This window comes from Brevundimonas sp. NPDC092305, from assembly GCF_044755415.1.
In the GTDB taxonomy this organism is placed as follows: Bacteria; Pseudomonadota; Alphaproteobacteria; order Caulobacterales; family Caulobacteraceae; genus Brevundimonas.
The window spans coordinates 556999-609739 of the sequence record NZ_JBIVQY010000002.1; the positions used below are offsets into that span (position 1 = coordinate 556999).

At 67.9% G+C, this 52741-nt stretch carries 64 protein-coding genes (2 of these 64 running past the window's edge); 28 read left to right on the forward strand and 36 right to left on the reverse strand.

Annotated elements, in window-relative coordinates; all coding sequences use genetic code 11:
• The 5 genes in view from ACIQC9_RS13200 to rpmH are tightly spaced (at most 34 nt apart) and all read right to left on the reverse strand, a layout consistent with a single transcriptional unit that may run on beyond the window.
• Nucleotides 1-80 carry the start of an alpha/beta fold hydrolase gene (locus ACIQC9_RS13200; protein WP_400616659.1) on the reverse strand. The gene continues 880 nt to the left of window position 1, outside the view, so only the first 80 of its 960 coding nucleotides appear in the window; its start codon is at nucleotides 78-80; the stop codon falls past the left edge of the window.
• Nucleotides 81-111: 31 nt separating this feature from the next.
• A complete protein-coding gene (gene yihA, locus ACIQC9_RS13205; protein WP_400616662.1) occupies nucleotides 112-765 on the reverse strand; it encodes a ribosome biogenesis GTP-binding protein YihA/YsxC in 654 nt (217 codons plus the stop codon).
• On the reverse strand, nucleotides 766-2580 hold the full coding sequence (gene yidC, locus ACIQC9_RS13210; protein ID WP_400616665.1) for a membrane protein insertase YidC: 1815 nt from the start codon (nucleotides 2578-2580) through the stop codon (nucleotides 766-768).
• Complete coding sequence (gene rnpA, locus ACIQC9_RS13215) at nucleotides 2561-2974, reverse strand: ribonuclease P protein component (RefSeq protein ID WP_400616668.1); 414 nt, start codon at nucleotides 2972-2974, stop codon at nucleotides 2561-2563. Before rnpA ends, yidC begins: the two co-directional genes overlap by 20 nt.
• A gap of 34 nt (nucleotides 2975-3008) precedes the next feature.
• On the reverse strand, nucleotides 3009-3143 hold the full coding sequence (gene rpmH, locus ACIQC9_RS13220; protein ID WP_003164000.1) for a 50S ribosomal protein L34: 135 nt from the start codon (nucleotides 3141-3143) through the stop codon (nucleotides 3009-3011).
• Nucleotides 3144-3261: 118 nt separating this feature from the next.
• Between rpmH and ACIQC9_RS13225 the strand changes: the two genes are divergently transcribed.
• The 7 genes from ACIQC9_RS13225 (at nucleotide 3262) to ACIQC9_RS13255 (ending at nucleotide 9219) form a co-directional block, all read left to right on the forward strand.
• Entirely contained in the window at nucleotides 3262-3984 is a 723-nt protein-coding gene (locus ACIQC9_RS13225) for a TVP38/TMEM64 family protein (RefSeq protein WP_400616673.1), read from the forward strand.
• Nucleotides 3981-5441: a sensor histidine kinase gene (locus tag ACIQC9_RS13230; RefSeq protein WP_400616676.1), complete on the forward strand. Its 1461-nt coding sequence runs from the start codon at nucleotides 3981-3983 to the stop codon at nucleotides 5439-5441. The genes ACIQC9_RS13225 and ACIQC9_RS13230 overlap by 4 nt, the downstream gene beginning before the upstream one ends.
• Before the next feature lie 80 nt (nucleotides 5442-5521).
• Nucleotides 5522-6001 carry a hypothetical protein gene (locus tag ACIQC9_RS13235; RefSeq protein ID WP_400616679.1) on the forward strand — a complete coding sequence of 160 codons (480 nt, stop codon included), beginning with the start codon at nucleotides 5522-5524 and terminating at the stop codon, nucleotides 5999-6001.
• Nucleotides 6002-6157: 156 nt separating this feature from the next.
• On the forward strand, nucleotides 6158-6907 hold the full coding sequence (locus tag ACIQC9_RS13240) for a cytochrome b/b6 domain-containing protein (protein ID WP_400616682.1): 750 nt from the start codon (nucleotides 6158-6160) through the stop codon (nucleotides 6905-6907).
• Complete coding sequence (locus tag ACIQC9_RS13245) at nucleotides 6904-7659, forward strand: molybdopterin-dependent oxidoreductase (protein WP_400616685.1); 756 nt, start codon at nucleotides 6904-6906, stop codon at nucleotides 7657-7659. Before ACIQC9_RS13240 ends, ACIQC9_RS13245 begins: the two co-directional genes overlap by 4 nt.
• Nucleotides 7641-8438, forward strand: a complete 798-nt coding sequence (locus tag ACIQC9_RS13250) for a hypothetical protein (protein WP_400616688.1) — start codon at nucleotides 7641-7643, stop codon at nucleotides 8436-8438. Before ACIQC9_RS13245 ends, ACIQC9_RS13250 begins: the two co-directional genes overlap by 19 nt.
• Before the next feature lie 61 nt (nucleotides 8439-8499).
• Nucleotides 8500-9219: a hypothetical protein gene (locus tag ACIQC9_RS13255; protein ID WP_400616691.1), complete on the forward strand. Its 720-nt coding sequence runs from the start codon at nucleotides 8500-8502 to the stop codon at nucleotides 9217-9219.
• Here ACIQC9_RS13255 and ACIQC9_RS13260 read toward each other — a convergent pair.
• Nucleotides 9192-10244: an oxidoreductase gene (locus ACIQC9_RS13260; RefSeq protein ID WP_400616694.1), complete on the reverse strand. Its 1053-nt coding sequence runs from the start codon at nucleotides 10242-10244 to the stop codon at nucleotides 9192-9194. The two genes, ACIQC9_RS13255 and ACIQC9_RS13260, sit on opposite strands and share 28 nt — an antisense overlap.
• A gap of 3 nt (nucleotides 10245-10247) precedes the next feature.
• The gene (locus ACIQC9_RS13265; RefSeq protein WP_400616696.1) at nucleotides 10248-11279 is read right to left on the reverse strand and encodes a ribonucleotide-diphosphate reductase subunit beta; all 1032 of its coding nucleotides are present in this window, start codon (nucleotides 11277-11279) and stop codon (nucleotides 10248-10250) included.
• Between the two features lie 261 nt (nucleotides 11280-11540).
• Between ACIQC9_RS13265 and ACIQC9_RS13270 the strand changes: the two genes are divergently transcribed.
• Both ACIQC9_RS13270 and ACIQC9_RS13275 read left to right on the forward strand, forming a co-directional pair.
• Complete coding sequence (locus tag ACIQC9_RS13270) at nucleotides 11541-12209, forward strand: glutathione S-transferase family protein (protein ID WP_400616698.1); 669 nt, start codon at nucleotides 11541-11543, stop codon at nucleotides 12207-12209.
• A 53-nt stretch (nucleotides 12210-12262) separates the two neighbouring features.
• On the forward strand, nucleotides 12263-13708 hold the full coding sequence (locus tag ACIQC9_RS13275) for an AMP nucleosidase (protein ID WP_400616701.1): 1446 nt from the start codon (nucleotides 12263-12265) through the stop codon (nucleotides 13706-13708).
• A 131-nt stretch (nucleotides 13709-13839) separates the two neighbouring features.
• Here the strand turns inward: ACIQC9_RS13275 and ACIQC9_RS13280 are convergent, their stop codons facing one another.
• From ACIQC9_RS13280 to ACIQC9_RS13300, 5 genes are all read right to left on the reverse strand, one after another.
• The gene (locus tag ACIQC9_RS13280) at nucleotides 13840-14343 is read right to left on the reverse strand and encodes a phasin family protein (RefSeq protein ID WP_400616704.1); all 504 of its coding nucleotides are present in this window, start codon (nucleotides 14341-14343) and stop codon (nucleotides 13840-13842) included.
• A 20-nt stretch (nucleotides 14344-14363) separates the two neighbouring features.
• Nucleotides 14364-15119: a creatininase family protein gene (locus tag ACIQC9_RS13285; RefSeq protein ID WP_400616707.1), complete on the reverse strand. Its 756-nt coding sequence runs from the start codon at nucleotides 15117-15119 to the stop codon at nucleotides 14364-14366.
• A gap of 72 nt (nucleotides 15120-15191) precedes the next feature.
• The gene (locus ACIQC9_RS13290; protein ID WP_400616710.1) at nucleotides 15192-15863 is read right to left on the reverse strand and encodes a thioredoxin family protein; all 672 of its coding nucleotides are present in this window, start codon (nucleotides 15861-15863) and stop codon (nucleotides 15192-15194) included.
• A gap of 17 nt (nucleotides 15864-15880) precedes the next feature.
• Nucleotides 15881-18022 carry a protein-disulfide reductase DsbD family protein gene (locus ACIQC9_RS13295; RefSeq protein WP_400616713.1) on the reverse strand — a complete coding sequence of 714 codons (2142 nt, stop codon included), beginning with the start codon at nucleotides 18020-18022 and terminating at the stop codon, nucleotides 15881-15883.
• 117 nt (nucleotides 18023-18139) lie between these two features.
• Nucleotides 18140-18481 (reverse strand): YMGG-like glycine zipper-containing protein, encoded by a 342-nt coding sequence (locus tag ACIQC9_RS13300; RefSeq protein ID WP_400616716.1) that lies wholly within the window; start codon nucleotides 18479-18481, stop codon nucleotides 18140-18142.
• 96 nt (nucleotides 18482-18577) lie between these two features.
• Between ACIQC9_RS13300 and ACIQC9_RS13305 the strand changes: the two genes are divergently transcribed.
• Nucleotides 18578-19621 (forward strand): diacylglycerol/lipid kinase family protein, encoded by a 1044-nt coding sequence (locus tag ACIQC9_RS13305; RefSeq protein WP_400616719.1) that lies wholly within the window; start codon nucleotides 18578-18580, stop codon nucleotides 19619-19621.
• Entirely contained in the window at nucleotides 19621-20472 is an 852-nt protein-coding gene (locus tag ACIQC9_RS13310) for a metallophosphoesterase family protein (RefSeq protein ID WP_400616722.1), read from the forward strand. The genes ACIQC9_RS13305 and ACIQC9_RS13310 overlap by 1 nt, the downstream gene beginning before the upstream one ends.
• A 35-nt stretch (nucleotides 20473-20507) precedes the next feature.
• Here ACIQC9_RS13310 and ACIQC9_RS13315 read toward each other — a convergent pair whose 3' ends face one another.
• From ACIQC9_RS13315 to ACIQC9_RS13325, 3 genes are all read right to left on the reverse strand, one after another.
• Complete coding sequence (locus ACIQC9_RS13315; RefSeq protein WP_400616725.1) at nucleotides 20508-20675, reverse strand: DUF1328 family protein; 168 nt, start codon at nucleotides 20673-20675, stop codon at nucleotides 20508-20510.
• A gap of 82 nt (nucleotides 20676-20757) precedes the next feature.
• Complete coding sequence (locus ACIQC9_RS13320; protein WP_400616728.1) at nucleotides 20758-21159, reverse strand: hypothetical protein; 402 nt, start codon at nucleotides 21157-21159, stop codon at nucleotides 20758-20760.
• A complete protein-coding gene (locus ACIQC9_RS13325; RefSeq protein ID WP_400616731.1) occupies nucleotides 21159-21539 on the reverse strand; it encodes a DUF883 domain-containing protein in 381 nt (126 codons plus the stop codon). Before ACIQC9_RS13325 ends, ACIQC9_RS13320 begins: the two co-directional genes overlap by 1 nt.
• Nucleotides 21540-21674: 135 nt before the next feature.
• Between ACIQC9_RS13325 and ACIQC9_RS13330 the strand changes: the two genes are divergently transcribed.
• Nucleotides 21675-22328, forward strand: coding sequence for a fumarylacetoacetate hydrolase family protein (locus ACIQC9_RS13330; RefSeq protein ID WP_400616734.1), 654 nt, complete (start codon nucleotides 21675-21677; stop codon nucleotides 22326-22328).
• The gene (maiA, locus tag ACIQC9_RS13335; RefSeq protein ID WP_400616737.1) at nucleotides 22325-22957 is read left to right on the forward strand and encodes a maleylacetoacetate isomerase; all 633 of its coding nucleotides are present in this window, start codon (nucleotides 22325-22327) and stop codon (nucleotides 22955-22957) included. Before ACIQC9_RS13330 ends, maiA begins: the two co-directional genes overlap by 4 nt.
• Here maiA and ACIQC9_RS13340 read toward each other — a convergent pair.
• Nucleotides 22954-23835: an alpha/beta fold hydrolase gene (locus ACIQC9_RS13340; protein WP_400616740.1), complete on the reverse strand. Its 882-nt coding sequence runs from the start codon at nucleotides 23833-23835 to the stop codon at nucleotides 22954-22956. The genes maiA and ACIQC9_RS13340 overlap by 4 nt on opposite strands.
• 60 nt (nucleotides 23836-23895) lie before the next feature.
• Complete coding sequence (locus ACIQC9_RS13345; RefSeq protein ID WP_400616743.1) at nucleotides 23896-25248, reverse strand: peptidoglycan DD-metalloendopeptidase family protein; 1353 nt, start codon at nucleotides 25246-25248, stop codon at nucleotides 23896-23898.
• A 366-nt stretch (nucleotides 25249-25614) separates the two neighbouring features.
• On the opposite strand from ACIQC9_RS13345, the gene ACIQC9_RS13350 reads away from it, so the two are divergent.
• From ACIQC9_RS13350 to ACIQC9_RS13375, 6 genes are all read left to right on the forward strand, one after another.
• Nucleotides 25615-28794 carry a YdbH domain-containing protein gene (locus ACIQC9_RS13350; RefSeq protein WP_400616746.1) on the forward strand — a complete coding sequence of 1060 codons (3180 nt, stop codon included), beginning with the start codon at nucleotides 25615-25617 and terminating at the stop codon, nucleotides 28792-28794.
• A 91-nt stretch (nucleotides 28795-28885) separates the two neighbouring features.
• Nucleotides 28886-29065, forward strand: coding sequence for a YnbE family lipoprotein (locus tag ACIQC9_RS13355; RefSeq protein ID WP_400617358.1), 180 nt, complete (start codon nucleotides 28886-28888; stop codon nucleotides 29063-29065).
• Between the two features lie 17 nt (nucleotides 29066-29082).
• Nucleotides 29083-29445, forward strand: coding sequence for a DUF1318 domain-containing protein (locus tag ACIQC9_RS13360; RefSeq protein ID WP_400616749.1), 363 nt, complete (start codon nucleotides 29083-29085; stop codon nucleotides 29443-29445).
• Nucleotides 29446-29471: 26 nt separating this feature from the next.
• On the forward strand, nucleotides 29472-29750 hold the full coding sequence (locus ACIQC9_RS13365; RefSeq protein WP_400616752.1) for a hypothetical protein: 279 nt from the start codon (nucleotides 29472-29474) through the stop codon (nucleotides 29748-29750).
• Between the two features lie 31 nt (nucleotides 29751-29781).
• On the forward strand, nucleotides 29782-30588 hold the full coding sequence (locus ACIQC9_RS13370; protein WP_400616755.1) for a tryptophan 2,3-dioxygenase: 807 nt from the start codon (nucleotides 29782-29784) through the stop codon (nucleotides 30586-30588).
• A 73-nt stretch (nucleotides 30589-30661) separates the two neighbouring features.
• Complete coding sequence (locus ACIQC9_RS13375; protein ID WP_400616758.1) at nucleotides 30662-31147, forward strand: PA2169 family four-helix-bundle protein; 486 nt, start codon at nucleotides 30662-30664, stop codon at nucleotides 31145-31147.
• A gap of 22 nt (nucleotides 31148-31169) precedes the next feature.
• Here ACIQC9_RS13375 and ACIQC9_RS13380 read toward each other — a convergent pair whose 3' ends face one another.
• The 7 genes from ACIQC9_RS13380 to ACIQC9_RS13410 form a co-directional block, all read right to left on the reverse strand.
• On the reverse strand, nucleotides 31170-32012 hold the full coding sequence (locus tag ACIQC9_RS13380) for a hypothetical protein (RefSeq protein ID WP_400616761.1): 843 nt from the start codon (nucleotides 32010-32012) through the stop codon (nucleotides 31170-31172).
• A gap of 543 nt (nucleotides 32013-32555) precedes the next feature.
• Nucleotides 32556-33011, reverse strand: a complete 456-nt coding sequence (gene rplS / locus ACIQC9_RS13385) for a 50S ribosomal protein L19 (RefSeq protein WP_400616764.1) — start codon at nucleotides 33009-33011, stop codon at nucleotides 32556-32558.
• A gap of 1 nt (nucleotide 33012) precedes the next feature.
• Nucleotides 33013-33738, reverse strand: coding sequence for a tRNA (guanosine(37)-N1)-methyltransferase TrmD (trmD, locus tag ACIQC9_RS13390; RefSeq protein ID WP_400616767.1), 726 nt, complete (start codon nucleotides 33736-33738; stop codon nucleotides 33013-33015).
• Nucleotides 33739-33892: 154 nt separating this feature from the next.
• Nucleotides 33893-34339, reverse strand: a complete 447-nt coding sequence (locus ACIQC9_RS13395) for a GNAT family N-acetyltransferase (protein WP_400616770.1) — start codon at nucleotides 34337-34339, stop codon at nucleotides 33893-33895.
• Nucleotides 34303-36162 carry a DUF885 domain-containing protein gene (locus tag ACIQC9_RS13400; RefSeq protein WP_400616773.1) on the reverse strand — a complete coding sequence of 620 codons (1860 nt, stop codon included), beginning with the start codon at nucleotides 36160-36162 and terminating at the stop codon, nucleotides 34303-34305. Before ACIQC9_RS13400 ends, ACIQC9_RS13395 begins: the two co-directional genes overlap by 37 nt.
• Before the next feature lie 70 nt (nucleotides 36163-36232).
• Nucleotides 36233-36844 (reverse strand): DUF6655 family protein, encoded by a 612-nt coding sequence (locus ACIQC9_RS13405; RefSeq protein ID WP_400616776.1) that lies wholly within the window; start codon nucleotides 36842-36844, stop codon nucleotides 36233-36235.
• 2 nt (nucleotides 36845-36846) lie between these two features.
• Nucleotides 36847-37287, reverse strand: a complete 441-nt coding sequence (locus ACIQC9_RS13410; RefSeq protein WP_400616779.1) for a VOC family protein — start codon at nucleotides 37285-37287, stop codon at nucleotides 36847-36849.
• A 117-nt stretch (nucleotides 37288-37404) separates the two neighbouring features.
• Here ACIQC9_RS13410 and ACIQC9_RS13415 point away from each other — a divergent pair, with 117 nt between their 5' ends.
• The 3 genes from ACIQC9_RS13415 to ACIQC9_RS13425 are packed head-to-tail and all read left to right on the forward strand — an operon-like array spanning nucleotide 37405 to nucleotide 39122.
• A complete protein-coding gene (locus tag ACIQC9_RS13415; RefSeq protein ID WP_400616782.1) occupies nucleotides 37405-37980 on the forward strand; it encodes a YqaA family protein in 576 nt (191 codons plus the stop codon).
• A gap of 43 nt (nucleotides 37981-38023) precedes the next feature.
• Entirely contained in the window at nucleotides 38024-38557 is a 534-nt protein-coding gene (locus tag ACIQC9_RS13420) for a disulfide bond formation protein B (RefSeq protein WP_400616784.1), read from the forward strand.
• Nucleotides 38544-39122 (forward strand): demethoxyubiquinone hydroxylase family protein, encoded by a 579-nt coding sequence (locus tag ACIQC9_RS13425; RefSeq protein ID WP_400616787.1) that lies wholly within the window; start codon nucleotides 38544-38546, stop codon nucleotides 39120-39122. Before ACIQC9_RS13420 ends, ACIQC9_RS13425 begins: the two co-directional genes overlap by 14 nt.
• Here the strand turns inward: ACIQC9_RS13425 and ACIQC9_RS13430 are convergent.
• From ACIQC9_RS13430 to ACIQC9_RS13450, 5 genes are read right to left on the reverse strand one after another with little or no spacing between them, the layout of a single operon-like run.
• Nucleotides 39106-40074, reverse strand: a complete 969-nt coding sequence (locus tag ACIQC9_RS13430) for an esterase-like activity of phytase family protein (RefSeq protein ID WP_400616790.1) — start codon at nucleotides 40072-40074, stop codon at nucleotides 39106-39108. The two genes, ACIQC9_RS13425 and ACIQC9_RS13430, sit on opposite strands and share 17 nt — an antisense overlap.
• Before the next feature lie 2 nt (nucleotides 40075-40076).
• The gene (gene cobT / locus ACIQC9_RS13435; protein WP_400616793.1) at nucleotides 40077-41951 is read right to left on the reverse strand and encodes a cobaltochelatase subunit CobT; all 1875 of its coding nucleotides are present in this window, start codon (nucleotides 41949-41951) and stop codon (nucleotides 40077-40079) included.
• 38 nt (nucleotides 41952-41989) lie between these two features.
• Nucleotides 41990-42553: an SH3 domain-containing protein gene (locus tag ACIQC9_RS13440; protein WP_400616796.1), complete on the reverse strand. Its 564-nt coding sequence runs from the start codon at nucleotides 42551-42553 to the stop codon at nucleotides 41990-41992.
• A 57-nt stretch (nucleotides 42554-42610) separates the two neighbouring features.
• On the reverse strand, nucleotides 42611-43360 hold the full coding sequence (locus tag ACIQC9_RS13445) for a HesA/MoeB/ThiF family protein (RefSeq protein ID WP_400616799.1): 750 nt from the start codon (nucleotides 43358-43360) through the stop codon (nucleotides 42611-42613).
• Between the two features lie 31 nt (nucleotides 43361-43391).
• Entirely contained in the window at nucleotides 43392-43781 is a 390-nt protein-coding gene (locus ACIQC9_RS13450) for a BLUF domain-containing protein (protein ID WP_400616802.1), read from the reverse strand.
• A 143-nt stretch (nucleotides 43782-43924) separates the two neighbouring features.
• Here ACIQC9_RS13450 and hslV point away from each other — a divergent pair, with 143 nt between their 5' ends.
• The 3 genes from hslV (at nucleotide 43925) to ACIQC9_RS13465 (ending at nucleotide 46471) form a co-directional block, all read left to right on the forward strand.
• Nucleotides 43925-44497 carry an ATP-dependent protease subunit HslV gene (gene hslV / locus ACIQC9_RS13455; protein ID WP_400616805.1) on the forward strand — a complete coding sequence of 191 codons (573 nt, stop codon included), beginning with the start codon at nucleotides 43925-43927 and terminating at the stop codon, nucleotides 44495-44497.
• 97 nt (nucleotides 44498-44594) lie between these two features.
• Nucleotides 44595-45893, forward strand: a complete 1299-nt coding sequence (hslU, locus tag ACIQC9_RS13460; RefSeq protein ID WP_400616807.1) for an ATP-dependent protease ATPase subunit HslU — start codon at nucleotides 44595-44597, stop codon at nucleotides 45891-45893.
• Nucleotides 45894-45946: 53 nt separating this feature from the next.
• Nucleotides 45947-46471, forward strand: a complete 525-nt coding sequence (locus ACIQC9_RS13465; protein WP_400616810.1) for a lipocalin family protein — start codon at nucleotides 45947-45949, stop codon at nucleotides 46469-46471.
• Between the two features lie 333 nt (nucleotides 46472-46804).
• Here ACIQC9_RS13465 and ACIQC9_RS13470 read toward each other — a convergent pair whose 3' ends face one another.
• Nucleotides 46805-47005, reverse strand: coding sequence for a hypothetical protein (locus tag ACIQC9_RS13470; protein WP_400616813.1), 201 nt, complete (start codon nucleotides 47003-47005; stop codon nucleotides 46805-46807).
• 192 nt (nucleotides 47006-47197) lie between these two features.
• Between ACIQC9_RS13470 and mmcB the strand changes: the two genes are divergently transcribed.
• Nucleotides 47198-47656: a DNA repair putative endonuclease MmcB gene (mmcB, locus tag ACIQC9_RS13475; RefSeq protein ID WP_400616816.1), complete on the forward strand. Its 459-nt coding sequence runs from the start codon at nucleotides 47198-47200 to the stop codon at nucleotides 47654-47656.
• Here mmcB and ACIQC9_RS13480 read toward each other — a convergent pair.
• From ACIQC9_RS13480 to ACIQC9_RS13495, 4 genes are all read right to left on the reverse strand, one after another.
• Nucleotides 47641-48111 (reverse strand): COG3650 family protein, encoded by a 471-nt coding sequence (locus ACIQC9_RS13480; protein ID WP_400616819.1) that lies wholly within the window; start codon nucleotides 48109-48111, stop codon nucleotides 47641-47643. The two genes, mmcB and ACIQC9_RS13480, sit on opposite strands and share 16 nt — an antisense overlap.
• An 86-nt stretch (nucleotides 48112-48197) precedes the next feature.
• Nucleotides 48198-49157, reverse strand: coding sequence for a magnesium transporter CorA family protein (locus ACIQC9_RS13485; protein WP_400616821.1), 960 nt, complete (start codon nucleotides 49155-49157; stop codon nucleotides 48198-48200).
• Between the two features lie 27 nt (nucleotides 49158-49184).
• Nucleotides 49185-49712, reverse strand: coding sequence for a CHAP domain-containing protein (locus tag ACIQC9_RS13490; RefSeq protein ID WP_400616824.1), 528 nt, complete (start codon nucleotides 49710-49712; stop codon nucleotides 49185-49187).
• An 83-nt stretch (nucleotides 49713-49795) separates the two neighbouring features.
• Complete coding sequence (locus ACIQC9_RS13495) at nucleotides 49796-50944, reverse strand: acyltransferase family protein (protein WP_400616826.1); 1149 nt, start codon at nucleotides 50942-50944, stop codon at nucleotides 49796-49798.
• A 93-nt stretch (nucleotides 50945-51037) separates the two neighbouring features.
• Between ACIQC9_RS13495 and ACIQC9_RS13500 the strand changes: the two genes are divergently transcribed.
• Entirely contained in the window at nucleotides 51038-51343 is a 306-nt protein-coding gene (locus tag ACIQC9_RS13500) for a hypothetical protein (protein WP_400616829.1), read from the forward strand.
• On the opposite strand, the gene ACIQC9_RS13505 is transcribed toward ACIQC9_RS13500, so the two are convergent.
• Nucleotides 51340-51702 (reverse strand): hypothetical protein, encoded by a 363-nt coding sequence (locus tag ACIQC9_RS13505; protein ID WP_400616832.1) that lies wholly within the window; start codon nucleotides 51700-51702, stop codon nucleotides 51340-51342. The genes ACIQC9_RS13500 and ACIQC9_RS13505 overlap by 4 nt on opposite strands.
• Before the next feature lie 62 nt (nucleotides 51703-51764).
• Nucleotides 51765-52481, reverse strand: a complete 717-nt coding sequence (gene rph / locus ACIQC9_RS13510; protein ID WP_400616834.1) for a ribonuclease PH — start codon at nucleotides 52479-52481, stop codon at nucleotides 51765-51767.
• 45 nt (nucleotides 52482-52526) lie between these two features.
• Between rph and ACIQC9_RS13515 the strand changes: the two genes are divergently transcribed.
• Nucleotides 52527-52741, forward strand: partial view of a GNAT family N-acetyltransferase gene (locus ACIQC9_RS13515; RefSeq protein WP_400616836.1) — the 5' portion only. The gene runs 349 nt beyond the window's last position; 215 of the gene's 564 nt are visible here — the first part of the coding sequence; its start codon is at nucleotides 52527-52529; the stop codon falls past the right edge of the window.

Below are 52741 nucleotides of genomic sequence, written 5' to 3' on the forward strand. Positions count from 1 at the left end.
ATCAACAGCACCAGCGGGCCGCTGCCGGCCTCGAGGATGGTCTGGGTGATGCCGTCGGTCTTTATAAGCCGGGTCTGCATCCGGCCACACCATCACCCCGACGCGGCAGGATCAAGCCTGGAGCGTCACACCCGTCGTGCGCATGATCTCGGCCCGCAGCTCCGGCAGCCCCTCGCCCTTTTCGGCCGAGGTCAGGATCACGGCCGGGAAGGCGGCGGGGCGTTTGGAGATGCCCTTCAGGGTGGCGGCGGCGACCTTCTCGCCCTCGCCCTTTTTCAGCTTGTCGGCCTTGGTCAGCACGATCTGGTAGCTGACGGCGGCGAGGTCGAGCGCGTCCAGCGCCTCGTCGTCGACCTTCTTCAGCCCATGCCGGGCGTCGATCAGCAAATAGACCCGCTTCAGCGTCACCCGCCCGCGGAGATAGTCGCGGCCCAGGTCCTGGAACTTCTTGACTGTGGTCTTGGACGCCTTGGCCCAGCCGTAGCCGGGCAGGTCGACCAGTCGCATCCTGCCGTCCAGATCGAAGAAGTTGACCTCGCGCGTGCGGCCCGGCTCGTTAGAGGCGCGGGCCAGCTTGTGCATGCCGACCAGCCCGTTGATCAGGCTGGACTTGCCGACGTTCGACCGGCCCGCGAAAGCGATCTCGGGCAGGTCAGGATCAGGCAGCTGCTCGATCTTGGCGCAGCCCATGACGAAGGTCGCAGGCCGCGCGAACAGGATGCGCGCCTGCTCCAGATCCTCGTCGGTGAAATCGCCCTCGGTCAATCAGGCCTTCGCCTTCTTGAAGCGCTCGAGGAAGGTGTCGATCGGGTTCTCGGCCTTCAGGCGATGCATGATGATGTACTGCTGCAGGATGGTCAGCACGTTCGACCAGCCCCAGTAGATCAGCAGGCCAGCCGGGAAGCCGGCCATGATGAAGGTGAACATGATCGGCATCAGCTGGAAGATGCGGCGCTGCATCGGATCCGGCGCTTGCGGGCTCATGGCCATCTGCAGCCACATGGTCAGGCCGTAGATGATCGCCAGCACGCTGATGCCAAGCGTGAAGCCGCCCGACCCGCCGGCCAGAAGGCCGCCGATCAGCGGCGCGGTGGACGGATCCCACGGGATCAGGCCGAACAGGTTCCAGACGTTGGTGTGATCCGGCGCCGACAGGTCGCGGATCCATCCGAAGAAGGGCTGGTGCCGCATCTCGATGGTGACGAACAGCATCTTGTACACGGCGTAGAAGACCGGGATCTGCAGCAGCAGCGGCAGACAGCCCGCCAGAGGATTGATCTTCTCCTTCTGGTACAGGGCCATGATCTCGACCTGCTGCTTCTGCGGGTCATCGGGGTGCTTCTTCTTGATCTCCTCCATCTTCGGCTGGAGGTTCCGCATCTTCGACATGCTCTCGTAGGACTTGTTGGCCAGCGGGAACATGATCAGGCGGACGGTCAGTGTCAGCAGCAGGATGGCCACGCCGAAGTTGCCCACGAGGCCGTAGAAGAACTCGACCAGCAGGAAGATCGGGCGCGTCAGGAAGAACAGGAAGCCCCAGTCGATCGCATAGATGAAGCGCGGCAGCTTCAGGTCCTTCTCGTACCTGGCGAGAATTTCGTTGCGCTTGGCGCCGGCGAACAGGCGGGTCGTCTCGACCGTCTGTGCGCCCGGTGCGATCGTGTGCGCCTGACCCAGCATGGTGGCCGAGTGGGTGTCGAAGGTGGCCTGATCGGAGACACGGAAGGCGGCCTCGATCTTCTCGTCCTGCGACGGGATCAGGGCGGCGAGCCAGTATTTGTCCGTGATGCCCAGCCAGCCGCCGGTCGATTCATGCTCCTGAACCGGCTTCTTGGCCCACGCCTTGTACTTCAGCTGCTGCGTCGAGAAGCCGTCGCCCTTGGAGAAGGTGCCGATGCCGCCCTCGTGCAGGATCTGGTTGCGGCCCAGATCGTCCGGCACGCCCTGCCGCTCGATCCGGCCGAACGGCTGGATGCTGACGGGCTGGGTCCCGAAGTTGGCGACCGTGTCGGTGACCGTGAACATGTACTCGGCGTCGATCGCGATCACGCGGGTGAAGCGCAGGCCCTGTCCGTTGTCCCACGTCAGCGTCACCGGCGTCGTCGGCGTCAGGGTCGAGCCCCGCGTCAGGCGCCACGGCGTGTTCGGTCCGGGAACGCCGCCGGGAATGTTCGGGCCCGCCCAGCCGAACTGGGCGAAATAGGCGTGGCGCATGCCGGCCGGGCGGAACAGCTCCACCGCCGGCGACTCCTTGGCGATCGTCTCGCGGTAGCGGGTCAGGAACAGGTCGTCGATCCGCGCGCCCTGCAGCGACAGCGAGCCCGTCAGGGTCGGCGTCTGGATCGGCACCCGCGCGCCCGTGCCCAGCGCCTGGGTCCGGTCGGTGACGAAGATGGCCGCGCTGGGCGACGGCGCGGTGACCGGGCCGGTCTCCACCGTCTTCGAGGCGGCGACGGCGGCCTGCTCGGCGCGTTTCTGGCGCGCCTGCGGCTCCAGCACGAAGGCGCTGTAGGCGAACAGCATGACGGACGCGATCACGATGAAGATGATCGTGTTGCGGCTATTGTTCTGGGGAGGCATCGGTCGTCCTGGCCGGGGTGCGCGGGTCTCGCGCCGGGGGCGCGGATCGCGGGGTCGCGAGCCTTGTAAGCGCCGATTTCACATCGTCAAGCAAACGGTCCCATGGACGGTCCGCCGTGCCCATGCGGGCGATGAAGACATAGTCTCCGCCAGCCACGCAGTAATGCGGCGCAAGCGCGCGGGCGGCCTCTCTAAGACGGCGTTTGGCGCGGTTGCGAACCACGGCCCCGCCGACCTTCTTCGTGGCGGTGAAGCCCAGCCGGATCGCGGGATTTCCGTCGGCCCGGTCCAGTCGCTGCACGACCACGGCGCCGCGGGCCTCTGAAACGCCCTTCGCGGCCGCCAGAAACTGGGGCCGCGAAGTCATGCGTTCGATTTTCACGAGGTCGCTCATTGTTCCTCCCCCTGCGGGGAAGGGGAATGAAGACTTAGGCCGTCAGGCGCTTGCGGCCCTTGGCGCGACGCCGCGCGACGATCTTCTGTCCGTTCTTGGTGGCCATCCGCGAACGGAAGCCGTGACGGCGCTTGCGCACGAGTCGCGACGGCTGATAGGTCCGCTTCACGGTCGGCTCCAGACTCTAAAGGGTTGCACGACGAAAACACGTCCGTCGCGGGAAGGGCGGGCGTATAAGGGGCGAGACCGTCAGTGTCAACGCCGCAAAGGGTCGTGCTGGAGTCAGAATGGACCGCCTGAAACGCTTCCTGCCGCTGATCGTGCTGGGCGGGATCATCGCCCTGATCTTCGGCATGGGCTGGAATCGCTATCTCTCGCTGGACACCCTGCGCGATCATGGCGCCGAGTTCCGCGCCTTCACCGCCGACAACTATCTGCTCAGCCTGCTGCTGCTGATGGCCCTGTTCACCGTCCTTACCGCCAGTGTGGTGCCCGGCGTCTTCTTCGTCACCATCACCGCGGGCTATCTGTTCGGTCCGTGGGTGGGGGGCGTCTCGACCTCCATCGCCGCCACGGCCGGCGCCCTGATCGTCTATGCGGTCGCCCGCACCGCACTGGGCAAGGCGTTGAGAGAGAAGGCCGAGCGCGACCGGGGCCTGATGCAGAAGGTCTGCGGCGCGATCGACAAGGATACGTTCTGGTATGTGCTGGCTTCACGGCTGGCCGTGGTGGTGCCCTTCCACATGATCAACGTCGCCGCGGGGCTCATGGCGGTGCGGCTGGCGCCCTATACGATCGCCACCGTGATCGGCCTGCTGCCCGCGCACATCATCTATTGCTGGATCGGGGCGCGACTGAATACCCTGCTGGCGACGGATCCGGATCCGGATTTCCAGGCGCTCTTCAACCAGTTCTGGGCGCCGATGCTGGGGGTTTTCGTGCTGGCGGTGGTCCTGCCCTTCGCGCTCAAGTCGCTTCAGGCCGCCTGGCTCAAGCGGAAGGCCGCATGAGCGGAAGCTCGCCCGCCCTTACCGCCATCCGCAAGGCGCTGCGCGTTCCCGACGACTGGCGCGAGTGGATGAAGCCGCACGCCCCGGACGCGCTGGCCGCGCGCCTGCTGATGCTGACGGCGGTCTTCACTGTCGCCGTCGAGATCATGATCGTCGCGCCCAGCGCCGCCGGCTTCCACGAGCGCTGGCTGCTGGACCGGCTGCAATCCGCCGAGTTGGCCTCGGTCGGCGTCGAGGCGCTGCCCTATTCGGCGGTCGAGGACACGACGGCGGAACAACTGTTGGCCATCGGCGGCGTGCAGGCCGTGGTGGTGGGCGACCAAGGTGTCCGACGCCTGCTGTTGCAGGCGCCCAACCTGCCCCGTACGCCCGACCTGATCGATCTGCGGCAGAGCCGCCCGCTGGCGCGCCTGGTCGATCCGTGGCGGACCCTGTTCGGCCATCCGGATCGCTCGATCCGGGTCCAGTCGCGCCCCCGCTATCGCTCCGGCGACTTCATTGAGGTGCTGGCTCCCGCCCAGCCGCTGAAGGTCGAGTTACGCGCCTTCATGCTGAACAGTCTCCTGACCTCGCTGGTCATCTCGCTGGCGGCGGGCGGTCTGCTCTACCTCGGTCTGGCTTTCCTTGTGCTCCAGCCCCTGCGCCGGGTCACCCGCTCCATCGAACGCTTCGCCGCCGATCCCGAGAGTGAAGCCGAACCGATCCGCGATCGCAGCGACGAGATCGGCCGCGTCGAGCACGAGCTCGCCCGCATGCAGGAAGAGGTGCGCCAGTCGCTGCGATCGCGCGCCCGTCTGGTCGCGCTGGGCGAGGCCGTGGCCAAGATCAATCACGACCTGCGCAACATGCTGACCTCGGCCCAGATGGCGTCTGAGCGATTGGCCAGCTCGCCGGACCCGCTCGTCGCCAAGGCCCTGCCGCGTCTGGAAAAGGCGCTGGGCCGCGCCGCCGCCCTGTCGCGCAATGTGCTGGCTTACGGAAAGAGCGAGGAGCCGGCGCCCCAGAAGACGCGCTTTGCTCTTACGCCCGCGGTCGTCTCCGCCGCCGAGGACGCGGGCCTGTCGCCGTCCGAGGTGCGGCTGGTGAAGTCGATCCCGACCCGCTTCAACGTCTTCGCCGATCCGGACCAGTTTCACCGCATCCTCGTCAACCTGATGCGCAACGCCCGTCAGGCAATCGAGAGCGATCCGTCCATCACCCGCAAGCGCGGTGAAATCCGGGTCACGGCCTCGGATGACAGCGGCGTTCGCGTCATTCGTCTGTCCGATAACGGTCCGGGCATTCCCCCCCGACTGGCCGACCGCCTGTTCGAACCGTTCGTCAGCGGTCGGGAGTCGGACGGCACCGGTCTGGGCCTGACCATCTCGCGCGAACTGGCCGCCAGCCACGGCGGCGACCTGACCCTGATCGAGACGGGCCCCTCCGGCACGGTCTTCGAACTGCGCCTGCCGAACTGAGCGGCCCGAACCGCGTTTGTCTTGCCAGACCCTCGTGCACGGCGCAGCTTCGCGCCGAGGCCCGACACGGAGACGACGTCATGACCCGCAAATTTGCGCTTACCGCCTGCCTCGCCGCCCTGACCTTCGCCGCGCCCGTGCTGGCGCAGACAAAGCCCGGGGTTCAGGCTCCCTCGCCATCTGCCAAGGCGGCGCCGACCGCGCCTGCCGCCGGCTCCGAGGAATGGTTGCGCCAACGCGGTGAAGCCTACCATTCCGCGCCCGAGTCCGCGCAGAACCCGGCCGAGGTCGCTGAAACGGGCCGGCTGAACGCAGAGATCACCGCCCGCAACGAAGCCGCCGCGGCGCTTGAGGCCGAACAAGAGGCCGAGCATGCCCGGGCCGAGGCGCGCTACCGGCAGGATGTCGAGGAGGCTGACGCCGCCCGTCGGCAGTGGGAGGCCGACAAGGCCGCCTCCGACGCCGCGCAGGCCGAGTGGCAGCGCTCGCGTGAAGTCTGGGAGAACATGGTCCGCGCCTGTGAGCGCTCGGGCCGCCGCGACTGCCGCCCTGCCGGATGATGCCTTATACACCGCACATCCCCGCGAAAGCGGGGATCCAGTGTTTTGGATGATGGACATTGGGTCGGGATGCGCGACTGATGTCCTGAAGCGTCGGCGTTTCGCTGGACAGGACTGGGTCCTCGCTTTCGCGGGGAAGAGCGGGAGCAAGGCAAGGTGACGGCAAGTCGTCCTGACAAGCACCGCGACCGGCCGCTGCCCGATGGACGCACGCTCGTGTGGCGACACCCGTGGTGGGTTCGCGCGACCCATTGGCTGAACGTCTCCGTCGTCGTGATCCTGCTGATGAGCGGCGCCAATATCCTCGCGGCGCATCCGCACCTCTACTGGGGTCTGAAGTCCACCTTCGCCGATCCGTGGGTTTCGTTCGCGACCATCCCTGACTGGGTGATGTTGCCCCGGGGCCGGAACCTCGCGGAAGCCCGGCACTGGCACCTGTTCTTCGCCTGGATCTTCGTCCTGAACGGTCTGGCGTATCTGGCCTTTCTGCTGATCACCCGACGCCTGACGCGCCGCCTCTGGCCGACCGGGGCGGACGTCCGCGACATTGGACATTCGGTGGTCGAGCATGTGCAGCTGCGCTTCCCGAAGGACGACAGGGCCCGCGTCTACAATGTGCTGCAGAAGCTGACCTATCTGCTGATGGTGCTGGTGGTCCTGCCGATGATGCTGGTCACCGGCCTGTCGATGTCGCCGGGTTTCAATCCGATCGGCGGCGTGTTGCTGGACCTGATGGGTGGCCGGCAGTCGGCGCGGACGCTGCATTTCCTCTCCGCTTCGGCCATCGTCGTCTTCATTGTGATCCACGTCGGGCTGGTGGTCTGGACCGGCCTGTTCAACAACATGCGGGCGATGATCACCGGCTGGTTCGCCATAGAACCCGGCCGGGACAAGGAGCCGGAATGAACCGACGCGGACTTCTGACGGGCGTGGTCGCTGCGGGCGGGCTGGCCGTCGCCGGGTGTGACCAGCGCATCGTCAAGATGGGCGTCCAGTGCACGCTCAAGGCCGGGGAACAGGCCACCCGTCGCACCCAGCGCGCCCTGGCCCGCGACGCCCTCGCGCCCGAGTATCAGCAGAAAGACATTTCCCGCGATTTCCGCGCCAACGGATCTATCGATCCGGCCGATGCGGAATATCAGCGGCTGAAGGCGGATGGCTTCCGCGACTATCGCCTGCTGGTCGAGGGGCTGGTCGAGCGCCCCCTCAGCCTGTCGCTGGAAGACCTGCGCCGCCGCCCCTCGCGGACCCAGATCACCAAGCACGACTGCGTCGAGGGCTGGACCTCGATCGGCAAGTGGAAGGGCGCGCGCCTGTCGGCCATCCTCAACGAGGCGGGGCTGAAGCCGAACGCGAAATACATCGTCTTCCACTGCTTCGACGCGCTGGATCAGCGCGAGGACGGCGACCGCTATTACGAAAGCATCGACCTGCACGACGCCTTCCACGAACAGACCATCCTCGCCTACGACATGAACGACGCCATTCTCCCCATCAAACACGGCGCCCCGATCCGGCTCCGGCTCGAGCGGCAGCTGGGCTACAAGATGGCCAAGTATATCAAGCGCATAGAAGCGGTCGAAGACTTCGGCCACATCGGCGGCGGCAAGGGCGGCTACTGGGAAGACAGGGGGTACGAATGGTACGCGGGCAGCTGATCGCTGCGGCGATCCTTCTGGCGAGCGGCGGATCGACGGCGGCGCAGGACGCCCCGCAGCAGGTCATCACCAACCCGAGCTGGTCCGAAATTCCCGCGCCCGACGACATGGGCGAGGCCTATCCCGTCTTCGCCTCGGCCATCGCCACGAGCGGTTGGGCGCAGATGCAGTGCCGCGTCACGCTGGAGGGGCGGCTGGCGCTCTGCGAGGTCGAAAAGACCGTGCCCGCGGGCCTCGGGTTCGACCGCGCGGCTCTGTCGCTGGTCCCGCGCTTCCGGCTGAACCCGCGCACCGTCGACGGCGACATCGAGAAGTCCAGCGTCCGCTTTTCCGTCCGCTTCCGGCTTGGGGATGACGATCCCCTGCCGACATGGACCGGACGGCAGCCGACGGCCGACGAGCTGTCGCGCGTTCGCCAGACCATCGGCTGGATGGCCGAGCACATGGGGCCGCCGCCCAACGAACTGCTCGGTCGACTGGATGTCGACGCCGACCGTCGCGAGGCAGTCGAGGCCATGATCCGGCAGGTCGATCAGGAGATGCTGGACCAGCGGCTGGACGGCTACGCGCTCGTCATGGCGCGCACGGCCTCGCCGGAACAACTCGACGACCTGATGAACCGCCGCCCGCCCCGCGGCGGCCCGCCGTCCGAAGATGTGCTCAAGGCCGCCAGCGGCGACCTCCGGCCCGTCGAGCGCCAGTACGGGGACCGTCTCCGCGCCCTCTACTGCGCCCGCTACGCCTGCCTGTCCGCCGAGGCGCCCGATCCGGAAAGCTGAGTTTCAACTTACGTCGTCGCGCGTTTGTTGACTTGACCCTGAAGCCCGCCATCATCGCCGAATGAGAACACTGTTCTGGCCGCTTCCGCTTCTGGCCCTGACGCTGGGTTTCGCCCCCGTGCAGGATTGGGTGAAGAGGCCGGACCCCCAGAGGCTTGCTGACGCCTATCCCGGCTTCGCGGCCCACGCGGGTCTTGAGGGGTATGCCCGGATCGCCTGCGGCGTAGCCGCAACCGGAGCGTTGGAAAACTGCCGTGTCATCGAAGAGTCGCCCGTGGGTCTGGGCTTTGGCGCGGCCGCGCTTTCGGTCAGCGATGGCTACCTGGCCGACCGGCAAGACGATGAGGTCGCCTTCACTAACCATTTCAGCTTACCGCCGCTTGAAACCATCAGGCCATGGGACGGCTCCGAGCCCGGCCCCGAGGTGATGGAAGCGGCGACGCAGTACACCCGTCGGCTGAACCTCTCCCTGACGAGGAGTTTCTCACTGGACGGGCTGCCCGACGACCGGCGCGAGGCCGTTAGCGAGATTATTGCCGAAGTGGAGGCCGAGACGGGCGCCGATCTCAGGGCCGCCTATGCCCTCAGTCTGGCGCGCACCCAGAGTCTGGAAACACTCCGGATGGTCTTGGTGGGACAACGCCGCCCCGGCCGCTCGCCCTTTACCGATGGTGAGATCGCGCGCGCCGAGGACCAGTTAAAGACGGTGGGCAATCGACAGAATGCTCTCGTCCAGCAGCGGTATTGTGCGCTCTACGATTGCGGGCCGGGCGCCAGCTGAACCTCGGCCCGGATGCGCGCACTCTCCACCCCGGCCTCCAGCACCTCCATCACCCGCAGCGCCTGCTCAGGCGTCACCGGATTCTCGCCCTCGCCCCGCAGCGCGGCGGCGACGGCCGCGTAGTAGGCCGGATAGTTCCCGGCCGGCCCGGGCGCAGGCGTCCGCTCGAACGTCTCGCCGTCTACGAACACGCCCGGCGACGGATCGACGCCCCAGCCCGGCGCGCCCACGGCCATCCCTGCCTTCGACTGCGGCTCCTGCACGTCCAGCCCGGACTTTAGCCAGCTGCCCTTCGTGCCATGGACAGCGAAGCGCACGTCGGGCGCGGCCACCACCATGGCGGCGTTCAGCACCACCCGCCTGTCCGGATAGCGCAGCACCGCATGCGCCCAGTCCGGACTGCGCCCGCCCTCGCGCTGGATGGTCAGGTCGCAGGTGATGGCGTCCGGCATGCCGAACAGGGTCAGGATCTGGTCCACCAGATGCGGCCCCAGATCCAGCCACACGCCGCCGCTGCCCTCGGCCTCGCGCCAGCGGTCCAGCACCACCGGCCGGGGACGGTCGTAGCGCGTCTCGACCGTCACGATCTCGCCCAGCCGCCCCGAGGCGATCTCGGCCTGCAGCGCCAGAAAGTCCGCGTCCCACCGCCGGTTCTGGAACACCGACAGGAACCCGCCCCTGGCCTTCGCCACAGCGACCACCGCGCGGGCGTCGTCCAGCGTCAGGGCGAACGGCTTGTCGACCACCACCGCCTTGCCCGCCTCCAGCGCCGCCTTCGCCTGTTCAGCATGCAGGGCGTCCGGCGTGGCCAGCACGACCAGATGCACCTCCGGATCGGCCAGTACGGTCGCGAAGTCGGGGGCGACGCGCACGTCCGGCCAGACCGCCTTCACCTCGCCGGCGCGGCTGGACACGATCGTATGCAGCATCAGACCCGGGCAGGCGGCGACCAGCGGCGCATGAAAGGTCCGCCCCGCGTTGCCGAAGCCGACGACAGCGACGTTGATCGGGCCGGTCCGGGGCAAGGCCTAGGCCTCGGCCCCCTCCTGCCGCTTCTTCATCAGGGCGTCGAACGAGCCCCAGACGCCCTCGGCGCCGTGCCACGAACCCTTGGTCGCGGCCTTGGAGTATTCCGTCGCCCGCGCCTCGAAGAAGTTGGCGTGCTCCACGCCCGACAGCAGCGACTGCAGCCAGGGCAGCGGGTTTTCCTTGATCCCGTACAGCTCGGGCAGCTGCAGCTGGCGCAGGCGCCAGTCGGCGATGAAGCGGATGTATTGTTTGATGTCGTCCGGAACCATGCCGTTCACCGGCCCCAGCTCGAAGGACAGGTCGATGAACTTGTCCTCCATGTTCACCACGGTCCGGCAGCACTCGACGATGTCGTCGGCGACAGCCTTGGTCACCACGCCGGTTTCCTTGTTGAACGCGTGGTACAGCTTGATGATGCCCTCGCAGTGCAGGCTCTCGTCCCGCACCGACCACGACACGATCTGGCCCATGCCTTTCATCTTGTTCTGGCGCGGGAAGTTCATCAGCATCGCGAACGACGCGAACAGCTGAAGCCCCTCGGCGAAGCCGCCGAACATGGCCAGCGTCCGGGCGATGTCGGCGTCCGTGTCCACGCCGAACTGGCCCATGTAGTCGTGCTTGTCCCGCATGGCCTCGTATTCCATGAAGGCGCCGAACTCGCTCTCGGGCATGCCGATGGTCTCGAGCAGCAGGGCGTAGGCCGCGATGTGGATGGTCTCCATGTTGGCGAAGCTCGCCAGCATCATCTTGACCTCGGTCGGTTTGAACACCCGACCGTAGCGCTCCATGTAGTTGTCCTGCACCTCGATGTCGGCCTGGGTGAAGAACCGGAAGATCTGCGTCAGCAGGTTGCGCTCGGACGGCGTCAGATTGGCGGCCCAGTCCTTGACGTCCTCGCCCAGCGGCACCTCTTCGGGCATCCAGTGGACCTGCTGCTGCTTCTTCCACATGTCGAACGCCCACGGATAGCGGAACGGCTTGTAGGCGGCCGAGGGGGTCAGCAGACCGGGCAGGGTGACGTGCGCGTTCATCGGGCGAAGCTCTGACAGAGGCGAATCCGGAAGTGGGTTCACCATGCGGGCGGACGGGCGCGGCGCCAAGTCGAAATACGGCTATATTGCGATCACATTTTGGACGACCGCTATATGTGGTAGCTCCACCATACCCATCTGGGGACAGGCGGGGGATAAGGCGGCTGGCCCATAGGCCGCGCTTATGGCGACGCCGGCCCATCTTGTGAGCGCTCCGCCCGCGTCCGCGTTAGGACGACAGGCAAGCACAGGGAAGGAGCGATGATGACCTACACCGTCTATGGCGCCGCCGGGTCGGGCTCTGTCCCCGTCGAGGCCGCTTTGACCCTGATCGGCGCGCCCTACGCCGTGATCGAGGCCGCCACCTTCGAGGGCGACGCCGAGCGCGAGAAGGTCGCCCCGGTCAATCCGATGCGTCAGGTGCCGGTGCTGATCACCCCGGACGGCGAGACCCTCACCGAGAGCGCCGCCATCCTGATCTGGCTGGCCGAACAGCACCCGGAGGCCGCGCTGGCGCCCGAGCCCGGCGATCCCCGCCGCGCGCAATTCCTGCGCTGGATGACCTTCGTCCCCGCCAGCATCTATTCCATGTACTGGGTCCGCGACGTGCCCAGCCGCCTCGTCGGCGACGATCCCAAGGCGCAGGCCGAGATGGACCGGCGCACACAGGACCGCATCTCCGCCTGCTGGGCCATGATGGAAGAGCAGCTCCAGCCCGGCCGTTTCCTGCTGGGCGACGAGATGACGGTGCTTGATCTCTATGTCGCGGTGGTCAGCCGCTGGCGTCCGCTGCGCCCGCGCTTCCATCAGGTCGCGCCCCGCATGGGTCAGGTCGTCCGCCGCGTCGACGCCCTGCCTGAACTGGCCGATTTCTGGCCCAAACGGTTCGCCTTCGAAGGCGATTATGCGGACCCCGCGCCAAAACCGTAGTCGCACAAGCTCGGCCGTCTCGCCTTCGTCACGGTCTTCCGTTAAGGGAGGCCATGATAGACACGATGACAGCACAGGCGGCGCTGGACCGCCTCGAAACCCTCTACACCCAATCCGTCTCCAACCTGCGTCAGGCGGTTGGGACCTTCCTCAGGACCGGCGAACGCGCCGATCCCCAGGCCCGCGCCGACGGCGCCTTCAGCTATCCGGAACTCAGGGTCAGCTGGTTCGGCGAACGCCCCGCCAATCTGGAAACCCGCGCCTACGCCCGTCTCTCGCGGCCCGGCGTCTATGCGACCACGGTCACCCGGCCCGACCTGTATCGGCCCTACCTGCTGGAACAGCTGACCCTGCTGGAACAGGACTATGGCGCGACCTTCGACGTCGGCCCGTCGGAGCAGGAGATTCCCTTCCCCTATGTGATGGACGGCTCGGACGTGGTGCTGGACCGCAGCCAGACCGCCGCCGTCGCCCGCTATTTCCCGACCACCGACCTCGCCCACATCGGCGACGAGATCTCCGACGGCCTGTTCGATCTGGCCGAGGATTTCCCGCTGGCCCAGTTCGACGGCCTGCGTACCGATTTCTCGCTGGCCCGTCTGAAACACTACACCGGCACGCCGGTCGAGGCGGTGCAGAGCTACATCCTCTTCACCAACTACAATCGCTACGTCGACGAGTTCGTGCGCTGGGCCATGGAGCAGCTGCGCGATCCAAACAGCATCTATGACAGTCTCGTCTGCGCCGGCGGCGTGGTGGTCACCCGCGACACGCCGAACCCCGAGGCCGCCGTCATGGATGCGGCGTGGAAGAAGCACCAGATGCCGGCCTACCACCTGACCGCGCCGGGTCATGCGGGCATCACCCTGGTCAACATCGGGGTCGGGCCGTCGAACGCCAAGACGATCTGCGACCACCTCGCCGTCACCCGCCCGCACGTCTGGATGATGATCGGCCACTGCGGCGGTTTGCGCCCGTCCCAGACCATCGGCGACTATGTGCTGGCCCACGCCTACCTGCGCGACGACCACGTGCTGGACGCGGTCCTGCCGCCGGACATCCCCATCCCCTCGATCGCCGAGGTCCAGCGCGCCCTCTATGACGCCGCCAAGGTCGTCTCCGGCGCGCCGGGCGAAGAGGTCAAGCGCCGCCTGCGCACCGGCACCGTCGTCACCACCGACGACCGGAACTGGGAGCTGCGCTATTCCAAATCGGCGCTGCGCTTCAACCAGAGCCGCGCCGTCGCCATCGACATGGAAAGCGCCACCATCGCCGCCCAGGGCTATCGGTTCCGCGTGCCCTACGGGACGCTGTTGTGCGTCTCGGACAAGCCGCTTCACGGCGAGATCAAGCTGCCCGGTCAGGCCAACCGCTTTTACGAGGGCTCCATTTCGGAACACCTCCAGATCGGCATCCACGCCATCGACCTGCTCCGCGCCGAGGGCAACCGCCTGCACAGCCGCAAGCTGAGAGCCTTCGACGAGCCGCCGTTCCGGTGATGATGTGAATCTCCCTCCCCCGGCGGGGGAGGGTGTCGGCGCGAAGCGACGACGGGTGGGGCCGACCCATCGAGCCGCCCCCACCCGGTCGCTGCGCGACCACCCTCCCCGTTCGGGGAGGGAGAACTCTTCTACTTCTTCAGCCGCTTCGCATTGGCCACGGCCGTCCGATGGATGGGCCGCATCGCGTCGGCCTGTCCCTTCAGCAGCTGGGTGTTGAGCGTCAGCATCTGGCCCGTGGCGCGTCCCCACCATCCGACGGCATAGGCGTACTGGGCCTGCATGGCGGCGGCGGGCGTGGGCGCGGCGGCGATCGCCGTGGCTGCGCGGCTGGCCAGATTGGCCTCGGTCATCGCACTGGCGCCCAGACGGCCGCCGATGTCGCCGAAGGTCTTGCTCATGGCCGAGGCCGATTCCGACAGCGCCTCGACCTTTTCCGACGTCATCAGCGACATTTCGGTCAGGTCCAGCTTGCCCGGATCGGCCATCCCGGCGGCCATGATCTGCATCCGCGCGGCGATCACGTCGCTCGCCGCCTGCAGCATCTCGCCTCCCGACAGGGCTGTGTTCGCGGCCGAGGTCGCATTGCGGGTCAGGCGGCGACCGGTCTTCAGCGCCTTGTCGAACTCGTTCATGACCAAGCCTTGGGCCCCATTCAGGCTTCGGGCAAGACCTCGGCGGTGAAGTCGGCCACATCCTTCAGCAGGGCCGGAACCGCGGCGTCGATAATGGTCCTCCCATGCTCGGGGCTGGCCAGCGCCGGATCGGAGCCGATGCGGCCGTCGGGGAAGCGGGCGCGATAGTCCAGCGCGTCGCGGATCGGACCGACCGGCGCGATCTGCGGGCTGTAGTCGGCGGTCTTGATCCGGTCCGGATATGCGGCCTGCGTCACCGCGATCTCGGACGGCGTCGCATGCATGCCATGCCCCTTGGGGAACAGCCGGTTGCACAGCGGCGTCACCCCCGGCAGGTCCCACCAGTTGCGCAGCTTCAGCACGAAGGGGCTGCGCTCCTCGACGAACGACCACTCGGCATAGATCTCGGCGAAGGTCGCCTCGATGGTCGCGACGTTCCCGCCGTGGCCGTTCAGGAAATAGATGCGCTCGAAACCGTGCCGGCTCAGCGAGTTCACCCAGTCGGTGATCGCCGCCATGAAGGTCGAGGGCCGCAAGCTGATGGTGCCCGCAAACGCCAGATGGTGCTGGGCCATGCCGATGTTGAACGTCGGCGCCACGATCAGGCTCTCGTCCTGCGCCTCGGCGGCGTGGGCGATGATCTCCGGGCACATCCAGTCGGTTCCGAGCAGGCCCGTAGGCCCATGCTGCTCATTCGAGCCGATCGGCACGACGATGGTCTTCGTCGTCTTCAGCCGGGCGTCGATCTCGGGCCAGGAGGAGAAGTGGATCAGCATGGCTACGCTCCGCAAACACTGCGTGGCGGTCTAGGCCGATTGGCGGCGCAGGCCAACCGGGCTGCGGCGAAGTCAGCTCTCCACCGTCTCCGGATATTTGACCGAGCAGCCGTAGGGCTGGGCGAAGGCCGTGCGCACCGGGCGGCCGGCGTCCAGATCCTCCAGCGCGGCGCGGACGAAGTTGTTGGCGCCCTGCAGGTCCTCGACCTTGTTGGTCGGCCGGTCGTCGATGCCGCCGACGTAGACCAGTCGCCCCTCCGGATCGATCACCCGCATGTCGGGCGTCGTTTTGGCCCCGTACAGCTTGCCGACCTGACCGGTCGGATCGAGCAGCAGATGGGTCGAGGCCGCCTCGGTGCGGGTCTTCCACTGACGGGCCTGATCGCCCTCGACATAGCCCTGCGTTCCCGGCGCGGACGAGATGACGCTGAGCCAGACCACGCCGTCCGCCGTCGCCTCGCGCTGCAGCGCCTGCATGGCGCCGGAATAGTGCTTCTGGACGTAGGGACAGCCTTCGTTGGTCCATTCAATCACCACCGTCTTGCCGCGGAAATCGGACAGAGACCGCTGCGCCCCGTCGCTGTCGACGAGAGTGAACTGCGGGGCCTGCTGACCCGCTGCGGGCGCTGCGCTCTGGACCGCCGGGTTCGGCGCGGGCGTTTCGGCGTTCTCCGGTGATGCGGCGGGCTGGCCGCACGCGGCGACAGTCAGGGCGGCGAAGGCGACGAGCGTCAGGCGGATCATGGCGGTCTCCGGACAGGTCAGGGGTTGGAACGCGCTCCGTTCAGGGCCTCGACGACGAGGCCCTCGGTCAAAAGCTGGGGCAGGATGCGCGGCTCGGGCGAACCGGGCGTGAACAGCAGATACAGGGGAACGCCCGACCGGCCGCGCCGCTGCAGCTCGGCGGTGATCGCGTCATCACGTCGCGTCCAGTCGCCGACCAGATAGACGGCGTTGGTCCGCGCCATGGCCTCGCGCACGCCGGCCGAGGTCAGGGACGTCCGCTCGTTGATCTTGCAGGTCACGCACCAGTCGGCCGTGAAGTTGACCAGCACCGGCCGCCCTTCCGCCAGCGCGGTATCCACCGCCGCCTGCGACCACGGCTGCGAGGGCAGGGCGCTTTCAGGCGAGGCGGAGGGCGCAGCAGCCACTGGCGCGCGCGCGGCGAGGATCAGGGCTCCGGCCGCCAAGCCAGTCGCCACGATGCCAAAGATCAGATGCAGCCGCCCGCCGCGTCCCTGCAATCGCTCGGTCTGGGCTCCACCAAACAGCCACAGCCCCAACGCCAGCAACAGGCCGCCGACGAACAGCAGCCCCAGCGCCTCTGCGCCGGTCTGGCGACCGAAGACCCACGCCAGCCACAGGGCCGTCCCATACATCGGAAACGCCAGCAGTCCCTTCAGCCGCGCCATCCACGGCCCGGGCTTCGGCAGGCGCGCCAGCAATCCTGGCGACAGGCTGATCAGCACGAACGGCAGAGCCAGGCCGAGGCCCAGCATCAGGAAGACCAGCAGCGCCATCGGCCACGGCATGACCAGCGCCGCCCCCAGTGCGAAGGCCATGAAGGGCGCTGTGCATGGCGCAGCCACCACCACCGCCAGCACCCCGGTCAGAAAGGCGCCCGTCCCGCCGCCTCGTGCAGGCGCTGCGCCGCCGAGGGCCTGCAGCCTTCCACCGATCTCGAACACGCCGGACAGGTTCAGCGCCACCGCCAGCATCAGCAGGGCCAGCCCGGCCGTCACCGGCGGCGACTGCAGCTGAAAGCCCCAGCCCACGGCCTCGCCCGCCGCTCGCAGTCCCAGCAGCAGGCCGGCCAGCACGAGGAAGGTCACGAGCACGCCCGCGAGGAAGGCCACACCATCGCGCCGGGCATGAGCCGGCTCATGCGCCGAGGCGGTCAGGCTCGCGGCCTTCATCGCCAGAATGGGGAAGACGCAGGGCATCAGGTTCAGGATCAACCCGCCCAGCAGGGCGAACAGCGAAGCCTGCAGCAGGGTGGCCGCCGAGGTCGACGGGGCCGCCGCCTGCGACGCCCCCTCGGCCAGCGGGGCCAGATCGCCCGAACCGGTCGCGCCAGCCAGCGGCTCGCCCGGCTGCGCGGTGATTTCATAGGCTCCGTTCGCGGTCTTCAGCACGCCGGACACAGGACCGGCCAGCCCGCCCGCCGCCGTCCGCCCGCCCGCAGTCAGCACAAGCGTCAGACCCTGCGGTCCCCACGACCCCGACTGCGTCGCCGCATGGTCGATAACGCCGCCCTGATCGGGGAAGAAATAGCTCGCCCCCGGATCGCGTCCCGCCAGCGGCCCGCCCGTCGCGGTCAAGGTCAGCACCCCGTCCCTCAGCGTCGCCCGCGCCGTGATCCCTGCCGGTCTCGGCGCCTGTTCCAGCACCCGCTGGATCGCCGCTCCGTACTGCGGGTCCAGCCCCGCTTCACTGGCCCGCACCGGCAGGTCGAGGGCCAGATCCAGTTCGTCCGGCACGCACATCTCGGCGCTGCACACCAGAAACAGCGCCTTGACCCTCAGCGGTAGTATGGTCCGGGGCTTCGCATCGGCCGGAATCTCGATCGGCACGGGCAGATAGACCTCGCCCTCGTACCCATAGTTCACCAGCCCCGACAGCCGCTGCCGCTCCGGCAGGGGCCAGACGATCTGACCCGCCTTCACGCCCGTCGGCAGCGTCCACGTCAGCTCCGTCGGCCCGCCGCTGTCCCCCGGATTGCGCCAGTAGGTATGCCAGCCCGGCTTGATCTGCTGCCTGACCGCGACCACCGCCGTCGACCCCGGCGCATTCGCCCGCGTCATCGCGACCAGTTCGGCCTCGATCCGCTCCGTCCGCACCGGCTCCGCCCTCGCCGCGGCTGCGACCAGAATCACCGCCAAAAAGATCAGCCACGCTCTCACGCCCCGACCCTAGCCGCTCCCCCCGCCCCCGTCATGCGCGACCCATTCCCGCACGACCACACGCACGAAAAAGGGCGGCCCTTCCGGACCGCCCCTGAACTCTCGACGCAGCTAAGCTTAATAGCGGCGCTGGCCGTTTTCCCAGTAGCATTCGCTCTGGCGACCATCGTAGCAGTAATAGTACCGGCCCTGGTTGTCGCGGTAACGCTGCTGGTTGTTGCGGTCCTGCTGCGAGCCGCGGATCGCGCCGGCGGCGCCGCCGACGGCTGCACCGATCAGGGCGCCGGTGGCTGCGTTGCCGCCGCCGGTGTTGTTGCCGATGATGGCGCCGGCGACAGCGCCGATGCCTGCGCCGACAGCGCCCTGACGGACGGTTTCGTTGGTGCCGCCGTACGGGTCACTGGCGCAAGCGGAAGCCAGCAGACCGGCGCCGGCGATGGCGATAATGGCCTTGTTCATGGTTCTGTCCTTCATCCCTGATGCCGCCCTCGGAGTGCTAAATGCGGAAGCAAGCGTGACGGTTCCCCAGATGAAATCTGCCTGAAATAAATGTCCATGACCCGAGCGAAAAAGGCCAAGCTTGGCGACCCGGCCGGAACATCGGACGGGAAGGCACGTTCGGGCGGCATGGACATGGCCCTGGAAACCCCGCCCGCAGGGCCCGAAACAACGCCGACGGCGGAATCTTCCCCGCGCGCCCTCACGCCTCACATCGAGCTGAAGCACGTCATCATGCTGGTGAATCCGCTTTCCGGCAGCGTGGGAAATCGCGCGGCGGCCGAGGCCGAGGCCATTCTGGCGGAATATGATCTGGAAGCTTCGGTGGTGTCGCTGGAAGGCGACGGCTTCGACACCAGCATACAGGATGCGCTGGACGCCTGTCCCGACGCCCTGTTCGTCCTCGCCGGCGACGGCACGGCGGGCAGCATAGCCTCACGCGCCGGGCCGAAGGGGCCGCTGGTCGCTCCGCTGCCCGGCGGGACAATGAACATGCTGCCAAAAGCGCTCTATGGCACGGCGGACTGGAAGGCGGCCCTGCGTCGTGCGCTGGAAGAGGGCGCGCCGCAGGATGTGGCCGGCGGCGTCGTCGAGGACGGAACCGTCAGTCAGGCCTTCTATTGCGCCGCCATTCTGGGCTCCCCCGCGCTATGGGCCCCGGCGCGGGAAGCCGTGCGCACCGGCAAGCTCAGTCTCGCATGGACCTACGGGCGCAGGGCCCTGAAGCGGGCCTTCTCCGGCCGCTTGAGGTTCTCGCTGGACGGCCGCGCCGACCGCAAGGCCGAAGCGCTGGTGCTGATCAGCCCGGTCATCTCCAAGGTGATGGAGGAGAATACGGGTCTTGAGGCCGCCGCCATGAATCCGGCGGACGCCATGCAGGCCTTCCGTCTGGCCGCCCACGCTGTGCTCAACGACTGGCGTCAGGACCCCGCGGTGACCACCCGTGCGACGCGCAAGGCCAACATCCGGGCCCGTTCGCGCATCCCCGCCGTGATCGACGGCGAGCCCCTGCTGCTCAAGCACGAGGCCTCGGTGCGCTTTGTAGCCAAGGCGTTCCGCGCCCTTGCGCCGATCCCGCCGGCGGCGGAGGACAGCGTCTAGTGGGACGCATCCTCCAGTTCTCGGACATCCATTTCGGCGTCGAACACCGGCAAGCCTGCGCCGCCGCGATCGAGTACGCCCACGCGACGCCGTCGGACCTGATCCTGATCACCGGCGACATCACCCAGAAGGGCTATCCGGACGAGTTCGAGGCCGCGGGCCAGTGGATCCGGCGGATGCCCGAGCCCCGGTTCGTCATCGTGGGCAACCACGACGTCCCCTACTGGAGCCTGACTGCCCGGCTGTTCCACCCGTGGAAGGCGTTTGAGCATGCGACGGGCCACCCGGCGCATGACCACCAGTTCCTGAGCCCCAACGTGATGGTGCGTGGCGTGGTGACGGCGCGCGGCTGGCAGGCTCGGGCGAACTGGTCGAAGGGCGTCATCGATCTGGACCAGACCCGCAAGGCGGCCGAGGCCCTGCGACAGGCGCCCCCCGGCGCTCTTCGCATCCTGGCCTGTCACCATCCGCTGATCGAGATGATCGGCACGCCCATGACCGGCGATGTGAAGCGGGGCGACGACGCGGCGGTGATCTTCGCCGAGGCCGGCGTGGACCTGATCACGACAGGCCATGTCCATGTCCCCTTCGCCCTGCCGATCAACCTGGGGGACAAGTGTTCGTACGCCGTCGGCTGCGGGACGCTGTCGCATCGCGAGCGGGGAACGCCGCCCAGCTTCAACCAGATCGAATGGGACGCGAAGGAAATCGTGGTCACCGCCATCGCCTGGACTGGCGACGGCTTCGCGCCCAGCCAGACCTGGCGGCTGCCCCGCCGTCAGGACACGCGTCACGCCGAGACGGCGCCGGATCCGAACCAGGCCGGACAAAAGGAAAGGGCCGCGGTCTAGACCACGGCCCTGAACTCTACTGATCTGCAGCGCGACTATATTCGTCGACCGCCCCGGCCGGTGACGAAGTGCACCACCAGCAGGATCAGGAAGACGATGAACAGCACATAGGCAATGTTCATCGAAAGGCCCGCGACACCCCCGGCGCCAAGAGCGCCGGCGACAAGTGCGAGCACGAGAAAGATAAGAGCCCAACGAAGCATGAGCGTTCCTTCCAGGCGATTGTCGAGGGCGGAGGATTCCGCGCCTGTCCGATCAACGTTCCGGTACGCTCAATGTTCCGCTTCAGCGGCGGCGACGGCCGTGTGTTTTTTCCGTGAAAGCCGCCGCGACCATCGTAGCAAGCGCTGGATTTCTTAGGAAAATCCAGCCTCCAGCCAAGGCGGCGACGGTTCCGAGGATCGGGCGTTCGCGGAACAGCATGAAGGCCCGCTGGCCGATCCCCGCCTCTTCGTCATCCTCTTCGTCGTCGTCCTGTTTGATCAGGAAGACGCCCGCGACGATCGCCGCCACCAGGGCGAACAGAAGCGCGGTAATCGCCGCCGCCACGACGGGAGACGTGATCAGGCAGAGGCCGAAAAAGACCGCGGCGCCGAGCGCGAGGATCGCGACGAGCGCCGCGCCGGCGACGACGCCGGCTGCGATCGCCTTACGGATAAGCCCTCTGGCCAGCCCCCCGCCAATCATCAGCGACGCCGACCGCCGAGAAGCAGCCCCAGAACGACGCCCACGCCCAGCGCGATCGCCGTGGATTGCAGCGGACGTTCCTGGACGCGCTCGGTGACGTAGCGCTGGGCTTCGTCGAAGCGCTCGGACGCGTCGTCGTAATATTCCCGGCCACGCACGCGGGCCTCGTCGTAGTAGGTGCGGGCCCGTTCGCGCAGAACGTCGCCCTGCTGGCGAAGGCGTGCCTCGGTCTCGGCCGCGCGGGCGCGGACCCGGGCTTCGGCGCTGGCGGCCTTGGCTTTCAGGTTCGCCTTCTCTTCGGCGCCCAAGGTCTTCAGGTCTTCCTTGAGAGTGTTGATATCGTTCTTTACGGCAGTCCGTGCCGCCTTGGTGGTCGCCATGATGCGCGCTCCGATCGTCAAGCTTGACGGTTAGATAAAGAACCCTGAGCCGGAACGCCACCACAGCCTTGCGGTTCCCGCAATGCAGCATGGTCGCCGCTGGCGAAACGCCGCACCGGGCCTTAAACCGGGATCATGACCCACTGGCTGTTCCCGCCCGCCGCCACGCCCTCCCTGCCGATCCTCGGCTCGGACCGGCGTTTCCCCGTTCGCCGCATCCTCTGCGTCGGCCAGAACTACGCGGCCCATGCCCGCGAGATGGGGCACGCCCGGGCCGAACCGTTCTTCTTCTCCAAGCCCGCCGACGCTCTCGTCGTCGACGGCGCCGATCCCGTCTATCCGACGGCCACGGCGAACCTCCATCACGAGGTCGAGCTGGTTTGCGCCATCGGCGAGGACGGGAGCATCGCGGGCTGGGCGGTCGGCTGCGACCTGACCCGTCGTGACCTGCAGGCGGCGGCCAAGGACAAGGGCCGCCCATGGGACGCCGCCAAGGGCTTTGACCAGTCCGCGCCGTGCGGGCCCCTGACCACCGGCGACCTTCCCGATCCCACGGCGGCGATCACCCTGACCGTCAACGGAGAGGGCCGTCAGGCGGGCCGGCTGGACGACATGATCTGGTCGCCTGTGGAAATCCTGGCCAAGTCGCGCGAACTCTGGGACGTCCGGGCGGGCGACCTGATCTTCACCGGCACGCCCGAGGGCGTCGGCCCCGTAGAGCCCGGCGACCGGGTCGAGGCGACGATCCAGGGGCTGGAGCCGCTGTCCTTCACGATGAGGCCGCGATGATCCTGCATAGCTACTGGCGGTCAGGCGCGGCCTATCGCGTCCGCATCGCCCTGAATCTGAAGGGGCTGACGTACGACCAGCAGGGCCACGACCTGCGCACGGGGGCCCAGAAGGATGCGGCCTATGTCGCGCTGAATCCGCAAGGGATGGTGCCGGCCCTGCAGGTGGACGGCGCCGTCCTGACCCAGAGCCCGGCTATCCTCGAGTGGCTGGAGGAAACTCATCCCGAGCCACCCCTCATGCCATCATCGCCGGTCGGCCGCGCCCACGTCCGCGCCATGGCGGCCCTGATCGCCTGCGACATCCATCCGCTGAACAATCTGCGCGTCGGCAAGGCGCTGAGAGACATGTTCGGCGCGGATCAGGCGGCGGTGGACGCCTGGGCGGCGCGATGGATCACGCCGGGGTTCACCGCGCTGGAGACGCTCGTCGCGCAGCACGGCGCCGACTGGAGTTTTGGCGATACGCCGACGTTGGCGGATTGCTGCGTGATCCCGCAGATCTATTCGGCGCGGCGGTTCAATGTGCCTCTGGACGCCTTCCCGAGGCTGCTGGCCATCGACGAACGCGCCGCCGCCCATCCCGCCTTCGCCACCGCCCATCCGGACCGCCAGCCGGACGCGGATTAGATCAGGAACCGGTTCAGCGAGGCCATGAAGCGAGCGGGCTGATCGATCATCACCATATGCTCGGCGCCCTCGATCCGTTCGAAAGTCGCCGGACGGCGCAGCGCGGCATAGGCGGAGCGGAACAGGCGGTCGGCCTCGTGTCGGGGCGACGCATCATCCGGGCTCCAGCCATAGACGACGGTGACCGGCGCCGTGATGTCCGGCAAGCGGTGGCGCAGATCGACGGTCATGACTTCATACAGCGACTGGGCCAGAACCTGCCGGTCGCCGCCCTGCCAGCCGATGGCGCTGAACAGCGAGTCCGTCGCCCCGCCCAGCTCAACGCCCATCTCGCGGCTCCGGGCCACCAGCGCCTCGTCGCCGAGGAACTGCAGAACGCCATAGGCCAGCTGGGCGATCGGCTGGACGTCGCCCACGGTCGCGCCGGGGCTGATCAGGGCGGGGAAGAAGGGCGAGGCGTCGACGGTCATCAGCCGCCCAATCTGGTCCCGGCCGTCGGCGGCGGCCCGCAGGCCGATCTGGCCGCCCATGGAATGACCCACCACCGCGGGCCGGTTCAGTCGCGCCTCGGCGATGTAGCGGCGGACCTCGTTGGCGACCGGGCCCATCACGGGACCGTTGACATTGGCCTCGCCCGGCAAGGCGCCGAAGCCCTTGACGGAAATCAGGTGAATGCGCCGCCCGCGCAGACGCTGGACCACGCCGGCCCAGACTTCCGAGGTTGAGGCGATGCCGGGGATGAGGATGACGTCCGGGCCCGCCCCCCTGATCTCGACCGCGATGCGGCTCGATCGAAATCCCGTCTGCGCCCATGCCGGTTCAGCAACGCCCAGTGCGACGCCGCCGCCGAGACCTAAGATGAAATCACGCCTGTTCATATCGCAGCGATATGGACGAACGGCTGGGGCGGTATTGGGGCGAGCCGACGTTGTCGGAGATCAGCCCTGGCTCTGCGCCGGACGCAGGCCCGCGTGCATGACCACCGGGCGACGCTCGCCGCCTGCGGCGATGATGCGGTCGATACGGGCCTTCTCGGCGCGGAACGCGGCCAGATCGGCGCCGGCCAGTTCCGTGCCTTCCTGGGTCTTCACGCCGGCCGGATTGATCCGCTGACCGCCACGCCAGATTTCATAGTGCAGGTGAGGACCGGTCGAGGCGCCGGTCGAGCCGACGAACGCGACGACCTGGCCTTGGCTGACCCGCTGACCGGCGCGCATGCCGGACGCATAACGCGAGAGGTGGCCATAGCCGGTGTCCAGCCCGTTGGCGTGACGGATGCGCAGCCAGTTGCCGTAGCCGCCCCAGCGGCGCGCCTCGACGACGACGCCGTCCGCCGGCGCCACGACGGGCGTGCCCATACCGGCCGCAAAGTCGATGCCCTGGTGCATCTTGCGATAGCCGGCGATCGGGTGACGGCGGAAGCCGAAGGACGACGAAACCCGGAACCCGCGCTCCAGCGGCGTGCGCATGAAGGCCGAGCGGGTGTTCTTGCCGGTGGCGTCGAAATACTGGGCCTCACGCGCGCCGGCGGGCTTGAAGCGATAGAAGGTCACGCCCTTCAGCTGGGCGTACAAGAGGTCGCCGGAGTCGATGGTGCGGCCGTTCTCGGTGACCGAGCGCTCGAAGACGTAGGTGAACTCGTCGTTCGAATGAACGTCACGATCCATGTCGAACTTGTGCGAGAACAGGCGACCGGCGACGCGGGCAATAGCAGCGGGCGCGCCTTCGCGGCGGGCGGTGCGGGACAGCGAGCCCTCGACCTTGCCGGTCAGGACCACGGTCTCGTGGGTCACCTTTTCTTCCAGCGCGCGCAGGCGCAGAGCGCCGTCGAAGCTGCGGGACACGGTCAACTGGCTGGCAGGGCCGGTGCGCAGGGTCAGGCCGATCAGACGGGGGTCGCCCCGGCCGCCGCGCGGCTTGGCGATGGCGGTCTCGAACCGCTGGCCCGGACGGATGGAGGCGACGTCCATGGCGCTGGACAGGGTGGCGGCGACGGCGGAGGCTTCTTCCGGCGCGACGCCGGTGCGGCGCACGGCCTGCTCGAAGGTTTCGCCACGACGAATCTGGACGGGAATGGCTTCGGGTGTTTCCAGCCCGGCCGGCGCGCCGGCGGCAGCGAACGCCTGCGCCTCTAGGGCGGCGATCTGGGCTTGAGTCAGGGGAGGGGCCTCTTCGGCCCGTACAGGTTCGCTCACACGACCAGAGAGCAGCGCCACCGAGAGCGCCGCCGCCGCCGTGAGGCAGTGCGGCGCAAGACGCATCGGCTGGCGACGTGGATCGAACTGAGCCATCTGTCCCCGAAAACTGACGACGCCGTGGAGCGCCAAGCCACTCGAATCACTGGTCCGCGTACAAAGTCGCCCCGACGCGAAGGCGGCCCTATACCCGGTTAACCGGATCATGGGAAGCCAGTTCGTTACAACCCGTTAACCGCAGCCGTTACATCCGGTAAAGCTTGTGTGATGATTGAGATTATCGGGCGATCCAATCAGTGTATCGATTGATGACGGCGAAGGTTTTCGTGTGCCCGGCAAACCTGTATCTGGAAGACGTCTGCGCTGCATTCAAAGTGGCGGATACGCCACTCTACTGTGTTCAATCGGTCACGAAGCAATGTCGACTCTTATGTTCAAAGTCCTGAACGGGGTTCGTCCTTCGTGAGCGACGTCGCCGCACCGGCTTCGCCGGCTCCTTCCCCCTCGCCGCGTAAACGACCGGCGCGCCCGTTCCTGCCGACGCTGGGCGTCATCCTGTGCGTGCTGCTGGTGCTGGCGGCGGCCGTTTGGCTGAACCGGCGGGCGGCGACGCGGCAGGCGCTGATCGGCTGGCTGGAGCAGCAGGGCATCGAGGCCGACATGCAGGTCGAGCGGGTCGAGCTCGACGGGCTTGTGGCCAGCATCCGCATCGGCGACCCGCGCGACCCCGATGTGATCATCGACCGGGTCGAGGTCGATTATGCGCTCGGCGCGCCTTGGTCGAAGGGCGGTCTCGGCGTGACGCCTACCCGGGTCCGGCTGGTCCGACCGGTGGTGCGGGCCAGCTTCCGGAACGCCAAGCTGTCGCTGGGCTCGCTCGACCCCCTGATCGAGAAATTCACCGGCCGGCCGCCGAAGCCGGACAGCCGCAGCCCTGTCGTCATCGTCGAGCGCGGCCGCCTGCGGCTGGACACCGACTACGGCCCGACGACGGTGCTGGCGGACGCTCATCTGGACAACGGCAAGCTGCTGCGCCTGTCGGCGCGCATGCCGGAGACGGCGCTGAAGAGCGGCGGGATCGAGGGCCGGGACGTGGCGGCGCTGCTGGACCTGACCACGACCGGCGACCGCGTCGCGGTGCAGGGCTGGATCGGCGCGGAGAGCGGAAGACTGCCGGGACTGGCGGGTGAGAACGCCCGTCTGACGATTGCCGGCAACCTGCCCTACCCCGACCTGAAGACCCGGCGGGGCGACGGCGTGGTGCGGCTGGATGCCCGTCTGACGGCGGGTCGGCTGAGTGCGGCCGACGCTGGCGCGCGGGATCTCGACACGCATCTGGTTTTTGACGGCCGCACCTCCGGCTGGCTCGAGACCTTCCGCATCGAGGGCGCCAGCGATCTTACGGCGAGCGCCGGCGCGATCACCGGCCCGGCGGGCGGGCGCAATCTCGCCCTGTCGGTCACGCGCGCACAGACGGTGCTGGCGCGGGGCGAGGACGGTCTGGCATGGAGCGCCGACGGCGGCGTGCGGATGACGGCGGCCGCCCTGTCGGGCGCAGGGCTGGAGGGCAACGGCGTCGCCGTGTCCTCGTCGCGGCTGGTGCTGGGCGGGCGCGACGCGGCGGTCGAGGCGCAGGGGCCAGTGGCGCTGACCGCGCGCAACCTGAACTGGGACCAGATGCGGTTGCAGGATGTTCGAGGACAGGCGTCGTTGGACGTCGTCGCGGACGGCGGCGTGCGGGTGCAAAGCCGGGGCGGGCTGCGGGCCGCGAGGGGCGCATGGCCGCTGTTCGGTCCCCGCGCGGCGGACGACATCCCGGAACTGGCGGAGATGAAGGCGGCGCTTTCGAACTTCGCCGTCGATGTTCCGGCCTTCGATCTGACGGCGGGAGATTCCGGGACGCGGCTGACGCTGGCCCGGCCCGCCACCCTGCGACCGGCCAACGGCGGCGTGCTGACCCTCAATCCGGCGAGCACGCCCCTGTTTTCTGCCGGACGGGGCGAGCTGGGCGGCGGCGCCCTGACCCTGACGTCCACGCGTGGTCGTGGCCTGCCCGAGGCGGCGTTCGCCATTCCGCGTTGGGGCCTGACGCCGTCGGGCTTCGAGGCGACGCTGGACGGACGCGCGGCGCTGGACTTCGGCCTGGCGCGAGGGCTGACGATCCAGACGAAGGGCCAGCTGGCGTCGTCGAACGGGCGCCTGACCTATGTCGCCTCCGGCTGCGCTCCGGTCACGGTGGAGCGGCTGGAGCTGGATGAGAACGACGTGGTCGAAGTCGCCGGCCAGCTCTGCCCAGCCGACCGGCCTCTGGCCAGTGTCGCCGACCGCGGCTGGCGCTCGGACGGATCGTTGACGGGCTTCAACGCCAAGGTTCCTTTCCTCGCGCTGGCGTTCACGGAGGCGGAGGGCGGCTTCAACGCCATCGGCGGTCCGCGGGGCATCGGGCTGGACGCGCGTGTCGCCCGGGCAACGGTTGTGGACGCCACCACGCCCCGGCGCTTCAACCCCCTGACCGCCAGCGGCTCCGCGACGCTGGCTAACGAGAACTGGACCGGCGCCTTCGACCTCGCCCGCAACGACGCGCCGCTCGGGAAACTGACGCTGGCGCATGACGGGCGCTCGGGCGCGGGCGGGATCGTCATCGACGCGCCGTCGATCACCTTCGCCGAGCCGGGTCTTCAGCCGGACGACCTGAGCCCTCTGGCCGGCCAGTACGCCCAGTCGCCGGTCAGCGGCTCCGTGGGCTTCACCGGCCGCATCGACTGGGTCGCCGACGGCGAGGGCTCCAGCGGCGGTCGGCTGACCATCCCGGGCCTCGACTTCACCAGCCCGGCGGGCGCGGTTAAGGGCCTGCGCGGGACCGTCGACTTCACCAGCCTCGCCCCTCTCGTCACCGCCCCGGACCAGCGGCTGACGGTCGACCGGCTGGAGACCTTCACCGCCCTGACTGACGTCGAGCTGGTCTTCGGCCTCGACAAGGCCTCGCTGGAGGTCGACGGCGGCACGGTGAAGGTCGGCGGCGGGACCATCAGCGTCGAACCCCTGTCCCTGCCGCTCGATCCCAATCAGCCGTTCAGCGGCGTCATCATCGTGGACCGGGTCCAGCTGGGCGATGCGGTGGCCGGCGCCGGCTTCGGCGACAAGGTGCTGCTGGACGCGGTCGTCTCCGGCCGTCTGCCCTTCACCTATGATCGCACCAACGGCATCCGCATCCAGTCCGGCACGCTGGGCGCGGTCCAGCCCGGGCGCCTGTCGATCAGGCGCGAGGCCCTGTCGGGGCTGGAGGCCGGCGGCGGGGGCGAGGACGCCGGCGTGCCGCCCAATACGGTGCAGGATCTGGCCTATCAGGCGATGGAGAACCTCGCCTTCGAAATCCTGTCCGCCGATGTGAACAGCCTAGACGCCGGCCGGATGAACCTGCTCTTCCATATCAAGGGTCGCCACGATCCGCCGCAGTATCAGGAGCTGCGCGTCCCGGTGGACGAGTTGATCAGCCGGGAGTTTCTCGACAAGCCGGTCACCCTGCCGTCGAATACGCAGATCGATCTGACCCTCGACACCAACCTGAATATCAACCAGCTGATCAGCGACCTGCTGGCCATCAACCGGGGGCGTGACGGCGAGCCGGATCCCGCGCCTTGATCCGCCAAGCGCCGCCGTTCAGAACCCGTTCACCATCGACCGCGTTGAATGCGGACGAACAGAAGTCCCGTGGAGTTTCGCCATGACCCGGATGCGCCAGACCGTCGCCCTTATCGGCCTCGCCGCCGTGATCGGACTGGGCGCCTGTACGCCGACCGTCCGGCTGCAGGTCGACCCGATCCAGATCTATGCGAAACTCGACGCCGACGTCCGCGTTCGCCTCGACAAGGAGCTTCAGGACCTCCTCGCCGAGAACCCCAACCTGTTCTGATGCGAAAGTTGAAACCCATGTCATTCCGCAAAGTCTTCGTCGTTGTCGCCGCCATCGCGGCGCTGGGCGTGGCCGCGGGCGCGGCCGTGGCCCAGACCTCGCAGCAAAAGGCCCTGATCGACAGCGCCAAGGCAGCCGGCTCGGTCGGCGAGCAGGCCGACGGCTATCTCGGCTTCCGCCAGCCCTCGTCGGACGGCGCCCTGACCCAGGCCGTGCAGGCAACCAACGCCGCCCGTCGCGCCGCCTACGCCCGCTCGGCCGCCGACGCCGGCACTTCGGCCGACGTGGCCGGGGCCCGCATGTTCGAGACCCAGCTGCTGCCGCGCATCAGCTCCGGCCAGTGGTACCGCAACGCCGCGGGCCAGTGGGTGCAGCGCTAATCTTCAGACTGCGCTAGGCTGGCCCCATGGCCAGCCGCCTCGCCCGCTTCATCCTCAGCCTTATGCTCGCCCTGCTGATCTCGGCGGCGATGACGTTCGCCATCAACTGGACGTGGCAGGCGATCGGCGGCGGCGGGATGAGCGTGCACGGCTGGATCGCCCTTCTGATCGGGACCTTCGGAACGGTCGGCCTCGCATGGGGCCTGATGGCGTTGGCCTTCAAGTCGAACCGCGAGGGCTGGGATGAGCGGGTCGACAACACCCTCGATCCGGGCCGCGACGGCGGCGACGACGACCGGGGTTGAGCCCCCGCCCGAGCCGGGCGATACCCGCCCCATGACAGAGCCCGCGCACCCGTCCGACATGACCTACGCCGGCTATCTGACGCTGGATCGGCTGCTCAGTTCGCAGGAGCCGCTGTCAGACCAGCATGACGAGATGCTGTTCGTCATCATCCACCAGACCAAGGAGCTGTGGCTCAAACAGATCCTGCACGAGGTGGCGCTGGCCCAGTCGCTGGTGCGCGCTGGCGATCTGGTCCCGGCCTACAAGAGCCTGGCCCGCGTCAGCCGCATCCAGGCCGTCATGACCCAGAGCTGGGACATCCTGGCCACCATGACGCCCGCCGACTATCTGCGGTTCCGGGGCGTGCTGGGCTCGTCCTCGGGCTTCCAGAGCGACCAGTTCCGCCGGTTCGAGGCCATGCTTGGGCTGAAGGACGCCCGCTTCCTGCGCTTCCACGAGGACCGGCCCGAGGCGCACGCCGCCCTGTCCGCCGCCATGGCCGCCCCCAGCCTGTACGACGACGCCCTCGCCCAGGTCTCGGCCGCCGGCCTGCCCATCCCGGCCGAGGTCCTGAACCGCGACGTCAGCCAGCCCTATGTCGCGTCAGAGGCTGTCGAGGACGCATGGCTGGAGGTCTATCGCGACACCACGCGCTGGTGGCCCCTGTACCAGCTGGCCGAAAAGTTGGTCGATCTGGACGACGCCCTGCTGACGTGGCGGCACAAGCATGTCGTCACGGTAGAGCGCATCATCGGCCGCCGTCGCGGCACCGGCGGCACCGAGGGCGTCGCCTATCTGACCGAGACCCTGCAACGCCGCTGCTTCCCCGAGCTCTGGTCGCTGCGCACCCGCTTGTGAGCCGTCGTGAGGGTTGCGGACGCAACCTTCCCGTCCAGCCCGCGCTTTCTCGTCCCGTCAGACGAGCAAGACCATGAGCAATCCGAACCAGCACGACATCCACGTTCTCAACGGCCTGATCCAGACGACGATCGACAGCGCCGACGGCTATCGTGACGCCGCGACGGGCTCCAGCGATCCCGGCCATCGCGACCTGTTCGTCCAGCGCGACGCCGAACGCCGCACCATCGCCGACGAACTGGGAACGACCGTCCGTGCCCTCGGCGGCGAACCGACCACCGACGGGTCCTTCATCGCCAAGGCCCAGCGCGCCTTCAGCGACGTCGGCCACGCCCTGCTGCGCGACGAACTCAGCGTCGTCGGCCCCGTCGAAAGCGCCGAGGATGCGGTCCGCGCCCGCTTCGAAAAGGCGCTGGAAGACTCCCGCATCTCCGCCACCACCCGCGACACCATCCGCCGCGCCTGGCTGAAACTGGAGGGCGACCATCAGGCGGTCAGCGACATCAAGCACCGGCTGCAGGGGCAGAGGGACGCGGGGAGCCGGCTGTTTCCGCAGTAGGGCGGACTTGATGCGCTGACCTCTAACGAACGCCCCACGTCTTCGGATCCAGAAGTTCAGGTGGCGGCAGCAGGTCCTCAATCGAGCCGGCTGATCGGTCGATCTGTACCGCAACGAAATCAGATCGTGTTCCTCTGGAGAATAGCCTGACCTTCAACGGAATGCCGTTTTCAGACCGGCATTCATGGCGGCCAGCGTCCATGACGTCAGGCATCACACCAACCCACCGGCAGAGTATGCCAAGGATGGTTTCAGCAGGCTCATTTACCGCGATCTCGGGCGGCGCCGCTCTTGTGGGGCGCCGGTCGTAAGTCAGGGATTCCGCTTTTCCGCCAGCCGCTATCCGGGCCGACACATAGCCCCCGGGCTTGGAGGCGTGGGCGGTCAGCGACCCGTCCGGACGACGCGTTAATTCGCCAGTCCATGCGCCGCGTCGTCTCACGATCATTTCGCTGGCGTGCCCTGAGAGCAAGACCGAAAAATTTCGTGCAGACGAGCGGTCAAACTGGCCGAAAAACTGATCGAGCCAACCGTTCACGGGAATTTCCGGTGGTTTTACAATGCTCGCAGATATGGGTTTTCGAATGATGCTGGTCGCGGAAGCCAGCGAGAAGCTCCAGATCTCGCCATTTGAGCCGATGGTGCGGCTGCCGATTTCGATTCCGTCCCCTGTGACGCACGATTGATGGCGGAACGACGGCTCGCCACCTGAAAGGCCATGGTAAACACTCCACCACCTGCACTGCTCGCCTGCGAAATCGCCTCGAAGCTCAGTGATCGCGGATTGATAAATAGCGCCAGCGGATGATCGGTCGCGCCCCGGCGCCTGAATCAGGAAGCTTCGCCGACTTCCGTCTGTACTCACAGCATCAGTGATCGTGACGCCTGTCGGTATGTGGATGTGTTGGACGGAGTTTACCTCAGAGTCCGTTTGGTCCGAGCGGATCCAGCTCCCGTGTCGCTGAACGAGGCTGGTGACAGAGCGTAGAGGGCCAGTGATCTGCTTGCGCCAGCTCATCTGATAGTCAGGGACCTCCCGGACCGGCGCGAAAAATCCCGCTGCTCCGGCAAGCTCTGCAGGAGGCAGGTCAGACGTATGCGGCATTAAATGCCAATCGGTGGCTGGCACAGTTTCGCGCGATGCGGTCGGCTCGGTCCTGTGGGAAGTGCTTTGCGGAGAGCACCCCTGTAGTGCGCCCCAAGCCAGTAAACCGACAGCCGCCGACCGCACCCTCTCCGATCTCGTAAGCATAAATACTCCTCCAACAATCGTCAGAGACAAGCTCCCCAAACATCAAGAAACAACTGACGGTTTCAGATGAAGAGCGGCTGATGCCGCGGATGCCCAAACGAAAAAGGCCCCGGCGTTTCCGCCGGGGCCTTCGTCATTTCAGCCGTACCGGTCCGATCAGGACTCAGTCGTCTCCACCGGAGCGGCGACGTTCTCGGCGGCGACGGTTTCGGCCTTGCCGGTTTCCGGGACGAGGACGCCCTTTTCCTTGCGGACGGTCTGACGCTCGGCGATCCGGGCCGACTTACCGCGGCGGTCGCGCAGGTAGTACAGCTTGGCGCGACGGACGACGCCGCGGCGCTTCACTTCGATGGCGTCGATGTTCGGGGACAGGATCGGGAACTTGCGCTCCACGCCTTCGCCGAACGAAATCTTGCGGACCGTGAAGGTCTCGTTCACGCCGCCGCCGTCACGGGCGATGCAGACGCCTTCGAACGCCTGGATGCGTTCGCGCTCGCCTTCCTTGATCTTGACCATGACGCGCAGGGTGTCGCCCGGCTGGAAGTCGGGGATCGCGCGGGTTTCGATCAGGCGGGCTTTTTCTTCGGCAGCGAGCTGCTGGACGATGTTCATTCTATTCTCCTCGGGCTTTGGCGCCCTTTAGTTGTGACTTGGCGGAATGCTGCGCCCAGAGATCCGGCCGCCGCTCCCGCGTGGTTAGCTCCCGTTGCTCCTGACGCCACTGAGCGACCTTTTTATGGTCGCCCGACAGCAGGACCTCGGGGATGTCGAGCCCCTCGAACGTCCGCGGTCGCGTGTACTGCGGATGCTCCAGAAGCCCGTCCTCGAAACTCTCGGTCGACAGGCTTTCGGCCTGACCCAGAACGCCGGGGATCAGTCTTACGCACGCCTCGATCGCGACCATCGCCGCCGCCTCGCCACCGGCGAGAACCGCGTCTCCGACCGAGACCTCCTCGAACCCGCGTGCGTCGAGCACCCGCTGATCCACCCCCTCGAACCGGCCGCAGAGAACGACGACGCCGTCTCCCTTGGCCCAGTTCTGAACGCGCGCCTGGGTCAGGGGTCGACCCCGGGCGCTCATGTACAAAAGCGGCCGTTGCGGACCTGAGAGGCTGTCCACCGCCCGGGCCACCACGTCCGCTTTAAGCACGGCTCCCGGCCCGCCACCCGCGGGGGTGTCGTCCAGGAAGCCGCGCCTATCCTCGCTGAAGGCCCGAATGTCAAGGGTTTCGAGGCTCCAGAGCCCGCGCTCACGCCACGCCGAGCCGATCAGGCTGACGCCCAGCGGCCCCGGAAAGGCCTCGGGAAACATGGTCAGGACAGTGGCGGTGAACGGCATGGCGGGGGCTTTACCTCCAAATCCTCACCCGTGAAACGGGGGAGGGGGACCGCGCGAAGCGGGGTGGAGGGGGCGGGACCCACCCACCGGCGCCTGCCGTCGCCCCCTCCACCAGCCTTCGGCTGGTCCCCCTCCCCCGCGTCGCGGGTGAGGATCAGCCGCCGATCACCTGCGCCATGCCGATCGAACGCGGCGCGGTCGGTTCGAAGCCGTACTGCGCATAGAGCCGGTTCGCCTCGCCGTCGGCGATCAGGCTGACATAGGCGCCCGGCGCGCGGGCCCGGATCTCGTCCATCAGGGCCTGCATGATCGCCTTGCCGAGGCCCTGTCCCTGATGGGCGGGCTCGATCGCCATGTCGACGATCTGCAGGAACAGGCCGCCGTCGCCGATGACCCGGCCCATCCCCACCGCCTCGCCGTCCTTGCGCACGACCACCGCGAACCATGTGTTCGGCAGGCCCCGCGCCGCCGCCGGCTCCGACTTGGGCGTCAGGCCCGCGACGACGCGCAGACGCAGATAGTCGTCCTGCGCCGGCGTTTCGGCCGTCAGCACATACCCCTCGATCACAGCGCCGGCGCCCCGCCGCCCGCCGCGATCCATGCGTCCACCTGCTGTTCCAGCGTATCCAGCGGCAGGGAGCCGGAGCCCAGCACCACGGCGTGGAAGTCGCGGATGTTGAACCGGTCGCCCAGCGCGGCTTGCGCCTTCTGCCGCAGCTCCATGATCTTCAGCTCGCCGATCTTGTAGCTGGTCGCCTGGCCCGGGTTGGTCAGATAGCGCTCGACCTCCTTGACCACGTCGCGCTCGGACAGAAGCGAGTTCTGGCGGAAGTAGTCGATGGCCTGCTGGCGGCTCCAGCGCTTGGCGTGCAGCCCCGTGTCGGTGACCAGCCGGACCGCGCGCCACAGCTCGGTGGAGAGGCGGCCGAAGTCGGAATAGGGGTCCTGATAGAAGCCCATCTCCTTGCCCAGCTGTTCGGCGTACAGGCCCCAGCCCTCGGCATAGGCGCCGTAGCCGCCGAAGCGACGGAAGGACGGAAGACCCTCCATCTCCTGTGCATAGGCGATCTGGAAGTGGTGGCCCGGTGCGCCCTCGTGATAGCTGATGCCCTCGATCTGGGGCTTCAGAACCTGCGTCATGTCCGACAGGTTGACGTAGTAGATGCCCGGCCGCGACCCGTCCGGCGTGGGGGCGTTGTAGAAGGCGATCGAGGCGGTGGACTCGCGGAAAGGCTCGACCGCGCGGACCTCCAGCGGCGCCTTCGGCAGGGCGCTGAACCACTGGGGCGCCGCCGCCATCACCTGGGCGATGAAGGTGCGGGCGTCGGCCAGATACTGGGCCTTGCCCTCCGGAGTGTTCGGATACTGGAAGCGCGGATCGGTCTTCAGCAGGGTGAAAAAGTCGGTCAGCGAGCCGGTGAAGCCGACCTGCGTCATGATCGCCTGCATCTCGCCGTGCAGCCGCTCGACTTCGCCGAGGCCGATCTCGTGGATCTGGTCGGCGGTGAGTTCGGTGGTGGTCGAGAGCTGAAGGCGGGCGTTGTAATAGGCCTCGCCGTTGGGCAGCCGCCACACGCCGCCCTCCGGATCGGGCATGGCCGCCGCCTGTTGCTGCACCTCGGCCAGAGCCGCCAGAATGGTCTCATAGCCGCGCTTCCACTCGCCGGTCAGGGCCGCTCGGGCGGCGGCCAGCAGACGGTCCTTGGTCGCCTGATCCGCATCCAGCTCGCCCACCTTCTCCTGAAAGTCGGCCCAGACCGGATTGGCCTCGCCATCGTCGAAGGGCGCGCCCGAGATGATGTTGCGGGTGTTGGCGATCGAGGGGGCGAAGACGAAACTGGGCGAGATGACGCCCGCCGCCGCGCGCTGGCGCAGTTCGGCGGTGATCTCGGTCATCACCCGTTCGCCGTCACGGATGCGGGCGATATAGGCCTCCGCGTCCGACACGCTGTCGACCGCGTGCTCGTTGATCAGGAAGACCGGCAGGCCAGTGGTCGGGTTGCGGTTGGCGGCGAACTGATAGCCCCAGTCGCGCCACTGGTTCTGAAGCCGCCCCTCTACCACGCCGTATTCGAACAGCCGCCAGCTGACCTGACTCTGCGGGCTCAGCCGGTCGTAGTCGAACTGGCTCTTCATCCGCTCGAGCTGTGCTTCACTCAGCGCCTGCGCCCGGTCCGCGCCCGCGTCGGTGTAGTCGTCCAGCTTGTCGTAGTCGGTCTTCAGGCCCAGCGAGGTCATCGACTGGGGGCTCAGGGCAAGAGACTCAGTCCACGCCGCCTCGAAGAATGCGTTCAGCCGCTCATCCTCCGCCAGCGGCAAGGCCGGGATGTTGACCACAGGCGTCTGCGGAGAGGTCTGGGCCAGCACTGGCGCACCAGACAACAGGGCGACAGCGGCGCATGTGGAGATCAGAAGTCGATGCATGGAGGGCCCTCCCGGATTTCGAGGAGGGGACCATTCACGCCCGGAGGCCGCCGCGCAAGTTACGGAGCGATCAGAATTCCCGCCAGCTGTCGCCCGGATCGCGCTCGCCCGGCTGCAGCGCCTGCTGGCCCAGCGGAATGACCATGAACAGCTTGTGGCTGCGGATGCGGAACTGGCCGGTCATGGGCGTGATGGCGCCCAGCGGCGCGCCCGTGCGCGGCTCGTAGAGAAAGCCCGAGAACTCCGCCACGCCAATCCGGTCGCGCCGGCTGTAGATCGACAGCTCCGGGATGGAGACGACGTTGAAGCTCTCGCTGATCGGCACGCGCATCTCGGGTACGCCGAAGACGCGGCGCATCTGCTCCAGCGACAGCGCACCGGCGCGCAGTTCGAACACGGCGTCGGCCTGATCCTTGGTCGGCGCCAGCGCATAGCCGGCGTCCGACAGGGCCGCGCGGATGGCGCTGACGGCGTAGGGCGAGCTCTCGGCGCGGAAATAGACGTCATCCACGAACACCCGCGAGCCGCGCGGGATCGGCAGGCTCAGGCCGTCGACGGCGCGGTCGGTGGCGCGGGCGACCAGCAGTTGCTCGGTGGCCGTCCGGCCGGGATAGGTCTCGGAGGCGGAGGCGCACGCGGTCAGGCCCAGCAGGGCCAGCACAAGAACGTAAGGGGTCTTCAAAACTACCAGCTTCCCGTGTTCGGCATGGACGTCCAGGGCTCGGCTGGGTCGAGCGCCGGACCGTCCTGCAGAAGTTCGATGGATATGCCGTCCGGCGACCGGACGAACGCCATGTTGCCGTCGCGAGGGGGCCGATTGATGACCACGCCCCCGTCCATCAATTTCTGGCAGGCGGCGTAAATGTCAGCGACCTTGTAGGCGAGATGGCCGAAGTTGCGGCCTCCCGTATAGGTCTCGGGATCCCAGTTATAGGTCAGCTCCACCTCGGGCGAGCGCTCGGCGGTCGCACGGTCCTTGTCCAGCGGGGCGGCGAGGAAGACGAGGGTGAACCGGCCCTTCTCGTTCTCCAGCCGACGCGTCTCCTCCAGACCCAGAAGGTCGCAATAGAAATGCAGGGCGGCGTCGAGGTCCGCGACGCGAACCATGGTGTGCAGATAGCGCATGGGAGCTCCGTGCCAAGGAGGGCGGATAGCGCGCCGGTATAGCGACCCTTCGCCGCGAACGCGATTCACGGGCGGTTTCGCATGGTCACGAGCGGGCGACGCCTGCTAGAGGGCGGCATGCTTCGCAAGCTCTATGACTGGGTCTTCTCGCTGGCCCGCAGCAAACACGCGACCCCGGCGTTGGCCGTGGTGTCCTTTGCGGAAAGCTCGGTCTTCCCGATCCCGCCGGACGTGATGCTCGGGCCCATGATCCTGGCCCGGCCGGAGCGCGCCTATTTCTACGCGGGCGTCTGCACCGTCGCCTCGGTTCTGGGCGCCATGCTGGGCTATGCGATCGGCTATTTCCTGACCGACATTGGGATGATGATCCTGTCGTGGCTGGGCAAGGCCGACACCTTCGAGGCGTCCAAGGCGCTGTTCCAGCAGTACGGCGCCTGGGTTATTCTGGTGAAGGGCCTGACGCCCATCCCGTTCAAGCTGATCACCATCGCCTCGGGCGTTTTCCAGTTCAACTTCCTGCTCTTCGTCCTGCTGTGCGCCATCACGCGCGGCGGCCGCTTCTATGCGGAAGCGTGGGTGCTGAAGAAGTTCGGGCCCGTGGTGCTGGAGCAGGTCGAGAAGCGGCTGGCCTTGTGGACCGTGATCGGCCTGATCGTTCTGGTCGGCGCTTTCGCGGCGATCAAGCTGCTCTGACCGCGCATCGACGCCGGGCGAACGTCCGGCTATGACATTGGCGATGAGAGAGGCGTACCGACTTCTGACGCGGTGGTGGACGGCGTTCGCGCTGGCGATCTCGCTGGCCATGCTGGGCGCGGCCCATGCGTTCGAGAAGTTCGGCGGTCTTGCCCCCTGCAACCTCTGCCTCAAGCAGCGCGAGGTCTACTGGGGCGCGGTCGCCGTCGCCGGGGTCGCCACCCTGTGGCATCTGTTCAGCCGGGGCAGTCGCGGCACGCCACGCATCGCCGCCTTCCTGCTGTTCGTCATCTTCGCCACCGGCGCCGCGACCGCGATCTTCCATGCGGGCGGCGAATGGGACTGGTGGGCCTTGCCCGCCACCTGTCAGGGCGGCGCCGGCGCGGTCGACGCCGCAAGCGTCGCCTCCCTGCTGGACCCGAACGCCCCGCCGATCCGCGTGGTCGGCTGCGACGAAGCGGCATGGATCTTCGCCGGCCTCAGCATGGCAGGCTGGAACGCCCTGATCTCGATCGCGCTGGCCGGCTTCAGCCTGCTGGCCGCCAAACGCCCCAAGGACGCCCGTGCCCCCCGCTGACTCTCCGCACCGCATTCCGCTGGCCCGGCCGGGCCGGGGCGCCAGCCGCCGTCGGCGCGACGAGATCCTGCGTGTCGACCATGCGGGAGAATACGCGGCGGTCCACATCTACCGCGCCCAGCGCGCGGTCTTCGAAGGGCGGAAAGGTCACGAAGGGGTCGCCGCCGACATGGCCGAAATGCAGGCGCAGGAGGCGGTGCATCTGGACCGTTTCAACGCCCTGCTCAACGCCGAGCGCGTACGGCCGACCGTCATGACGCCGATCTGGCGGCTGGCGGCGCTAGGTCTCGGCGCCGGTACGGCCCTGATGGGCGAAAAGGCCGCGCACGCCTGCACCGAAGCCGTCGAGGACGTGATCGAAAAGCATTACGCCGAACAGATCGCCGAACTTCAGGACCGCGACCCCGAACTGGCCGCCGAACTCACCCGCTTCCGCGACGAGGAACTGGCGCACCACGACCACGCCATCGAACACGGCAGTCGCGAAGCGCCTGCCTACCGTCTTCTCAGCGCGGTCATCAAGGCCGGCTGCAAGGCGGCCATCAAGGTCAGCGAGCGGATCTGACGTCGAACGCCAGCAGCAGGGTCCGCTGGGCCGCGTTGTTGTTGTCGTCGGACAGGATGTAGAGCCGGCTTTGGCCGCCGCGCCGCTCGACCGCGATCCCCTCGAAATTATCGGTGGTGGACGGCAGCTTCAGCTCGATCAGCACCGGCCCCAGCACGCCCGACGCATCCATGCGGCGCACGCGGGCCCGGGCGTCGATCGGCGGGGCGTACGAGCGCTGGACAACGAAGAAGCCGCCGTCGGGATCGCGGTCCATACCGGTGATCCGGTATTCGCTGTCGGCCAGCGGCGTTTCGGGCGGCGCCGTCACCACTGCACAGCCCGCCGGACCGCAATCCCACACGCCCCCGGACTCGCCCGTCACCCGCCAGCCGCCGGCGCGTACAGATACCCCCTCCATGCCGTCGTTCAGCGCGAACGCATGGTCAGGACTGGCGACGCCACGCGGACTTGCGGCGGGCCGGTCAGGATCGCCGTAGTTCCAGATGCGGTGATTTCTCTCGAAGCTGACCAGCAGGTCGCCGCCTTCGGTGATCAGCAGCCCCTCCGCATCGCCGTCGACCTTCTCGACGATCGGGTCGCCTGTGCTCAGCGTCAGCCGCCGGAACGCCAGCGCGTCCATCCCGACCAGTCGCCCGTCATGCCCGAACCGCAGTCGGCCGCGCACCAGATCGCCCGCATCGCTCACCGAGATGAAGCCGTCGGTCGTCAGTTTGAAATCCGACAGACTGTGCAGCGGCGAGGTCTCGTCCGCCACCAACTCCACCCCGCCCGCGAACCGGACCCCGTCGGCCAACTGCGCCCCGCCCCGCAGGCCCAGACCGACGGTCCGCGTCGACGCCGCAGCCGCTGTCCAGCCGCTATCGGCGGCATCGAGCGGGGGCGCGACCGGCGAAAGGCTCGCGCAGGCCGACAGCAGCAGCGCCGTCGACAGCGACAGCCAGCGCCGCATCCTCACGCCGCCCGTCTCCGGCGCGGGGCGGGCGCCTCGGCCTTGTCGTCGAACAGTTCGGCCAGCTTCTCGATCATCGCCCCGCCCAGTTGCTCGACGTCGACGATGGTCAGGGCGCGGCGATACCAGCGGGTCACGTCGTGGCCGATGCCGATGGCCAGCAGCTCAATCGGCGACCGCGTCTCGATCTGCTCGATCACCTGACGCAGATGCTTGTCCAGATAGAGGGCCGCATTGGCCGACTGGGTCGAGTCGTCGACCGGCGAGCCGTCCGAAATGACCATCAGGATGCGCCGCTGCTCGGTCCGCGCCAGCAGACGGTTGTGCGCCCACAGCAGCGCCTCGCCGTCGATGTTTTCCTTCAGCAGCCCCTCGCGCATCATCAGGCCGAGGTTCTTCTTGGCCCGCCGCCACGGCGCATCGGCCGACTTGTAGATGATGTGGCGCAGGTCGTTGAGGCGGCCCGGCGCGGGGGGCTTGCCAGCCGTGATCCACGCCTCGCGCGACTGGCCGCCTTTCCACGCCCGGGTGGTGAAGCCGAGGATTTCGACCTTGACCCCGCACCGCTCCAGCGTCCGCGCCAGGATATCCGCACAGACCGCCGCCACCATGATCGGCCGGCCGCGCATTGAGCCGGAGTTGTCCAGCAGCAGGGTCACCACCGTGTCCCGGAAGGGGCTTTCGCTCTCGGCCTTGAAACTGAGCGGACTGGTCGGGTCGGTGATGATCCGGGTCAGACGGGCGGTGTCCAGCACCCCCTCTTCCAGATCGAAATGCCAGCTGCGGTTCTGCTGGGCCAACAGCCGGCGCTGCAGCTTGTTGGCCAGCCGCGCGACCACTGACGACAGCGCCGTCAACTGGCTGTCCAGCAGGGCCCGCAGCCGGTCCAGCTCGTTCGGATCGCACAGCTCGGCGGCGTCGACCACCTCGTCGAAGGCGGTGGTGAAGACGCGATACATGTCGATCGCGCGGCCGTCGTCCTGCGTCTGCTGGCGGTTGGGCAGGGAGCCCTCGCTAAGCTCCGGGCTCTCGTCGTTGGCGTCGCCGTCGGGGTCGGCGGGCGCCCCGTCGGGCCGGCTCTCGCGCTCGTCGCCGGCCGTCTGGTCGTCGGTCGAGCCGTCCATCGACTGGCCCTCGCCGCCGCCGGCGTCGTCCTCTTCCTCGTCCTGATCGTCGGCCGCGTCGGGGTCTTGCGGGTCGGGCTCCTCGTCGCCCTGATCCTCGGAGGCGTCGTCGCCTCGCCCGTCGCCCGGATCGAGATCGAGCGCGCGCAACACGTCCTTCAGCCGTTCGGCGAAGGCGGTCTGGTCGTCCGCGACCTCTGACAGGGCGTCGATCTTCCGCCCCGCCTTCGTCTCGAGTTCGGAGCGGACAAGGTCCAGCAGGGCCCCCGCGCCGTCCGGAGCCCGCCTGCCCGTCAGCCGCTCGCGCACCAGCAGGGCCACGGCCTCGGACACCGGCACCCGCTCGGCGTCGGTGACCCTCAGCGCGCCCGTCTTCTCCAGCCGCGTCAGCAGGGCGGCGTCCAGATTGGCGCGAACCCCGGCCAAAGATTGTGAGCCGACCGCCTCGACCCGCGCCTGTTCGACCGCCTCGAACACTTCGGCCGCCCGGGTGTCAGTGGGACGCAGGCGGGCGTTCAGGGCCTCGTCGTGATTGGCCAGACGCAGGGCCAGCCGGTCGGCCTGCCCCCGGAGCGAGGCGCTCTCAGGCCCGGCCGGATCGCGCGGCGGATGGGGCAGGGTCAGGACGCCGTTCTGCAGCTTCGGCCCGTCCGAACCGAAGGCGACCTCCAGTTCGGCCTGCTCGGCCAGCGCCCGCGCGGCATGGGCCAGCGCGCGCTTGAAGATTTCGGCGGGAGTGTCGGCGGTCGCCATGGCGGACCGTTAGCGCGTCGAGGCCTTCACGAGAAGGGTCAGGCGGTGCGTCCGCGCCCTGCGGGCCGGGCGGCGTTGCACAGGGCGCGCGACTGGGCGCCGAACACCTCGGTCTGACGCACCCAACCGCGCAGGCGGCGGGCGCGAACCTCGCACCAGCCTTCCTCGCAGTCGCCGATCGAGACGATGGCGTGGGGCGACAGGCGGGCGCGGACGGCCGAGGCGTCGGTGCGGCGCGCGCGGACCGGCAGCTCCTGCCCCGAGGTGTTCATCACATGCCGACGGCTGGAGACCACGCTCCGGTGAACCCAGGCCACCGAGCCCTCTGCGTCACAGATCTTGCGCCACTCCCTCGTCTCGGCGACGACCTGAACCGGCAGGCCTGCGGTGCGGTATTCCCACAGGACGCGATAATCCAGACCGGGTCCGAACCGGGCGCGCACCTCGGACGACTTCAGCGACAGCCAGCGCGGCACCGGCTGGCCGCTCGGCGTCGGTCGTCCGTCCGGCATGGTCTGGGCGGCGCCGGCCATCACCGCGCAGCCCAGAACGGCGGTCACGACGACCAGTCGACGGAAGCGGAGGAGGGCGTTGCGCGGCACGGCGGAGGTCCGGGATTCGGGAACGCCCGACTTTGTCCTCACAAGTTTAAGGCCGCATTAACCAGACCGGCCGGCGGCGCAGATCGTACAGGCCGGATCGGCGCCGATGCCCGCCGTCCGGGCCTCGCCCGTCAGGCCGTCGTACAGCACCACTCGCCCGGTCAATGCGCGCCCGGCGCCGGTGATCAGCTTGATCGCCTCAAGCGCCGCCATCGACCCGACCACCCCCGCCAGCGCGCCTACCACCCCGACCCGGGCGCAGGTCTCGGCGTCCGGCGGCGGTTCCGGCACGAAGCAGCGGTAGCAGGGCCGTCCGGCGAAGACGCCGACCTGTCCCGACCATCGCCCCAGGGCGCCCGAGACGAGAGGGCGACTGGCCGCCACACAGGCGGCGTTGACCGCGAACCGCGTGCTGAAGTCGTCGGTGCCGTCCAGAACCACGTCGCAGTCGGCGATCAGGGCGTCGGCATTCGCCGAGGTCAGGCGCACCGCCTCGGCCTCGATCTCCACGCCGGGATTGAGCGCGGTCAGGGCCTCGGCGCCGACCTCCACCTTGCCCCGGCCGATGTCATCGGTGGCGAACAACACCTGACGCTGAAGGTTGGACAGGGACACGACGTCGTCGTCGATCAGCCTCAGCCGTCCGACGCCCGCCGCCGCCAGATACAGGGCCGCCGGCGCACCGACTCCGCCCAGACCGACCACGGCCACCCGCGCGGCTTTCAGGCGCTGCTGCCCCGGCCCGCCGATCTCGGACAGCACCAGATGGCGGGCGTAGCGTTCGATGTCGTCGTCGGTGAAGCTCACGCGTCCGATGTAGGGCGCAGAAGGGCCGAGGTCACGCGGCCTTGCGCAGATCCAGCATGGTTTCGGCTTCGGCCGCGGTGACGCGCGAAAGGCAGGTCAGGCCGGCGCGCTGGATCAGCGTCTCCGGATCGCCGCACAGGCACATGGGGTCGGTCATGCTGCGCGCCGCGATGGGTTGGTCGATCAACACCCGGACATTGCGATGCCGGCCGTCCTCGACGATGCGGCGCATCAGCCGGTCCAGATCGGGCCGCGCGCCCTCCAGCACCTGCAGGATGTGCCCGCGGTGGAACATCACGCAGCCGGTCACATGGTCGCGCCGGTTGTTGCGCTCGGACGCCCCCAGAATCTGGGCGACGGAAAGCACAGATGCGCCGGTCTGGCCGACAGCTTCACTGGCGTAGATAAGTCGGTGAAGCACGAACGTGCCCTCGTTTCCAGAATAGCGTGGTTATATTTCCTTCCTGTAACCGTTTACGCAGGCGAGATAATGGCAAAGCTGGTGCGTTGATTTTGCTCCGCTTCCGGCTTGCCCCGCCGCATTTCGGACGCCATCTGGGGCGGATGACCCACTCCCACGCTTCAGAGACGACCGGCCCGGGCTGGCACGGAACGACCATCCTGGCCGTCCGCAAGAACGGCCGCACCGTCATCGCCGGCGACGGCCAGGTCTCCATGGGACCGACCATCGTCAAGGGCGCCGCCCGCAAGGTGCGCACCCTGTCGGGCGGCAAGGTTCTGGCGGGTTTCGCCGGCGCCACCGCAGACGCCTTCACCCTGATCGAGCGGCTCGAGACCAAGCTGGAGCAGTATCCGGACCAGCTGGCCCGCGCCTGCGTCGACCTCGCCAAGGACTGGCGGACCGACCGCTATCTGCGTCGGCTCGAGGCCATGCTGCTGGTGGCGGACAAGAGCTCGATCTTCACCGTCACCGGCGTCGGCGATGTGCTGGAGCCCGAGCACGGTGTCGCCGCCGTCGGCTCCGGCGGCAACTATGCGCTCGCCGCCGCCCGCGCCCTGATCGATGAAGACACCGCGCTGGACGCCGAGGCCATCGCCCGCAAGGCGATGAAGATCGCCGCCGACATCTGCGTCTACACCAACGGCAATCTGACGGTGGAAACGCTGGGAGATTGATCCGGGCCTAACTGTCGCGCCGCATCATCGCCCCTGCGACGCCGGTGATCTATCGCTCCCTCTCGCCAACTCGCTTCGGCTCACCCATTTCGGAAGCATGACAGACCTTTCCCCCCGCGAGATCGTCTCCGAGCTCGACCGATTTATCGTCGGACAGGAGGACGCCAAGCGCGCCGTGGCCGTGGCCCTGCGCAATCGCTGGCGCCGCAAGCGCGTGCCCGACGACCTGCGCGACGAGGTGACGCCCAAGAATATCCTGATGATCGGGCCGACGGGCGTTGGCAAGACCGAGATCGCCCGCCGTCTGGCCCGACTGGCCGGCTCGCCGTTCCTCAAGGTCGAGGCGACCAAGTTCACCGAGGTCGGCTACGTCGGCCGCGACGTCGACCAGATCATGCGCGACCTCGTCGAGGCGGCTCTGGTCATGGTCCGCGAGAAGCGCCGCTCGGGCGTGAAAGCCCGCGCCGAGGGGCAGGCCGAGGAGCGCATTCTTGACGCCCTCGTCGGTCCCGGCTCCCAGCCGGCCACCCGCGACAGTTTCCGCAAGAAGCTGCGCGCCGGCGAACTGGACGACAAGGAGATCGAGATCGCGCTGGCGGACACCGCGCCCGCCATGCCCGGGCTGGACCTGCCGGGCGGGAACGTCGGTATGATCAATCTGTCCGAGATGCTGGGCAAGCTGGGCGGGAACAGGACGAAGACGGTCAAGCTGACGGTCCGCGATGCGCTGGGCCCGCTGGTCACCGAGGAATCGGACAAGCTTCTGGATCAGGACAGTCTGACCAAGGAAGCCCTGCTGCTGGCCGAGAACGAGGGCATTGTCTTCATCGACGAGATTGACAAGGTCGCCGCCCGTCAGGGCGCGTCCGGCGCCGATGTCTCGCGCGAGGGCGTCCAGCGCGACCTGCTGCCCCTGATTGAGGGCACGACGGTCTCGACCAAGTACGGGCCGGTGAAGTCCGACCATGTGCTGTTCATCGCCTCTGGCGCCTTCCATGTGGCCAAGCCCTCGGATTTGCTGCCCGAACTTCAGGGCCGCCTGCCGATCCGGGTCGAGCTGAAGGCCCTGACCCGCGACGACTTCGTGCGCATCCTCACCGAGCCCGAGGCCAATCTGATCCGCCAGAACCAGGCCCTGCTGGCGACCGAGGAGGTCACGCTGACCTTCACCGCCGACGCGGTCGAGGCGCTGGCCGACGCCGCCGTCGCCGCCAACTCCACCATCGAGAACATCGGCGCCCGCCGCCTGCAGACGGTGCTGGAGCGCGTGCTGGAAGAGACCAGCTTCAAGGCCTCCGACCTCGCCGGGCAAACCGTCGCCTTCGACGGCGATCGGGTTCGCGACCGCATCGGCGAACTGGCGAGGAACGCGGACCTCAGCCGCTACATCCTCTAGTCTGGCAACCGCGGCCGGTCTTCATCCGTATCTCCTCGCAAGAGGAGACGCCGATGATCCGTGCCTGCCTGTTCGCCGCGACCGCCGCCCTGCTGGCCGCCTCGCCCGCCGCCGCCCAGTCCACGGACGTGAACCTCGACCAGTTCGACGGCCGCTGGTTCGAGATCGTGCGCAATCCCAACAACGTCCAGAAGGACTGCAGCCGGGCCCAGATCGACTTCACGCCGCAGGGGCAGGCCAACCGCTACGGCCTTGTCGTCACCTGCACCCGCCGCACGGATGGCGAGGTCGAACGTCTGCGCGCCAATGCCCGCATCACCGATCCCGGCACCAATGCGAAGTTCCGCTTCACCTTGACCGGCATCATGAGCTTCGGCGGACTGGCGGGCCAGAACTACTGGGTCTGGGACCACGCCCCTGACTACAGCTGGGCCATCATGGGTCTGCCGAACAAGTCCAACTGGTGGATCTGGCACCGCAGCCAGTCGCCGTCGGAGGCGACGAGAACGCAGCTGATCAACCGCGCCCGGGCGCTGGGCTTCGCGACCGGAAATCCGGTTCACACCGGGCGCGGATAGTTTCCGGCGCCCTCCGGCTCCTCATGCGTTGACGAGGACGAGAGGAGTGCGTCCAGTGGAAAATCCCGGCGCTGCAACACCCGATCGACCGGCGGAGGAGAGGGCCCTGCACCGCCTCTGGCGACAGAGGTTCCAGCACGACCTCCCCGTCAACGACCACGTCGACATGATCCAAAGCCTTTTGCTCGAGTACGGCGTCTCGCAGGCCGAGATCGACCGTGAAATCGAACGGGAGCGGGCGCTCGACGGGCCCTGACGCCAGCATGGAGACCCGTTTTCCGTCACGCCCGGCGTGGTTAACTTGCGTAGGAGGCCGGGCTCAGGCCGACAGAGCTAGTCTTCAACTCTGTCGCCGTGGCAATCGACCGTGAACAGGTGAGCCGTCACGGTGTCGATGCGGATGCGCTCGCACCCTTTGTGTTTCTCCAGAAGCTCGGTGATCTTAGCCAGAACCTCCGGCGCGCGATTCACGTGGGCGATCTCCACCGGCGAAACGCTCCCGGCGCTAAAGACCGTCAAGGTGTATGGACCCATAGTCTGCATCCGAGGCCCGCTGGAGAGACCGTGCGGGTCTCTATCGCCTGACGGCAGTGTCTGGTTCCGGACAGTCTTCTTAAAAAACGGCTATGTTCCCTGAACGCCCGTCCACCTGCCTTCGGCCCCGGGTGCGTCGACGGAGGCAAAGCCTCGCTTGCCTTGGGAACGAAGCCGGAACATAAAGTCGGGATGCCCGCCGCCGTCGCGCATATCGAGCTCGCCTTCAGCCGCCCCGAGACCACGCTGTCCGTAACCCGGGGCGCAGCGCGGCTGATGGTGGATCTCGGCTATGCGCCCTTGCTGGAGGTTGGACTGCCTAACGGGCGGCGCGCCGACGTCATGGCGCTCGGACCGCGCGGGGATATCGTGATCTGCGAGGTGAAGTCGGGGGCCGAGGACTATCGTTGCGACCAGAAATGGCGCGAGTACGGGCCGTTCTGCGACGCCTTCTACTTCGCCGTGGCGCCCGAGTTCCCGCAGGATTTGCTGGAGGGCGACTGCGGGCTGATCGTCGCCGACGGTTTCGGCGGGGCGGTGGTGCGGGAGGCGACCTTGAACCCGCTGGCTCCCGCGCGGCGCAAGGCGCTGACCGTCGCGTTCGCCCGGCTGGGCGCCATGCGGACTCTGCGGGATCAGGCGGGCGGCTGAGCCTCGACCGGGCCGCTTTCGCCGCCGGTCATGATGGCCGACCGGGCCGCGGCGCAGCCGGTCAGGGTGCGATCGCCGATCTTGACGATGGCGGACAGCGGATAGGTCCGGTCGCTCATACCGTCCGAGCATTCCGTCGCCGTCAGGGTGACCTTGAACTCCTGGCTCTGCACCGCGGACTCATAGACGGCGATCGTACCCTGCATCACCGGCGCCGGCTGGGGCGCGCGCAGTTCGGGCGGCTCGGGCGCGGTATAGGTCATCTCCGACCCGTTCAGATCCACCGACCAGAACGGCTCGGTGCCCAGCGCCCGGATCGGCTGTTTCAGATCGACGCCCGCCAGAACCGCCGGAGCGACAGGCGTAGAGATTTCGACCGCCTCGGTCCGGTCCGACTGGTCGCCGCAGGCGGCGAGCGCGAGGGTCGACAGGGCGGCGAGGGCGATCAGGCGCATGGGTATCTCCGTTCGGCGGCGACAAGACCCGCGCACGGGCCGGGTGTCAAACTCCGAACCACCGCCGGGGCGATCGGTTCAACCGCTCAGAGCCAGCCCTTCTTCCTGAACCACGCCAAGGGCACGATCACCGAGATCAGCATGGCGATCAGCGCCATCGGATATCCCCACGGCTGCGCCAGCTCCGGCATGTGCACGAAGTTCATCCCGTAGATCGAGGCGATCAGCGTGGGCGGCAGCAGGGCCACCGAGGCGACCGAGAAGATCTTGATGATCGACGACTGCTGGATGTTGATCAGCCCCAGCGCCGCCGAAAGCTGGAAGTTGATCGAACTGGCGACCGCCTGATTGTGCAGGATCAGGCTCTCGGCGTCGCGCCGCAGCGACTGCATGTGCGCGTGCGCCTCCTTGTCCGCCAGCCGCTCCTCGCCGCTGATGAAGGCGAAAATGCGCGACAGGCCGGCCAGGCTTTGCTCGATGCGGGCGTTGGCGATCTGGGCTTTGCCCAGCTTGTTGATCAGCTTCTCGAACCCGACCCGACGCCCCTCGGCGAAGACGTGATTGGCGATCGCTTCCACATGCTCGACATTGCGCGACAGGATGTCAGAGACGCGGTCGATCACCGCTTCCATCAGGTTCAGGAACACCCCGGTGCCCGTGTCGCACAGCCCCGGCTCGCGCCCCAGCTTGTCCATGACCATGGTGAAGGGCTTGGGATCGGAATAGCGGATGGTGACCAGCGGCCCGTCGGTCAGGACGAAGGTCACCGGCTCGATGCCCGGAATCTCCTCGTCGCCGCGGGTGATGATGTCGGCGGTGACATAGGTCGCGCCGTTCTCGCGGTAGATGCGGCTTGAAGCCTCCAGCTCGGCCATCTCCTCGCGGGTCGGGACCGAGACGCCGACCGCCTTCTCGACGACGGCGTCTTCTTCACGCGTCGGCTTGACCAGGTCGATCCAGATGATGTCGGGCGCCAGCGTCCAGTCGCCGGGATGGACCTCGACGGGCTCGCAGTCGACGCCGCCGGCGCGAAAGACGCGGATCAAGAGAGGGCCTCCACAGAGGCCCGGGCGTCAGGGCTGGCCGACGTCCGCAGGCGCGCTGGCGGCCATGAGCAGGGGCCGCTCGCCGCCGCGCGGGGCGTCGGCGTAGATGAAGCCGTTGGTCGGATAGACGCTGGTGCCCAGATCATTGATCGGGTTGTACCAGACCTTCACGGCCGTCCAATCGCCATTGTCGGAGACGTCGACGACGGTGACGTTTTCCTCGACCTTGCCGCGGCTGCCGCCCCAGTTGGCGTGGGTGATGCGGATGACGCGGTCGGTCAACACCTCGGACACCACGGCGACGTGGCCCATGCTCATCCGTCCGCTCGAGGCGAAGGACAGGACGGCGCCGGTCTGCGGGCGGTTTCCGGTGCGATAGCGGCCCTGTGCCTGGCTCCACCAGGTGTTGGCGTTGCCGAAGATCTGAACGCCCGAGAACATCCGGGCGAAGGTGACACACTGCCAGTACGGATCGGCGGCGTTCGCGACAGGGGCGGCGCTCAGCGCAAAAAGTCCGAGGGTCGCCGCAACCGCGGCGGCTTTGAGCCGTTTCATCATGCTGGATGCGGTCCCGACCTGCTTACTGGGTCCAAGGCCTAACCGATAAGGGCGCAGGGTTGAAGAACCCTTGCGTCGCTTCACGTGCGCGCTTCCGCCGCAGGGGCGGGTTTGTCGTTTTTGATCTTGATCCGGCGCAAAGCCTGACGAGCGGGGCGTTCCACCAGGTGGTAACTGCCCATCGCGGCAACCGGAATCGCGGCCACCACCCCCAGCCACACAATTATGTGAAGTCGGTCGGAATCGGCCCCGAGAAGCTTCGCCGCGAGGTTGGTCACGACCAGAATCACCGGCGCACAGACCATGTAGATCGAGTAGGAAATCTCGCCCAGATAGACCCCGACGGGCGAAGCCAGCACGCCCGCGCGGTGATTGTCCATCGACCCCAGACCAAGGATGAGCGCGCCTGCGAACAGCACGGTGATCGCGTCCCACCACAGCAGCGACGCGCTGACGATCATGCCGAGGGCTGCGATCAGGGCCACCCGGCCCCCGTGCCGGATCGGCGCCTTGCGCCTCACCAGATACAGCGCACAGCCCAACGCGAAACACGGCACGATCCTGAGCGCACCCCAGCGGAAGGTCGCCTCGGTCAACGAGAAGCCCGACCACAGCGGGAAGGCCGCATAGAGCATCAGCGCCAGCACGGCGGTCAGCAGCACGGCGATCCATGGCCGATCCCTCAACCGCCACGCCACGAAGGCGTAGGCCGGGAAGGTCAGATAGGCGAACCACTCCGCCGAGATCGACCAGGACGGATGGTTGAACGCCGCCGAGGGCGCGAAACCCCATGCGTGGGTCATCGTCAGATGCGCCGGCAGCGACCGCCAGTCGGTCAGGCTCTCGCTCACGCTCAAGCCGGCCACGCCGGCGGCGATCCCCAGCGCCATCATGGCGAACAGGGTCAGCAGATGCATCGGATAGACCCGCGCGATCCGCGCCCACAGGAAGCCGCCGTGCCCATACCGCTTCTCGCCGAACGCCTCGAGATAGACGTGGCTGAGGATGAAGCCGGACAGCACGAAGAAGGTCTCGACCCCCAGATAGCCCTTGGTCACCGCGTTCGGGATGAAGCTCACATCCAGATGCGGCCATGCCGTGAACAGCACCACCCACGCCGCCGCAATGAAGCGAAGCGAGGTCAGGGGTCGAAGGTCGGCGGGCGTCGCGACGGGGGTCATGGCGCGCAGGCTGCCAGAACAGGCTTCCGAAACGATTAAGCCGGTCAAGGGCCGCGCCTTACCGCGAATTCACGGTCCGTGGAGCATCCGCCCGACCCCGCCTGAGCCTCTCATCCCCGAGACCCATCAAGGAGAGAGACCATGCTTCTGACCACCCTAATGACACTGACCCTGGCCGCCGATCCCGCGCCGGTCATGCGCGTGCAGGCGACCGGCCTGAACCTCGCCCGACGCGCCGACGCCGTCGTATTCGCCGGGCGCGTCGCCGAACAGAGCCGCGCCTTCTGCGCCGTTCACGTCGAGCGGATCACCCCCGAACACGTCGGCGACCCCCGCTTCTGCGAGCGGGGTATGGCGCGGGAAACACTCCATGTGCTGCCGGCCGAACATCGGGCCGCCTTCTACCGGGCGGGCGGCCGTCGCGTGCTGACCCGGCTGCAGCGTTAGGCCGCGCACTCCGCCGGCGGATTGCCGTCGCGTTCCCACAGGGCGCAGGCCCGGTCGATCTCGCCCTGTATCGTCGCGCAGTCGTTGGCGGCGTTGCAGGGCGGGTGCGTGGCCGGGCTGACGGCGCGGCAGCGTTCGACCAGTTTCGCGGACGCCTCGGCGCCCCGTTCGTCCAGACAGGAGCGGATCGAACCTTCCGTCACGGGCGTCGCCACTTCTTCTTGGGGCGGGGCGTCGACCGGCATCTCCGGCGCAGGCGCGGCGGCGGGCGCGGCGGGTTCGGCCGGGGCCTTTTCGGCGGGCTGACCGCAGCCGGCCAGCGAGGCGGCGGCGATCAGGGCGAGGACGGTCAGACGCATGGGGGCTCTCCGTTCGGTCGCGAAGCCGCGACCCTGCCCCGTTTCAAACGCGGAAGAAAGCGTTAGCGGCCCAGAGCGGCCCGCTGCAGGGCGAACAGCTCGGCGCATCCACCCTCGGCCAGCTGGAACAGGCGCTCGAACTCGGCCCGGGTGAAGCCGCGCTTCTCGCCGGTCGCCTGAATCTCGACGATCGAGCCCGAGCCGGTCAGCACGAAGTTGGAATCCGCCTCGGCAGAGGAATCCTCTTCATAGTCGAGGTCCAGCACCGGCTCGTCGCTGCACACTCCGCACGAGACGGCCGCCACCTGATCGACGATCGGATCGACGGCCAGCACGCCTTCCCTGCGCAGGTAGTCGAAAGCCGAGGCCATGGCGACCCAGGCGCCGGTGATCGCTGCGGTCCGCGTGCCGCCGTCCGCCTGGATCACGTCGCAGTCCAGCACCACCTGCCGCTCGCCCAGCGCCTTCAGGTCGACCACCGCCCGCAGCGAGCGGCCGATCAGCCGCTGGATTTCCTGTGTCCGGCCGGTCTGCTTGCCGGTCGCCGCCTCGCGACGGCCCCGCGTATGGGTGGCCCGCGGAAGCATGCCGTATTCCGCCGTCACCCAGCCCGAACCCTTGTTGCGCATCCAGCCGGGCACGTTCTCCTCGACCGTGGCCGTGACCAGCACCTTCGTGTGACCGAAAGACACCAGACACGACCCCTCGGCATAGCGATTGACGCCGGTTTCGAGCGTCACAGGACGAAGCTGGGTCTGCAGGCGTTGGGAGGGGCGCATTCGAGGGTCCTTGGAAGCGGTCGCCGGGCTGCTTATCCTGAAACCATGAGCTCCGAAACCACGACGGCCGGCCGCGTACGGCTTCGCCCCGCGACGCTGGCCGATGTGCCGACGCTTCAGGCGTGGGATCGCGAGCCGCATGTCATCGCCTGCTCCAGCGACCGCCCCGATCTGGAGGTCGCCTTCGACGGCATTGACTGGCCGGAGGAACTGGCGGAAAGCTCGGACGTCAGCTTCTATCGGATCGCCGAGGTGGCCCA

Bases quoted from the DNA above. Each gene is read 5' to 3' on its own strand.
- yidC (WP_400616665.1), bottom strand. From the start codon at position 2,580: ATGCCTCCCCAGAACAATAGCCGCAACACGATCATCTTCATCGTGATC.
- rnpA (WP_400616668.1), bottom strand. From the start codon at position 2,974: ATGAGCGACCTCGTGAAAATCGAACGCATGACTTCGCGGCCCCAGTTT.
- ACIQC9_RS13225 (WP_400616673.1), top strand. From the start codon at position 3,262: ATGGACCGCCTGAAACGCTTCCTGCCGCTGATCGTGCTGGGCGGGATC.
- ACIQC9_RS13230 (WP_400616676.1), top strand. From the start codon at position 3,981: ATGAGCGGAAGCTCGCCCGCCCTTACCGCCATCCGCAAGGCGCTGCGC.
- ACIQC9_RS13235 (WP_400616679.1), top strand. From the start codon at position 5,522: ATGACCCGCAAATTTGCGCTTACCGCCTGCCTCGCCGCCCTGACCTTC.
- ACIQC9_RS13245 (WP_400616685.1), top strand. From the start codon at position 6,904: ATGAACCGACGCGGACTTCTGACGGGCGTGGTCGCTGCGGGCGGGCTG.
- ACIQC9_RS13250 (WP_400616688.1), top strand. From the start codon at position 7,641: ATGGTACGCGGGCAGCTGATCGCTGCGGCGATCCTTCTGGCGAGCGGC.
- ACIQC9_RS13255 (WP_400616691.1), top strand. From the start codon at position 8,500: ATGAGAACACTGTTCTGGCCGCTTCCGCTTCTGGCCCTGACGCTGGGT.
- ACIQC9_RS13265 (WP_400616696.1), bottom strand. From the start codon at position 11,279: ATGAACGCGCACGTCACCCTGCCCGGTCTGCTGACCCCCTCGGCCGCC.
- ACIQC9_RS13270 (WP_400616698.1), top strand. From the start codon at position 11,541: ATGATGACCTACACCGTCTATGGCGCCGCCGGGTCGGGCTCTGTCCCC.
- ACIQC9_RS13275 (WP_400616701.1), top strand. From the start codon at position 12,263: ATGATAGACACGATGACAGCACAGGCGGCGCTGGACCGCCTCGAAACC.
- ACIQC9_RS13280 (WP_400616704.1), bottom strand. From the start codon at position 14,343: ATGAACGAGTTCGACAAGGCGCTGAAGACCGGTCGCCGCCTGACCCGC.
- ACIQC9_RS13285 (WP_400616707.1), bottom strand. From the start codon at position 15,119: ATGCTGATCCACTTCTCCTCCTGGCCCGAGATCGACGCCCGGCTGAAG.
- ACIQC9_RS13290 (WP_400616710.1), bottom strand. From the start codon at position 15,863: ATGATCCGCCTGACGCTCGTCGCCTTCGCCGCCCTGACTGTCGCCGCG.
- ACIQC9_RS13300 (WP_400616716.1), bottom strand. From the start codon at position 18,481: ATGAACAAGGCCATTATCGCCATCGCCGGCGCCGGTCTGCTGGCTTCC.
- ACIQC9_RS13305 (WP_400616719.1), top strand. From the start codon at position 18,578: ATGACCCGAGCGAAAAAGGCCAAGCTTGGCGACCCGGCCGGAACATCG.
- ACIQC9_RS13315 (WP_400616725.1), bottom strand. From the start codon at position 20,675: ATGCTTCGTTGGGCTCTTATCTTTCTCGTGCTCGCACTTGTCGCCGGC.
- ACIQC9_RS13320 (WP_400616728.1), bottom strand. From the start codon at position 21,159: ATGATTGGCGGGGGGCTGGCCAGAGGGCTTATCCGTAAGGCGATCGCA.
- ACIQC9_RS13325 (WP_400616731.1), bottom strand. From the start codon at position 21,539: ATGGCGACCACCAAGGCGGCACGGACTGCCGTAAAGAACGATATCAAC.
- ACIQC9_RS13330 (WP_400616734.1), top strand. From the start codon at position 21,675: ATGACCCACTGGCTGTTCCCGCCCGCCGCCACGCCCTCCCTGCCGATC.
- maiA (WP_400616737.1), top strand. From the start codon at position 22,325: ATGATCCTGCATAGCTACTGGCGGTCAGGCGCGGCCTATCGCGTCCGC.
- ACIQC9_RS13340 (WP_400616740.1), bottom strand. From the start codon at position 23,835: ATGAACAGGCGTGATTTCATCTTAGGTCTCGGCGGCGGCGTCGCACTG.
- ACIQC9_RS13345 (WP_400616743.1), bottom strand. From the start codon at position 25,248: ATGGCTCAGTTCGATCCACGTCGCCAGCCGATGCGTCTTGCGCCGCAC.
- ACIQC9_RS13355 (WP_400617358.1), top strand. From the start codon at position 28,886: ATGCGCCAGACCGTCGCCCTTATCGGCCTCGCCGCCGTGATCGGACTG.
- ACIQC9_RS13360 (WP_400616749.1), top strand. From the start codon at position 29,083: ATGTCATTCCGCAAAGTCTTCGTCGTTGTCGCCGCCATCGCGGCGCTG.
- ACIQC9_RS13365 (WP_400616752.1), top strand. From the start codon at position 29,472: ATGGCCAGCCGCCTCGCCCGCTTCATCCTCAGCCTTATGCTCGCCCTG.
- ACIQC9_RS13370 (WP_400616755.1), top strand. From the start codon at position 29,782: ATGACAGAGCCCGCGCACCCGTCCGACATGACCTACGCCGGCTATCTG.
- ACIQC9_RS13375 (WP_400616758.1), top strand. From the start codon at position 30,662: ATGAGCAATCCGAACCAGCACGACATCCACGTTCTCAACGGCCTGATC.
- rplS (WP_400616764.1), bottom strand. From the start codon at position 33,011: ATGAACATCGTCCAGCAGCTCGCTGCCGAAGAAAAAGCCCGCCTGATC.
- trmD (WP_400616767.1), bottom strand. From the start codon at position 33,738: ATGCCGTTCACCGCCACTGTCCTGACCATGTTTCCCGAGGCCTTTCCG.
- ACIQC9_RS13395 (WP_400616770.1), bottom strand. From the start codon at position 34,339: ATGGATCGCGGCGGGCGGCGGGGCGCCGGCGCTGTGATCGAGGGGTAT.
- ACIQC9_RS13400 (WP_400616773.1), bottom strand. From the start codon at position 36,162: ATGCATCGACTTCTGATCTCCACATGCGCCGCTGTCGCCCTGTTGTCT.
- ACIQC9_RS13410 (WP_400616779.1), bottom strand. From the start codon at position 37,287: ATGCGCTATCTGCACACCATGGTTCGCGTCGCGGACCTCGACGCCGCC.
- ACIQC9_RS13415 (WP_400616782.1), top strand. From the start codon at position 37,405: ATGCTTCGCAAGCTCTATGACTGGGTCTTCTCGCTGGCCCGCAGCAAA.
- ACIQC9_RS13420 (WP_400616784.1), top strand. From the start codon at position 38,024: ATGAGAGAGGCGTACCGACTTCTGACGCGGTGGTGGACGGCGTTCGCG.
- ACIQC9_RS13430 (WP_400616790.1), bottom strand. From the start codon at position 40,074: ATGCGGCGCTGGCTGTCGCTGTCGACGGCGCTGCTGCTGTCGGCCTGC.
- cobT (WP_400616793.1), bottom strand. From the start codon at position 41,951: ATGGCGACCGCCGACACTCCCGCCGAAATCTTCAAGCGCGCGCTGGCC.
- hslV (WP_400616805.1), top strand. From the start codon at position 43,925: ATGACCCACTCCCACGCTTCAGAGACGACCGGCCCGGGCTGGCACGGA.
- hslU (WP_400616807.1), top strand. From the start codon at position 44,595: ATGACAGACCTTTCCCCCCGCGAGATCGTCTCCGAGCTCGACCGATTT.
- ACIQC9_RS13465 (WP_400616810.1), top strand. From the start codon at position 45,947: ATGATCCGTGCCTGCCTGTTCGCCGCGACCGCCGCCCTGCTGGCCGCC.
- ACIQC9_RS13470 (WP_400616813.1), bottom strand. From the start codon at position 47,005: ATGGGTCCATACACCTTGACGGTCTTTAGCGCCGGGAGCGTTTCGCCG.
- mmcB (WP_400616816.1), top strand. From the start codon at position 47,198: ATGCCCGCCGCCGTCGCGCATATCGAGCTCGCCTTCAGCCGCCCCGAG.
- ACIQC9_RS13480 (WP_400616819.1), bottom strand. From the start codon at position 48,111: ATGCGCCTGATCGCCCTCGCCGCCCTGTCGACCCTCGCGCTCGCCGCC.
- ACIQC9_RS13490 (WP_400616824.1), bottom strand. From the start codon at position 49,712: ATGAAACGGCTCAAAGCCGCCGCGGTTGCGGCGACCCTCGGACTTTTT.
- ACIQC9_RS13500 (WP_400616829.1), top strand. From the start codon at position 51,038: ATGCTTCTGACCACCCTAATGACACTGACCCTGGCCGCCGATCCCGCG.
- ACIQC9_RS13505 (WP_400616832.1), bottom strand. From the start codon at position 51,702: ATGCGTCTGACCGTCCTCGCCCTGATCGCCGCCGCCTCGCTGGCCGGC.
- rph (WP_400616834.1), bottom strand. From the start codon at position 52,481: ATGCGCCCCTCCCAACGCCTGCAGACCCAGCTTCGTCCTGTGACGCTC.